The organism is Parapedobacter sp. SGR-10, from assembly GCF_011030405.1.
Classification (GTDB): domain Bacteria; phylum Bacteroidota; class Bacteroidia; order Sphingobacteriales; family Sphingobacteriaceae; genus Sphingobacterium.
The window spans coordinates 1-41,205 of record NZ_JAAJTJ010000032.1; the positions used below are offsets into that span (position 1 = coordinate 1).

24 protein-coding genes and 1 pseudogene are annotated in these 41,205 nt (G+C 46.4%); 10 read left to right on the top strand and 15 right to left on the bottom strand.

All coding sequences use genetic code 11. The features are described from left to right. From G5B00_RS16205 to G5B00_RS16220, 4 genes and pseudogenes are all read left to right on the top strand, one after another. Positions 1-449 (top strand): annotated as a pseudogene (locus G5B00_RS16205) (acetylxylan esterase); the annotation flags it as partial. A gap of 480 nt (positions 450-929) precedes the next feature. Then, on the top strand, positions 930-11,150 hold the full coding sequence (locus G5B00_RS16210) for a gliding motility-associated C-terminal domain-containing protein (RefSeq protein WP_163877936.1): 10,221 nt from the start codon (positions 930-932) through the stop codon (positions 11,148-11,150). An 88-nt stretch (positions 11,151-11,238) separates the two neighbouring features. After that, on the top strand, positions 11,239-12,246 hold the full coding sequence (locus G5B00_RS16215) for a type IX secretion system membrane protein PorP/SprF (RefSeq protein ID WP_163877939.1): 1,008 nt from the start codon (positions 11,239-11,241) through the stop codon (positions 12,244-12,246). A gap of 76 nt (positions 12,247-12,322) precedes the next feature. Further along, the gene (locus G5B00_RS16220; protein ID WP_163877942.1) at positions 12,323-14,287 is read left to right on the top strand and encodes an OmpA family protein; all 1,965 of its coding nucleotides are present in this window, start codon (positions 12,323-12,325) and stop codon (positions 14,285-14,287) included. Positions 14,288-14,351: 64 nt separating this feature from the next. On the opposite strand, the gene G5B00_RS16225 is transcribed toward G5B00_RS16220, so the two are convergent. Genes G5B00_RS16225 through recJ form a run of 3 tightly spaced genes read right to left on the bottom strand, consistent with a single transcriptional unit; the run spans position 14,352 to position 18,375 of the window. Next, entirely contained in the window at positions 14,352-15,866 is a 1,515-nt protein-coding gene (locus G5B00_RS16225; protein ID WP_163877945.1) for a GH3 auxin-responsive promoter family protein, read from the bottom strand. Positions 15,867-15,900: 34 nt separating this feature from the next. Then, complete coding sequence (lptB, locus tag G5B00_RS16230) at positions 15,901-16,644, bottom strand: LPS export ABC transporter ATP-binding protein (protein ID WP_163877948.1); 744 nt, start codon at positions 16,642-16,644, stop codon at positions 15,901-15,903. A 30-nt stretch (positions 16,645-16,674) separates the two neighbouring features. After that, complete coding sequence (gene recJ, locus G5B00_RS16235; protein WP_163877951.1) at positions 16,675-18,375, bottom strand: single-stranded-DNA-specific exonuclease RecJ; 1,701 nt, start codon at positions 18,373-18,375, stop codon at positions 16,675-16,677. Between the two features lie 117 nt (positions 18,376-18,492). On the opposite strand from recJ, the gene G5B00_RS16240 reads away from it, so the two are divergent. The 3 genes from G5B00_RS16240 (at position 18,493) to G5B00_RS16250 (ending at position 21,160) form a co-directional block, all read left to right on the top strand. Next, positions 18,493-19,275 (top strand): MBL fold metallo-hydrolase, encoded by a 783-nt coding sequence (locus G5B00_RS16240; protein ID WP_163877954.1) that lies wholly within the window; start codon positions 18,493-18,495, stop codon positions 19,273-19,275. Positions 19,276-19,366: 91 nt separating this feature from the next. Then, a complete protein-coding gene (locus G5B00_RS16245) occupies positions 19,367-19,846 on the top strand; it encodes a cation:proton antiporter regulatory subunit (RefSeq protein WP_163877957.1) in 480 nt (159 codons plus the stop codon). A 9-nt stretch (positions 19,847-19,855) separates the two neighbouring features. Beyond that, on the top strand, positions 19,856-21,160 hold the full coding sequence (locus G5B00_RS16250; protein WP_163877960.1) for a cation:proton antiporter: 1,305 nt from the start codon (positions 19,856-19,858) through the stop codon (positions 21,158-21,160). Positions 21,161-21,176: 16 nt separating this feature from the next. Here G5B00_RS16250 and G5B00_RS16255 read toward each other — a convergent pair whose 3' ends face one another. Further along, positions 21,177-21,953, bottom strand: coding sequence for an amidohydrolase (locus tag G5B00_RS16255; protein ID WP_163877963.1), 777 nt, complete (start codon positions 21,951-21,953; stop codon positions 21,177-21,179). A 68-nt stretch (positions 21,954-22,021) separates the two neighbouring features. Next, a complete protein-coding gene (locus G5B00_RS16260; RefSeq protein WP_163877967.1) occupies positions 22,022-22,999 on the bottom strand; it encodes a polyprenyl synthetase family protein in 978 nt (325 codons plus the stop codon). Between the two features lie 696 nt (positions 23,000-23,695). Between G5B00_RS16260 and G5B00_RS16265 the strand changes: the two genes are divergently transcribed. Both G5B00_RS16265 and G5B00_RS16270 read left to right on the top strand, forming a co-directional pair. Beyond that, positions 23,696-24,859: a glycosyltransferase family 4 protein gene (locus G5B00_RS16265; protein WP_163877970.1), complete on the top strand. Its 1,164-nt coding sequence runs from the start codon at positions 23,696-23,698 to the stop codon at positions 24,857-24,859. After that, the gene (locus G5B00_RS16270) at positions 24,856-25,188 is read left to right on the top strand and encodes a metal-sulfur cluster assembly factor (protein WP_163877974.1); all 333 of its coding nucleotides are present in this window, start codon (positions 24,856-24,858) and stop codon (positions 25,186-25,188) included. Before G5B00_RS16265 ends, G5B00_RS16270 begins: the two co-directional genes overlap by 4 nt. Positions 25,189-25,199: 11 nt before the next feature. On the opposite strand, the gene G5B00_RS16275 is transcribed toward G5B00_RS16270, so the two are convergent. From G5B00_RS16275 to G5B00_RS16290, 4 genes are all read right to left on the bottom strand, one after another. Beyond that, on the bottom strand, positions 25,200-26,447 hold the full coding sequence (locus G5B00_RS16275) for an ABC transporter permease (protein ID WP_163877977.1): 1,248 nt from the start codon (positions 26,445-26,447) through the stop codon (positions 25,200-25,202). Then, the gene (locus G5B00_RS16280) at positions 26,444-27,088 is read right to left on the bottom strand and encodes an MBL fold metallo-hydrolase (RefSeq protein ID WP_163877980.1); all 645 of its coding nucleotides are present in this window, start codon (positions 27,086-27,088) and stop codon (positions 26,444-26,446) included. Before G5B00_RS16280 ends, G5B00_RS16275 begins: the two co-directional genes overlap by 4 nt. A 77-nt stretch (positions 27,089-27,165) precedes the next feature. Next, positions 27,166-28,056, bottom strand: a complete 891-nt coding sequence (locus G5B00_RS16285; RefSeq protein ID WP_163877983.1) for a PorP/SprF family type IX secretion system membrane protein — start codon at positions 28,054-28,056, stop codon at positions 27,166-27,168. A 106-nt stretch (positions 28,057-28,162) separates the two neighbouring features. Next, positions 28,163-32,878 carry an FG-GAP-like repeat-containing protein gene (locus G5B00_RS16290; RefSeq protein WP_163877988.1) on the bottom strand — a complete coding sequence of 1,572 codons (4,716 nt, stop codon included), beginning with the start codon at positions 32,876-32,878 and terminating at the stop codon, positions 28,163-28,165. Positions 32,879-33,242: 364 nt separating this feature from the next. Here G5B00_RS16290 and G5B00_RS16295 point away from each other — a divergent pair, with 364 nt between their 5' ends. After that, the gene (locus G5B00_RS16295; protein WP_163877991.1) at positions 33,243-34,694 is read left to right on the top strand and encodes a 7TM diverse intracellular signaling domain-containing protein; all 1,452 of its coding nucleotides are present in this window, start codon (positions 33,243-33,245) and stop codon (positions 34,692-34,694) included. Between the two features lie 38 nt (positions 34,695-34,732). Here the strand turns inward: G5B00_RS16295 and G5B00_RS16300 are convergent, their stop codons facing one another. The 6 genes from G5B00_RS16300 to G5B00_RS16325 are packed head-to-tail and all read right to left on the bottom strand — an operon-like array spanning position 34,733 to position 40,885. Then, complete coding sequence (locus G5B00_RS16300) at positions 34,733-36,061, bottom strand: DUF58 domain-containing protein (RefSeq protein WP_163877994.1); 1,329 nt, start codon at positions 36,059-36,061, stop codon at positions 34,733-34,735. Beyond that, positions 36,061-37,032: an AAA family ATPase gene (locus tag G5B00_RS16305; protein ID WP_205966451.1), complete on the bottom strand. Its 972-nt coding sequence runs from the start codon at positions 37,030-37,032 to the stop codon at positions 36,061-36,063. Before G5B00_RS16305 ends, G5B00_RS16300 begins: the two co-directional genes overlap by 1 nt. Positions 37,033-37,058: 26 nt before the next feature. After that, on the bottom strand, positions 37,059-38,264 hold the full coding sequence (locus tag G5B00_RS16310; RefSeq protein ID WP_163878002.1) for a DUF4350 domain-containing protein: 1,206 nt from the start codon (positions 38,262-38,264) through the stop codon (positions 37,059-37,061). After that, positions 38,261-39,082, bottom strand: coding sequence for a DUF4129 domain-containing protein (locus tag G5B00_RS16315; RefSeq protein WP_163878006.1), 822 nt, complete (start codon positions 39,080-39,082; stop codon positions 38,261-38,263). The genes G5B00_RS16310 and G5B00_RS16315 overlap by 4 nt, the downstream gene beginning before the upstream one ends. After that, positions 39,066-39,992, bottom strand: a complete 927-nt coding sequence (locus G5B00_RS16320; protein ID WP_163878009.1) for an ABC transporter permease — start codon at positions 39,990-39,992, stop codon at positions 39,066-39,068. The genes G5B00_RS16315 and G5B00_RS16320 overlap by 17 nt, the downstream gene beginning before the upstream one ends. Beyond that, positions 39,983-40,885, bottom strand: coding sequence for a stage II sporulation protein M (locus G5B00_RS16325; protein ID WP_240894546.1), 903 nt, complete (start codon positions 40,883-40,885; stop codon positions 39,983-39,985). Before G5B00_RS16325 ends, G5B00_RS16320 begins: the two co-directional genes overlap by 10 nt. Positions 40,886-41,205: the final 320 nt, after the last annotated feature.

Genomic DNA, 41,205 nt, shown 5'->3' on the forward strand with positions numbered 1-41,205 from the left:
AAGAACGTGTTACCGTTATGGGCCATTCTAGACAAGGAAAAGCAACGCTTTGGGCAGGTGCACAGGATCCACGATTTAAAGTCGTAATTTCTAATAACTCAGGCTGTGGTGGTGCTGCTCTATCCAAACGTAATTATGGAGAAACGATCGAGAAGATGACAACAAGGTTCCCTCACTGGTTTTGTTCTGCCTTTGCGAAGTATGCGAATCAAGAGGATAAATTGCATTTTGATCAACACTTTTTGATTGCACTCATGGCGCCAAGAGCAGTTTATGTAGCTAGTGCCGAAGGAGATAGATGGGCAGACCCTAGAGGGGAATATCTAGCCGCATATCATGCCGGGAAAGTATATGAACTATACGGTTCAATAGCCTTCCCGAAGACAGGGCCACAGACACTGCTCTCCCCTTTCAAGTACACGCACACTGCGGAGGTACGGGAATGGTAATCCGTTGTCGCAAAAGTTTTAAGCGGCGAGTTTTGGGTACTTTTTCGGTCAAAAGTAACATTCCCGTATAGAGGAAGAAAACCTGTCCACAGAATATCTCCGTTTTAACCCAACATCATTTTATTACAAAACAACAATTTTAGACATATCTGCCCTCTACCGCACTCTCTTTGTAGCCTATATTTTACCAAATATTTGGTATACATAGAAACATCATACCTAATATTTGCTATTATATCGTTCAACTTAACATTTATTAACATCTGTTGTTTTCTTTTGTCCCAAGTAAGATCTGTTAGTATCCCTATTGAGACCAATGCAAGGTATGTGATAACCGAGCCATCAAACCGTAAACCGCTTGGTCGAAAGTAGGAAATACGGTGCTAATAGAATCTTTCAGTATTCGAAGCTGAAAGCAAGCCAGAATACCATTAAAATTAAAAAATTAACGAGTCAGATCGATTTTTAACTTTAATTACTATGGACGTAAAGACGACTAATCCACGAGATCCTATCTTTGAAAAGGGAAAATTGGGCAAAGCCCTATTGCACATGGTATTTTTTACCGTGGCCTTATTCGCCGGGGTTGGACAATTATCCGCTCAGGAAATCAAGACGGATACCCCCATCCCTGCCTTGAGCGCCTGTGGCGACCCACAAATGGTGACCGTTAAGGTGGCCGGGCTTGGGACGTGTACAGACCCTGTGCTGGACATCAAGATTCCTCCACACTTCGAGCTCGTCACCGGCACCGTTCAGATCGGAGGTGGCTCGCCTACTCTCCTGGACGAAAACGCCTTAGGGGCTAAGGTGCAACTGGAAGCGACCGCGACGGAACAGGTGGTTACTTTTCAGGTTCGTGCGCTCTGTGAAGCCATCCCGACCGAAGGGACATCGTCTCCGAGTATAGACTATACGGTGACCGGATGTACGTCTCCTTTGGAGGGTGATTCTGAAGCGCTCAATGTGGTCTATGCCGTGTTACACCCGACTGTGGTACCTACCGTATCATCCGGGATCATCGGCGACGCCTTCGAGCGGACGATCACCATTACCAATAAAGGAAATGGTGCGACCCGAAGATTTACTGTACAAAGAGCACCTAGTACAGGTCTGGCCTATGTTTCTAATGACGTTACAGGCCTGCCTGCCGGGTGGAGTTTAGATCCGGCTTCAGATCCAGCGAATGGTCTTTATATTTTTGATAATTCTACAGGATTGCTGGTCAATGGCCAGTCCATATCGTTCAAAGAAACCGTGGAAATCACGGCTTGTACAAATTTAAATACGACATATACTGCTTTCTATTCCAACCAAGGTGCTACGGATCCTTGCGAAGCGGGTAGCAGATCAGTCACTGCCGAGGTTGCCTTCGATGTATCCATACAGCCTAGACTGGTCATCACTAAAGTAGATATCAACGAAATCGAATGTCTGGATGACTCTCCCGACGTACAGATTTTCAAGATTCAGAATACCGGCGATGGTATCGCGAACGATATCGAACTGAAGATTGGAACCGGCGGTACGGGAGCGACCTATTTCGACGGCGAGGTCCAATGGAGCAATGATAATGTTGGGCCATGGAATAACTTGACAAGTTCGGATGTCGTCACTTGGGGAACGGACGGAAATCTTTACGGGACAGTGTCCAATACAAAAGAGCAGACCGTCACCATACCTGGTGAATTGCTTCCTAACGGCGAGATATACATTCGCGTTGTCCAAAAACATAAAAGCCGCAACACGGCATCGGTGCCCTGCGAAGACCTTCCTTCCAGTGTGGAGTTTGGCAATAGCTGGGCGGAAGCGAGCTACAGCCACAAGAACGACTGCAACACGACGCCTATACAGTCCGGCAGAACCACATTGCGGGACAATTTGGTTTACACCTTCTCCGGGGTCAATATGGGTCAGGTAGACATCATCCCCAGCCAGCGGTATATCGGCGACTTCGTGTTGTCGCAGATGGTGGTGGACTCCGAGGGGCTGGGTACCGGTGCGTACCTGGAGATCGAACTGGAGCTGTCATCCAATCTCGTGAATGTCGGCAATGTCAGACTGGTGGACTACACCGGGGCACCTATCGGCGGCACGGTGACTCCCGTAGGTGGCGTATACAAATTTAAGATCGACTACAATTCTGCGGACTGGCCGGCATATTCGGCAGCAGAACCCAGATTGGATCTCCGGGGAGCACGTCTGCAATTTGAGGCAGACCTGCAATGTCAGGCAGCGCCACAACCTTCAACGTTCTACAAGGTCACTACACGTTTGGCCAGAGGCGCTACCTGCCCTCCAATAGAGTCGTCATGCGTGCAGATTTTATTGAACAACAAATGTCCTGACGGGGAGTGCCTTAATGGAGGTTTATCTAGCGGTCTGAGTTCATTGGTACGGGCAGACTTTGGTTTTGGCGAGACCGATGGCACAACAAATGGTCTGCCAAATACCACACCGGTAGACCCTGCTTCGAATCCTTCAGTACGGGCTACGGCTTTTACAACAAATGATGTTTTGCGGATCTCCCAACGGGCTAGATCAGTAGCAGGCCTCCAAATGCCGACCGATGGATGGAAGACCGGAAACATGAAGGTCACAATACCTACTGGATTGCCGATGCAAGCTGTACCAAACAGCGGACAAATCTTAATTTCAAGAGGCGCTACAACCGCTACGGTAACCGGCCTATTGGTAGAAGTCGACGGATCTGTAGCGACGATGACTTTTGATGCAGCAGTTTTTGCATCTACTGTTGCTATGACAATACCGGGCTTTACAGGTTTCATGGATGAAGACCAGTTGGTGCTATCTCTGGATATCCGATCAACTGCGAATGCCAATGACGGCTTAAAAGAATTCGGTGTCGAGTCCACATTTACCAAAGATGGAGTCGACTACCATTGTAATACAGGAGGATCTTTTATATCTGCAGGATACTATGCCCGAGGCAATGTAAGCTTTACCCAGTCCGGCAACGGAAATATCGTAGACTGTGGCGACCAAAGTCATAAATCGGTTACCCTAAACTACTCTTTGGTTAATGACCAACGCAACGGTCTGTTCCCGGGTGAGTTCAAACAAGTATTTTTCCCGAAGACCGCCGTATTCACGGTGCAACCGGGCCTTAACCTAAAACAGGTACGTGTCGTACTGAGAGGCCAGGGCACTTTCGGTGGGTCGAGTGAAACTACAGTGACCCCTACCGGAAACGTCGTGGATCTGGAAGCCGCCTTGGCAACCATACAAGGTAATCCGGCCAACGGACCTCACTTGGACGAAGGCTTTGAAATACAATTGATCCCTATTGTAGAAAGCATCTGTACCACTGAACCTGATCGGCAGATTTCGGTAAACGTGACCTACGAAGGTACCGTACGGGATAATAGCCGTGGAGGCGCGAATGGGGTCGATGTTGTCAACGGGTCAGCTGCCACGCAAACGTTAAATCTCGTATACCACACCGGCGCGGGCGCATTGCAAGCCGTAGCTGTAGTGTCAAATACCGTGATCAGTGCCGATAAAGCAGAGTGGGTGATACAGGTCACCAACAATTCGACATTCCGCGAAATGAAGAACGTGTGGTTGACTAAATCATCAGGAGGGGTCAATATCACGTCGGTACAGCCCGTATCAGACTATGCAGGCACATCACCGGGAACTGCTGTGGGTGGTTCTGAGTCAGCCGGTTTCGAACTAGGTGACTTTGCAACAGGCCAAACCCGTTATTATCTGATCACAGCTAACGCTCCGACAGACTGTCAAAACGGTAGTATCGTATTGAACTACGGACAGTCATGTGACGGTACCGAGCGTTGTGAATTCGGCTCAACGCCATTGACGTTAGACTACACCATGGGTACGCCTCAGATACAAGCTGAAATAATTCAACAGCCTTTATCTACGGACCGGCCTGAAGTATGTGCTGACCTCCCTTACGTCATTGAGCTGAACAACGCCGGTAGTGGTGCAGCCCAAAATATTACTTTAACGATACCATTGGTGTCAGCTCAGCATTTGACATATAAAAATGGTTCTTTACAGGCTACAGCAGTCTACCAAGGATCTTACAGCCCTGTTACACACCCGTTTGACAACCCAAACATAGGCGATCCTCAGGTAGCTATAACAGGGTCAGCTATTACCATTACTATTCCTAATACTGCATTAGGTACAGGGGAGACTTTGCCTGCAGGATCAAAAATTACATTATCTTTCACCCTGCAAACAAATGGATGTGACTTCCGCAGTGGACAGCGTATCCGCTTCAACACCAGGGCGACAAATGTATGTAATACGTACACAACAACGTACTCGGCTACATCCAACCGTATTACTGTTCAAGGAGTACCAGACCAATTGCCGGTAGTAACGAAAACGGCATCTGCGTCGGTAGTGGCGACGACGAACCCGGCAGGTCCATTACATGCGACATACAATTTTGAAATAGCAAATTCGAACAGCAATCCTTATCCATTGAATGGTACAGGTTCTAGCCCACATAGATTCTCGATCAAATTGCCTGATAACTGGGCATTTGTGACAGCTTTGGCAGATTTATTCCCGGATAATGTCGCCGAGTACGTAGAAGATGATGCGGTACGTGGGCATGTATTTGTGTTGACAAACGATGTCGCTCCTGGATCTTCTATCGTATTGCCAGCTACTTCATCGCAATTGATCTATACCCCAGGGACAGCTATCGCAGACCTTGACTGTGGTACTTTAGGTACGATTACAGAGACGGTGTATGGAAGATTCGGTTCTAGCGCAGGCACTTGCCCTACAGCCACTTGTGATATCGAACATGTATTCATGGAGGGTTCTACGCCTTTGAATATGCAGACCACGCCTCCGACTGCTACGGGTCCACAGGTCTTCTGTGCAGCCGACAATCCTACCATAGGTGATTTGGTGGCTACAGGAGACAACCTGCGCTTCTACCGGAATGCTACGGGAGGTTCGCCATTAGCTCTAAACACCCTTTTGACAGACCATTATAATTTCTATGCCAACAATAGCAGGACTTTTTACGTTACGAGTTCTTTGGTACCAGATGGCGCATGTGAAAGTGCACGTGTACCGGTCAGTGTATACATACCTATCGCCAATGCAGGGCCGGACCAACAAGGAAATAACCGTACTTCGTTCACATTAGCTGGCAACCAGCCTGTAACGCCTGTAACCGGGCAATGGACTATTGTCAATGTTAGCGGTGCGACTCTCCTATCAGAGGTCATCATTACAAATCCTGCCTTACGCAATACTACGGTAACCGGTATCAAACCGGGCACAGAAGTGATCTTGAGATGGACATTGACAAATGCAGGAGCCTGTGAGACATCCGACGAAGTCCTGCTACGCTCGCTGATCCGTCCGATCGATGCAGTTGACGACCGCTATGACACCGTAACGTCCCTGGAGGTCAATGGCAAGACAGGCACGACTACCCCACTTCCATCTGTAGTCAACAATACACACGGAGGAAGTGATGATTTAGATGGAAATGTGCCAACCATAGGATCGGGGCCGAACGGCGTAACGATACATCCCGGTACGCCGAACAGCAACAAACTATCCATGGATCCTGCTACAGGACAGATTTCGGTAGAGCCGAATACACCTGCAGGTATCTATGCATTCCCATATACAATATGTGAGATCGCCAATCCGACGAATTGCGATGATGCCGTGGCTTATATCAAGGTCGTAGCGTCCAGCATCGAGGCGGTAGAAGACAAAGACGGTGATTTTGGCGAGCCCGATGATCCGATCAACGGATACACCGGAGGAAGGACACCGTCCGTACTGGACAACGACCTGTTGAACGGTGACCCTCTTGTTCCTGCGGATGTCAAACTGAACTCAGGTACCTCTCCTCATCCGGGATTGACCATGAACCCTGACGGCACCATTACGGTATCGCCGGGTACACCTGCGGGCACCTATACCTATCCATACGAGATCTGTGAAGTGTTGAATCCGGACAACTGTGATAATACGGTGGCTATCGTGATCGTCGGATCCGCTCCTATCCAAGCCAATGACGATGGCCTGTACGAAGTCAACGGATCTACGGGAGAGCCAAACGTAGGCAACGCCCTGACCAACGACCGCCTGAACGGGCAGCCGGTGACATTGGATAAGATCACCACCACCGTGGTCGGTACGGAAAAAGACGGCAACCCTGTGGGCGCTACGGATATCGTTCCCGAACTGGATACAGAGACAGGTATCATTTCTGTGCCTAAAGGTACATTACCGGGAGAATACAGGATAGAGTACCGTATCTGTGAAGTATTGAATCCGACAAACTGTGACAATGCATACATCACCGTACGGGTCAATCGGACGCCGATCCAGGCCAATGACAACACCTATGGCCCTGTAAAAGGCAACGAAGGCAACGTCAATGTCGGCAACATCCTACCCAATGATATCTATGACGGCAGAGTGCCGACCTTGGAAGATATTACCATCAGCAGTACGACAACGCCTCCGGGTCCTGGAGATACACCGTATCCATATATCGATATTGCTACCGGTAATGTGGTCGTTCCTCCGGGCACGCCTGATGATGACTACACCATACCATACACGATCTGTGAGATCTTGAATCCTGCCAATTGCTCTTCGGCTAATGTAACCGTAAGAGTAGCCGAATCCACGATCGATGCCATAGATGATCTGTACCCATCTGTCAGCAGCATAGTTGGCGGCACAACGACATCGGTATTGAACAATGATCTGTTGAACGGTACCATTCTGGATCCGGCAGACATCACCTTGACACCGGGTACCAGCCCACTTCCGGGACAGATTGCCATGGATCCGACTACAGGGGTCATCACGATCAATCCGGGTACACCGGCAGGTATCTACCAATACCCTTACCAGATCTGTGAAAACTTAAATAACGGCAACTGTGATAATGCTATCGCGACGATCGTCGTGACAGCCGATCCTATCGTAGCCGATAACGACGAGTACGGACCTTTCAATGGCGCCAATACCATAACCACTCCTGGAAGTGTATTGGATAATGACAAGTTGAATGGTTTGGCTGTCGCTCCAGCAGACGTAACGATTTCTATTGTCCACGGAGCAACTCCGATTAGGACAGGCGAGAAGGTTCCGGTGCTCGATACGACAACGGGACAAGTTACAGTAGATGCAGGCACACCGGAAGGCGTGTACCACATCACGTATAGAATATGCGAGGTAACGAATCCAACCAACTGCGACGATGCGATCGTGACAGTGGTCGTTACTGCACCTGAAATAGTCGCCAACGACAACAATTATGCCACAACCCCTGCCCATGATATCAATGGACTGACAGGAGGAAATATCAGTACCTCTGTGGTGATCGACGATACGTTAAACGGTGTCGCTTTACAGACCACGGATATCAATTCGACGATCACCCTCACACCGGGCACACGTCCACATCCGGGTATTTCCATGGATGGCAATGGTATCATTTCGGTAGCACCGAATACACCTGCGGGCGAATACGAGTATCCATATACGATATGTGAGATCTTAAATCCGACAAACTGTGACCATGCGGTGGCTACTATCCGCGTCGTTGCTCCAACTATTGTTGCGAACGATGATAACTTAGGTGCTGTCAACGGCCTGATGGGAGGTACCACATCGATAAACGTCCTGACAAATGACGAACTAGGTGGTACGCCTATTCCATCGCTGACAAATCCTGAGAGCGTCATATTGACACCTCTTGTATCCAGTGATCCAAGAATAACGATGAACGGCAACGGTACGATCACGGTAGCACCGGGTACGCCGGCAGGTTCATACACCCACACCTACCGGATCTGTGAGATTTTGAATCCGAACAACTGTGACGTGGCTATCGCGACCGTCACTGTGGATCCTGCCGATATCGTAGCCAATGTGGACAACTTCGGAGCGTCCAATGGAGCCACTGGCAATCCAAATGTTGGCAATGCGCTGACGAACGACCTGTTGAACGGGGTATTGGCGACGCTCGATAAAGTGAGAATTCAGGATATCGTACCGGCTACTCCTATCAATGGAGGGGCTGTACCGGCATTAGATCCTGAAACCGGCATCGTTTCTGTACCTCCGGGAACGCCTGAAGGTAACTATGTGATCGGTTACACGATATGTGAACTGCTCAATACAACAAATTGTAGTACAAACACTATCCATGTAAGCGTAGGTTACGAGGATATCATTGCCAGACCTGACCACTACGGTCCGGTGACGACAGCGGCCGGACATCCGAACCTAGGCAATATCCTGGTCAACGATGAACTGAACGGTGTGTTGGCTGACCTTTCTAAGGTCACGCTGACCGTGACTCCTGCCACGCCGAAATTCCCAAGTGCTTCTGTGCCTGAGGTAGATGCGACAGGTCAGGTATCTGTGCCTACGGGTACACCTGCGGGAACGTACGTGATCCCGTACAGGATCTGTGAGACGCTGAATCCAATCAATTGCGCAAACACAACGGCGACCGTCATCGTCAGTGCAACGCCGATCATTGCGGTCAATGACAGATACGGACCGGTAGCCGGTCTAGTCGGACGTGACTTGGGCAATGCGTTGGACAACGACAGCTTCAATGGAAAAGATGCCCTAGAAGCGTTGAATAATAACAGCATAACCATTGAAAATATAATTCCTGCGGCAGAGCAACCGACTGCTCCGGCAGCATATAGAGCCAACGTACCTGTACTGGATGCGCAGACTGGCGTAGTTTCTATACCGAATATGACACCAGCCGGTACGTATACAATCGGCTACAGCATCTGTGAGGTAGCTGATCCGACCAACTGTGACCAAGCGACGATCACGGTAGAAGTGGTACCTGCTCTCATCGATCCGGATGAAGATTTCTTCAAGAATATCGATGGTATCACAGGCACAGGTGGACCGACCTCCAGATCTGTACTGGATAACGACAAGCTGAACAACGTCCTTGTCAATCCATCCGAAGTGACCATCACGGAAATCGAGGCAGCGACCCCCCTACCGGGAGCAGTCAACGCCATTGTACCGGTGCTGAATATGAACGATGGAAGTATTACTGTCCTTCCGGGAACTCCGGCAGGGGAATACGAAATTCGTTACAATCTATGTGAGAACCTCAATCCTACCAATTGCGATTGGTCGACCGCATACATCAATGTGGTACTTCCTCAGATCGAAGCTACCAACGACACATACGGGCCTGTAAACAGTGTTACCGGAAATGATAACGTGGGTAATGTACTGGATAACGATTGGTTGGAGCTGAACACCATTGCGGCAACTACCGCAAATGTGGAGATAACACAGTTGCAAGGTGCTACGCCTGTACAAGGTGCGCCTACAGGTAGTCCACTGCCATTGCTGAACACAGCAACCGGTGTGGTCTCCGTACCGGCGAACACTCCTGCTGGCCAATACTTGATACATTATCGTATCTGCGACCGTATCAATGTCAAAAACTGTGACGATGCGATGGTCGTGATCAATGTCTTCAAGCCGGAGATCAAAGCTGTCGATGACAACTACACGTCACCGGTAGGTATGGTCGGCAGTCCTGACCTAGGCAATGTCTTGGACAACGACATCTTCAACGGTGCCCCTGCTGATATAAGCGATGTCGACATTAAAGTGTTGGTGCCAGCTGTGCCAAACCACAATGCGGTGAACACCAATGTGCCGGAAATCAATGTGGCTACGGGCGTGGTATCCGTACCTGTGGGTACACCTGCAGGCACGTACCAGATCCGCTACCGTATCTGTGACAAGCTCAACCCGACCACCAACTGTGATGAAGCAGTTGTTACGGTGGTCGTGCCGGCATCTGTCATCGATGCCAATGACGACTTCACTCCTGAGGCACATATCAATGGTTACAATGGCGGAACGACGGCCTCGGTACTGGATAATGATAGACTGAACAATTTAGCTATCGATCCTTCAGATATCACGCTTACGCCAGATATGGACGGACCATACCCCGGCAAGCTGACGTTCAATACCGATGGTACGATTACCGTGGCTCCACAGACCGAAGCGGGAACCTACCGTTGGTGGTACACGATCTGTGAAAACTTGAATCCGGGCAACTGTGACCGTGCCGTAGCGACCATCATCGTGGAAGCAGCACCGATCGATGCCGTGGATGACAACTTTGCGTTGACCATCGAACGCTTTGGATCTAAGACACCGAGCGTACTCGACAACGACAGACTAAATGGCGACCCGATTATCCGTGACGAAATCAAATTGACACCGGGTATACCGAGCCACCCTGGTCTGACGATGAACGATGACGGTACGATCAATATACCTGCCGGAATCAAAGAGGGTACTTACACCTATCCGTATGAGATATGCGAGGTACTGAATTCCGCAAACTGTGATGAAGCGGTAGCTACGATCGTAATCAAAGCTCCTGATTTGTATATCCCGAATACCTTTACTCCAAATGGTGACGGCAAAAACGATCGATTTGAGATCATCGGTTGGGAAGCCTACGATCGCATTGAGTTGGTCGTATTCAACCGTTGGGGCAACGAAGTGTACCGTAACGTCGACTATGATAACAGTTGGACAGGCGATGGCCTCAACAACGGTACCTACTATTACATGGTCAAACTCATCAAAGGTAATACAACGGATACCCGCAAAGGTTGGGTATTGATCAAAAGGAATTGATTTTAATCATCTGTAGAGACTTAAAATTTTGTCTCTACAGATTAAAATCAATGAAATCCATAAATTTGGTGTAATCATACATAAAGACATGAAAAAAAGATTTAAATATTTAACCCTTGGACTACTGTTGCTGTCAGGTGCTACCCTACAAGCACAGCAGAACATCCAGTTCACACAGTACATCTTCAACTCGATGAGCGTAAACCCTGCCTATGCGGGCTACAAGGGAGAGTGGTTCGGGCAGCTTGGCTTGCGCAGCCAGTGGACGGGTTGGGACGGCGCACCCCGTACAGGCTCCATCTCGATCGACGGTGTCCTGGATCCGGATATGCAGCGCCACGGTGTAGGTCTACAGGTGACGGCCGATGCACTAGGGCCGCAGTCTGCAAATGCGGCCTTCGTCAACTATGCCTTACGTCTACCGTTGGACCACTCGGGTGAGCACCGGTTAAGCCTTGGTGTGGCCGGGGGCGTGACACAGTACAGGATTGATCAAAACAAATTGAGTGCCATAGACCCAGATGACCCTACCGCCATAGGTGGTACGACCTGGAAACCGGACATCCGTCTGGGAATCTATTATAGCAATGCGAAATGGTATGCCGGTGTTGCCGCACACGACTTGTTCGCCGGCGCCAACAGTACAGAGGACTATGTGCTGGACCAGGGTGAGATTGTGGAGAGTATCCGCCGCAACACACACGGCTATTTTATTGCAGGAGCATTATTCCAGATAGACAGAGGATTGCTATTGCGCCCTAGCGTGCTAGTGAAGGATGACTTTAAGGGACCTACATCTTTGGATGTAAGCGCGATGTTCATCTTCAATGATAAGTTCTGGATAGGGCCGGGCTTCCGTACACGGAGTCGTATCTTCGATCGCGACTACTCGAACTATTCGGTGGACAAACTGAGCTCACAGAATTCGGTAAGCGGTATTGCCCAGTTCTTCGTAACGCCTAAGTTCCGTATCGGTTATTCGTACGACCACATGCTAAACCGTATGTCGGGTCTGCAGAACGGTACGCACGAAGTAACTCTTGGCGTTACATTCGGAAAACTAGGCAGGCAGATACTCAGTCCAAGGTTTTTCTAGTAGTCGGTCGTCAGTGCTTAAATTCTGCCCACTGACAACTGATCACCGATCACTGACAACTTTATAACAAAAGACAATGAACAAGACACTAAACTACATTATTTCCGCATGCCTGATGAGCAGTTTCTTCCTATATGGCACCGCAAACGCACAGGAGCAGCCGAGTCCGGGTCGTAGGGCCGAGTCGCTCTACCGAAGCATGGAATACGCCCGCGCAGCAGCGGCTTACGAGAAATTGGTGGATATAAAAAAGCCACGTACTTCCGACATGGAACGTTTAGCAGAGAGTTACCTTTACTTAAATCGATACGAGCTTGCCGAAAACTGGTACGCGCGAGTGGTACGTCAGCCCGATGCAAGCAGGGAAGCATACCTAAACTACGCTGAAGCGCTCAAGCAACGCGGTAAATATACTGCTGCCAAGGAACAGTACCAGCAGTATGCCTCTCGTTACGGCGTGAGCGATACGGTCACACGTGCTATTCGCGGGGTAGATTCGGCACTGGTATGGGTGCAGAACCCTACAAACCACAAATTGCGTAATGAAAGGGGGGTAAATACCGAACGTGCAGATTTTGGATACTTCCCCACAGGATCTGGCAAAGGCCTATACGTGACCGAGCCCCATCGGATCTTAGGTAGCGAAAGTGGTATGACAGGAGAATCATATCTACGTGTATACAGCGTTGAGCACAACGCAGATAGTACATTGGCCAATCCAAACCCGATCTTCAACGAACCGAACGATGGCAAGTACCACATCGGCCCTGTGGCGGTAGATCAGGCAGGACAGAAATACTATGTTACGCGTACCTATCCGGGCAAAACGGATACTGAACGTTTCCGAGCCTTTGGGCAGAAGTGGCGCAGGCAGAACCTTGAACTCCTTATCTACAGTAAGGAGGGAGATAGCTGGAAAGTAGAGAATTTCCCCTACAATAACGCAAAGGAATACTCGCTGGGCCATGCGGCACTGAGCGAAGACGGCAAGACGTTGTATTTTGCATCGGACATGCCGGGCGGCAAGGGCGGTGTAGATATCTGGTATAGCGAACTTCAGGCCGATGGTACCTGGGGCGCTCCCCAAAACGCAGGCGACAAAATCAACACAAATGGTGACGAGATGTTCCCAAGCTTGGACAACGGTACACTATACTTCTCGAGCAACGGACATATCGGCATGGGTGGATTGGATATTTTCAGCAGCAAGGGATCTAAGGGCAACTGGAGTACCCCGAAGAATCTAGGGTATCCACTGAACTCTGCTTCAGACGACTTTGCGTACACAGTAGCACACAAGGGGGACAATGGCAGCTATACGGGCTATCTTTCGTCCAACCGGGTAGGCGGTGCGGGGTCGGACGACATTTACTCCTTTACCTACAACTACATCAAGCCATGTCCACAAATTATGGTAAAGACTATCGTACGAGACAAAAATACAGGCGAATTGCTTCCGTTGTCAGACGTAACCTTGTTTAGCGAGACTAATCAAATAATATCTAAAGGAAAAACAGATGAGAAAGCACAAATAAGCTTTACAGTAGACTGCAATACAAGTTATCGTGTGCTAGGCGAAAAAGAAAAGTACCACGACGATTCACTACCGTTGGCAGCGGTCCATCCTACAAGAGATACCACGCTACAGGTGACACTAAACCTACAGCCAGCGTATAAAGTAGGCGATAGATTTGTCTTGGAAAATATACATTACGACTTTGACAAGCATAATATACGTCCGGATGCAGCAAAAATATTGGACGAATTGGTGCAGACAATGCGAAAGTATCCTACACTAAGGATTGAGCTGTCAAGCCACACGGACTGCCGCGGTTCAAATAAGTATAACGAGGACTTATCCCAACGCCGTGCACAAGCAGCAGTCAATTATATAGTCAGTCAAGGCATAGCACGTAACCGTTTGGTAGCTAGAGGTTACGGCGAAAACAGACTGCTCAACAGATGTGCAGACGGAGTCCCATGTTCAGAAGCGGAACATCAGGCCAACCGACGCACGGAAGTTGAAGTGTTGGAATTCTAAATATCAAGATTAAGGTTTTTTAAAATCTTATAGCTAAAAAATGAGGGTGTCCAAAAGGACACCCTTATTTTTTCATCATCTCCAATATCGAATCCAAATACTCCCGGTTATTAGCTAGACGGGGGACTTTATTTTGTCCACCTAGCTTCCCTTTAGACTTCATCCATTTATAAAAAGTGTCTGCCGGAGCATTGTGCACAACGGGAAAAGAGAGTGCCATATCTTTAAAACGTTTGGCATCATAATCCGAATTGATTTCCCGTAGTGTACTATCCAAAACTTCGCAAAACCTCTCAAAATCAAAAGGTTGATGTGCAAATTCGATAATCCATTCATGGGCACCAGCCTCTCCGTCCCTAAAATAGATCGGACCAGCCGTATAATCTTTGATACTTGCCCCTGTTGTTTGGCATGCAGCGTTTAGGGCCTGCTCAGCATTGTCCACAATCACTTCTTCGCCGAATGTATTGATATAGTGCTTAGTACGTCCCGAAATCTGAAAACGATAAGGAGACAACGATGTAAATTTTATAGTATCCCCAATCTTGTATCGCCACAGACCCGCATTGGTCGAAATAATCAAGGCATAGTTTTTTCCAATTTCCACTTGATCCAAAGACAATGTCTTGGGGTGTTCCTCATCAAGATTTTCTGTCGGTAAAAATTCATAATAGATACCATAGTCGAGCATGAGCAACAGATCCTCCGAATCGGAACGATCCTGCAATCCAAAATAGCCTTCCGATGCATTATAGTTCTCCAGATAATACATGTTATCCGAAGGGATAAGCTTTTTGAATTGTTCGCGATATGGCTTGAAACTGACTCCACCATGCCCATAAAATTCTAGATTAGGCCATACCTCCAAAAGGTTATCCTTACCTGTGATTTCCAATATCCGCTTGGCCATGACAATATTCCATGTAGGCACCCCGGCAAGGCTAGTCACGTCTTCTTTGATGGTGATTTGCGCAATCTGTTCGATCTTTTCCTCAAAATTTGGATTGAGTGTAACCTCCATATTTGGCGTACGTTTGAATTCAGCCCAAAAAGGTAGATTGCGTATCAAAATCGACGACAGATCTCCATAATAAGAGTCTGGACTAAAGTTATTGATTTGGGAAGAACCACCGATAACAACGGATTTGCCCATGAAAACTTTATTTTCCGGCCTGTTGTTGCAATAGATGGAAAGCATATCCTTTCCCCCTTGGTAGTGGCACTCTTCAAGGGCTTCCATACTGACAGGGATAAACTTGCTTCGATCCGACGTGGTACCGGACGATTTGGCAAACCACTTGATATCCGAAGGCCACAGCAGGTTTTGCTCTCCCTTGATCATACGGTCGATATAACCTTTTATATCGTCATAATCACTAATGGGAACCCTACTCTTATAGTCTTCAAGTGTAAAAATACTTTTGTAATCGTATTTTTTACCCCATTCTGTAGCTTCGGCCGAAGAGATAAGGTTTTGGAACCATTCATCCTGTACGTCGTGTGGATATTTCATGAAAAGCTCTATCTGATGAATGCGCTTCTTCATGATCCATGTAAAGAGTGAATTTAATATTGCCATAATCTAGTCATCAGTGGACAGTTGTCCGTATCTACTATTCCGTTAGCAGATTCTTGCGTCGCAACACAAAATTACGACCTAAGTAGAACTTACGTGCCAGCTCACTATCCGCAATTTCTTCGGGTGTCCCCGTCAGCATAATTTTACCTTCGGTCAGAAGATAAGCTCTATCCGTGATCGAGAGAGTTTCCTGTACGTTGTGGTCTGTAATCAATACGCCAATGTTTTTGGATTTCAGTTTGGCAACGATAGTCTGTATTTCTTCCACTGCAATGGGATCTACTCCGGCAAAAGGTTCATCCAAAAGAATGAAATGAGGGTTGGCCGCCAATGCGCGGGCAATTTCCGTACGCCGCCTCTCCCCTCCTGACAACAGATCTCCACGATTTTTGCGTACACGGTGTAAGCTGAATTCTGTAAGAAGTTCTTCTAGCTTAGCGTGGCGTTCTTCCTTGTTGGGGTAATGTATTTCCAAAACAGCCAAAATATTGTTTTCTACAGATAGTTTTCTGAACACCGATGCCTCTTGGGCCAAGTAGCCTATACCTTTCTGTGCCCGCTGAAACATGGCATCTTGTGTGATTTCTTCGTCATCGAGGAAGACATGTCCGTCATTCGGCTTGATCAAACCTACGATCATGTAAAAAGAAGTAGTCTTGCCGGCACCATTTGGCCCCAGCAATCCGACAATCTCTCCCTGCTCCACATGAAAAGACACGTCATTCACAACGGTACGTTGTTTGTATTTTTTGATTAAATGTTCTGCTCTTAGTATCATGTGGTGTACCTCACTTTTCACAAAGATATTTTAATATCGTATTCCTTTGATATTTAATTGCAAATTCTTCTTTCCTCTCCAACTATTCTCTTCTACAACATAACATATATCAAAAGGTTTGCCGCTATTGATATAATCAATATGCTCGGCCTGACCAAAAGCGATACACTCAAACAGTGGAGATTCATTTTGGCTAACATTGAATTTCAAATGGTTATTGCCCACAATAATGGCTTTGCCATGAGGAACGACCTGTCTGCTCAAAAATATAGGTGTTTCATTGCCGGGTCCAAAAGGCTCGAATTGTCGCAGGATACGATATAGTTTACTATCGATATCCTGTAAAGGGATTTCCAGTTCGATGGAAATTTCCTGTTGCAACATCTCAGGTTTGATGTTCCTCTGCACAACATCTTCGAATTTAGCTTGAAAAAGAGAGATATTTTCTTCCTTCATCGTCAATCCTGCGGCATACTTATGTCCCCCGAATTGTTCCAGCAATTCACTACACTCGCTTAATGCCTCATAAAGGTCAAAGCCGAGCACCGAACGAGCCGATCCGGCAACATGTCCATTTGTACGAGTCAATATGATAGTTGGCCGATAATATTTCTCGGTCAACCGTGAAGCAACGATGCCGATGACTCCTTTATGCCAATTGGATTTGTAAAGTACGGTAGATTTACGTGCAATATTAGCTTCGTCATTGTCGATCAGTGCAAGTGCCTCTTCGGTGATGCGCAAGTCAAAATCCTTTCGAATATTATTTTGATCGTCTACGGACAACGAATAATTGGACGCCTCGTCAATAGTCTTTGCAATGAGTAGCTCTACTGCATCTTTAGCATGATCTATCCGTCCGGCCGCATTGATTCGCGGTCCTATCTGAAAGACAATATCATTGATCGAAAACACACCCGACTTGTTATTGGATAGTTTGATCAGGGCCTGAAGGCCTATACTGGGGTTTGAATTGAGTTTCTTCAATCCAAAATGCGCCAAAACTCGGTTCTCCCCTGTAATAGGCACAATATCCGAAGCAATGCTTACAGCGACCAGATCGAGATATTGATAGAGCAATCCCGAATCCATATTGTTCTTTTTGACGAATGCCTCGATGATCTTAAAACCTATGCCACAGCCCGAAAGCTCCTTGTAAGGATACATACAATCCTGACGTTTGGGATCCAAAACAGCAATAGCCTGAGGAAGTTGCTCGCCCGGAAAGTGATGGTCACCGACAATGAAATCTACTCCGCGGGTATTGGCATAAGCTATTTTAGAGATGGCCTTGATACCGCAGTCCAACGCAATAATCAACGAGAAGCCATTGTCAGCAGCGTAATCTATTCCTTGTGTAGAAATGCCATACCCCTCTGCATAGCGATCCGGAACATAGAATTCGATGCGGGAGTGAAAGGCACGAAAAAAACTATAGACGACGGCTACTGCCGTGGTTCCATCTACATCATAATCGCCATAGATCAGAATCTTTTCATTGTTGCCGATGGCCTTTTCGATACGTGCTATAGCCTTGTCCATATCCTTCATCAGGAATGGATCGTGCAGATCCTCCAAGCTAGGTCTGAAAAATGCCCGAGACTGTTCGAAAGATTCGATACTCCTATTGACCAATAACTCCGCAACAATCGGCCTAGTTCCTAATGCAGATTGTAGCTTTTTTACCTTTTCAATATCGTTTTTTGGTTTTAGGACCCACCTTTTTTGCATATCTTTACGGCACTATTTACCCGTAAATATACAGTTTTACAGGTATAGTATCCTAATCTGGCAGATGTGTATTTACTGCGATTTGGCATAACTCTCATATTTACAACACAATAAAAGATGATACAGGCACACTCTCTTTTTGAAGGCTCTTTTTCCGTCGATAGCAGCAAAAAATTTATTCCTTTTGACCCACAAAAAGACGACCCCAAAGACAGGCCCGGCTCTTTGTTTGTGCATGTACACCCATTTTTGATCGAGACTAGTAGTGGCCTGGTTTTGTGCGATACGGGACTTGGATTGCGGACAGCCGATGACGAGCTTCTCATTCACCATAACATCAAAAAACTGGGATTTGAAGTGGAAGAAATCAAGTACGTACTCATGTCCCACCTACACAGGGACCATACAGGAGGAATGGTTGATTTTGGCCAGGGAGCAGGCCGAGTCGCCTTTCCGGATGCGGAGTATATCGTGCAACAAGGAGAATGGGAATACGCTTACAGTGGTGCGTCGACCTCCTATGATACGGCCATTCTGGATGTATTGCAGCGCAGTGGAAATCTCACCTTGGTAGAAGGAGAAGGGGCAGTCAATCATGAGATCGGCTATGTGCTCAACGGAGGGCATACCCCCTACCATCAGGCCTTCCATATCCAAACAGGCGGAGAACATTTCTTCTTCGGAGGGGACGTCCTGCCCGAACCGGAGGAACTCTTTAAGAATTTTATTGCCAAATATGATTATGATGGGCGCCTAGCCAGAGACCTCCGACTCCAATATTGGGAAAAGGGGGCACCGGAGGGATGGGTATATCTGTTTTATCATGCAAAGACCATTGCTATAGGCAGGCCAGAAATAAAAGAAGACGGTAATTATAAATTGATAGATGCAAAGAGTTAAAGGCTTTCAGCCTTTAACTCTTTGCATCTATGCATAAATTTATTTAAGTTTGTTAAGCTTCATACTGAGTATTCATCAAAACATATAAATCATGTCGATAGTTAGAGAAAGTGATCTAATTGGAATTGGCAAAAAGTATCAGATCGAAACAGATGCAGGCGATAACATGGTTATCGTCATCCATGATGATGGTCGCAGAGAACTATACCGCCGGGATGACGAGGACAATGAGACACATTGCGTGATGACTCTTTCCGATGAGGAGTCAAGGCAAATGGCTGGTATTTTGGGGGGGTTGTCCTACAAACCCAAAGCTTTGGAAACCATCGAGGTTGCCCTGGATGATCTACGTATAGAGTGGTACAAGGTCGGTCCTTCCAACGATGGGGTAAACAAAAGCATTGGCGAGCTAGAAGTCAGACAGCGAACAGGTGCTTCTATCATCGCAGCTATTCGGGATGACGAAACGATCATCAACCCTGGGCCAGATTACGTTATCCGCCCTGGCGTGACATTGGTTATCGCCGGTAAACAGAAAAACATCAAACTTTTAAAAGAAATATTGATATAGGAAGATAGCATGTCGCATATTATAATTTTAGAAATAGGTATAGCTGTTTTATTAGTTGCCCTTGTGGGCCTGCTTGCAAATCGCTTACGCTTTTCGGTTATTCCATTTTTTATTATTATCGGCATGCTGCTAGGCAACGAACAATACCCTGATTTTGTTGCCAACTTACTCGCCCAAACAAACAATCCATCGCTTACTGATGGATTCAAAGGTGTTTGGAAATTCTTTACATTTACGGAAAGCAAACCCTTCATTGAGTTTATGGGACGTTTGGGTGTCCTATTCCTCTTGTTCTATCTAGGATTGGAATTCTCGGTCGGAAGGCTGCTCAAATCCGGCAAATCCATTGTAACTGGCGGCGTTCTTTATGTCATTATCAATTTTGTTTCGGGTATATTGATCGGGTGGCTGATGGATTTACCATTCAAGGAATTGATGGTACTCTGCGGTCTGATGACTAGTTCGTCCACAGCCATAGTAGCCAAGGTCTTGACAGATCTGAAGCGTACGGCCAATCCGGAAACAGAGGTCATCATGGGCATGATCATGTTTGACGATCTGTTCATTGCCATGCACATATCCTTCCTCTCGGGATTGATATTGACAGGGGGAACCTCCTTTGGAGCAGTTTTGGGAACATCCTTAATGGCCTTAGGCTTTATCCTTGCATTCTTGTTTTTAGGAAGAAAGCTTATTCCTTTCATCGATCGGTTACTGCATGAAAAAACTTCTGAGCTTTTTATACTCATTATCTTCAGTTCACTGTTTGTAATAGCAGGTTTTTCTGAAACGATACATGTAGCCGAAGCGATCGGCGCACTGATGGCGGGTCTCGTATTTGCCGATTCAAAATATATCAAGAAGATAGAAGCTATGGTGTTGCCTTACAAGGATTTTTTCGGTGCTATGTTCTTCTTTAGCTTCGGTCTCTCCATCGACATCTATTCACTGGGCGGAGCAATAGGTTGGGCTACCCTAGCAGCCGTGGTGACTGTATTGGGCAATGTAGCATCGGGTTACTTTGCCGCCTATTTTTCTAAGCTGAAGCCCAAGGCCTCCTTCGACATCGGTTTGACTTTGTCTGCACGGGGCGAATTCTCGATTATCATGGCCAATATCGGCAAAGCAGGAGGATTATTGCCCGTCATACAGTCGTTTGTGGTGGTATATGTATTGATTTTGTCCATTATCTCTCCTTTGTTGACCAAGGAGTCCCGAAATATTTGGAATCTATTGTTTGGAAAAGAAAAAGTAGCCGCCAAACCGAAAAAGACGTTGGAAGATCTGGAAGCAGAGGCCGCTCAAAACGAGTAGAGACGTTGCAACGTCTCTACATGATAGAAAATTTATCTGCATCTTTCAAGAAAGGAAACTGTTCCCTAGCTCTTTCCAGATCCTTGGGTTGGAGTGTAAATGTATATAGATCTTCATCTTCGGGCTTGTAATAGACCACGTCTCCAACAGGAGAAATACACATAGATCCTCCTGAATAATACACCTCATTCCCATCATGTCCTACCCTATTGACACCAATCACAAAAGCTTGGTTTTCGATAGCCCGGGCAGGTATCAAGGTTCTCCAATGGGCAGATCGCTTATCCGGCCAACTGGCAATATATACCAAAAGGTCATATCCCTCTACGTGATTGCGGCTCCATACAGGGAAACGTAGATCATAGCAGATCATCGGACAGATCTTCCAACCTTTGAGCTGAAGCATAATACGGGAATTGCCAGACGTAAAAACCTCGTTCTCTCCGGCCATTCCAAACAAATGACGTTTGTCGTAATGTACATAACTGCCATCCGGAGACATCCATACAAACCTATTGTAATACCTACCTTCCTCTTCGATAATAAGCGATCCTGCGACTATACATTCATATGTTTTGGCGGTCTCGTACATCCACTGTACCGTCGTACCGTCCATCTTTTCGGCACACTTTTCCACATTCATGGTAAAACCTGTATTAAACATCTCAGGAAGCAATATCAAATCTGTCTTTTCTTTCAATGCCGACAACCGCAGGCTTAAGTTTGGCAGGTTCTTTTCGACATTTTCCCAGAATAAGTAAGCTTGAAACAATGTGATTTTTATGGGCTCCATGAGAAATCCTATACTATTTTCTTACCAAGGTAATAAAATAAAACCTAAAAACAACAGGAAAACTATCTTTATTGTTTTCTATGCATTAGCCGATCAGCCAGTTCGTACAGCGCTACCTTACGTGCCGCAGCGACCTCCACAGCATCCAAATTGCTATAAGCCAATTGGGTATAACGCTGCTTTATTTCATCTGCTCTTTGCTGGATAGCGTACTTCATATACAGGCTTTTCATCTCTGCAATTTTTCTGTCTGCCTCTTTCTCCCCCAAATCTAGCAGATTTTTGAAATACGATCTATCTTCTTCTTGCAGGTTATCCCGCAACAAAATATGCAGAATCGTTTTTTTATTGACAATAATATCTCCGCCTATCTGCTTACCAAAAGCTTCCATACTTCCAAAGGCATCCAAAATATCATCCTGCAACTGAAAGGCAATGCCTAGATGCACACCAAAATTGTAAAGCTTTGCCCTATTCTCTATGGAAGCCTCAGCGATGACAGCACCCATTTCCAAAGCACCTCCGATCAGTACCGAAGTTTTCAAGCGGATCATCTCGATATATTCCTCCTTTCGGATATGATCCAGCTCTTCAAAATCCATATCCAATTGTTGTCCTTCACACACTTCCAAAGCCACCCGATTGAACACCCGCAGCAATTCGGGGATAAGATGAGGTGGGCATTGCGCCAATTGTTCATAAGCTTTGACCAACAAAGCATCGCCCGAAAGGATAGCGACATTGTCATTCCACTTTTGATGGATAGTCTGCTGTCCTCTTCGCAAAGGAGCCTTATCCATGATGTCGTCATGGATGAGCGAAAAATTATGAAAATACTCTATTGCTACGGATGCCGGTAAGGCGTGCTCCATATTCTCAAGGCCAAATAAGTCAGCACCCAACAACACCAATAAAGGACGAATACGCTTGCCCGACAGATTTAGGATATAGTCTATAGGGGCATACAGATTTTCCGGAGACTTGGGCAAATCTCTACGTGCCAATCGTTCACTTATTTTTTCAGCATATATCTCGTTTACGTACATGCTTGCTAAGATAAGTATTAAATTTTAGCAATTCTTTTCATCTAAAGGAATGCCAGCCAAAAATCTTAATTTTGTAGAGAAAGGTTTAGTATAGGACCCTCTACTATCCTTAGTGTTGAGCGAAGTGGTCACTAAGAGATTGTTTAAATTTTATTTAAACCTTTTTTCGTCATGTTGAGCGGAGCAAAGCGAAGCCGACTGCGCAAGCAGGCATCAGGGACGTGTTGGTGCATGTGGGGCTGATGCAACAATACATCTCATCTAAACGGGTATTAGCCATGATGAGATTCTTCCGCTCCACTTCGTTCCGGTCAGAATGACAATAATATTATTGTTTTTAAACGGCTTCTAAAGATTCGACAATGACACAGGTAATCTCCGGACAACCTGTTATGAATGAAGTCAGAAGACTCCTATTTCATTTGTAAAGTCCGTAGAAAACCTACGGAACGCTACGGACAGTAAAGGGTTTAAAAATATCATGTACTGAAAGAAAAGGCGATTATATACTTTAGTAACCAACTCGTCATTTCGACGAAGAATGAGGAGAAATCTATGGTTGAACAGGGTTAATCCCCTACTTGGCCATAGATTTCTCTTCGTCGTATCTCCTCATCGAAAGGACGGCAAAGTTTGGTTAAAAGAAATGTATAATTACCAAAGAAAAAATTATATGTTTGCAAGAGACATCATGACATGCGGATACTGATCGTACATAATTTTTATCAACACCACGGTGGAGAAGATGTCGTTTTTGAGCAGGAAATGAAGTTACTCGCTACACGGCATGATGTAAAATCAGTTCGGCTTCGCAATAAAAAAGGATGGAAAGGCGTATTGCAATACCTGTTTTATCCATGGAATATCTTTTCTGCCCAAAAGGTTCTTAAAGAAGTCAAATCATTCGCCCCAGATATCGTCCATGTGCACAATACGCATTACGCTATCGGCCCCTTGTTATTCAGAAGTCTTTACAAGCGAAAGGTTCCTGTCGTTCAGACGCTGCACAATTTTCGTATCCTAGATCCATCTGCTATACTTTTTCACAAAGGAAAAGTATTTACAGATACCATAACAAAAGAGTTCCCATGGAAATCTGTTCGCAACAAGGTTCTGGATAATTCATGGATAAAAACGTTTTTAACAGCTTTTACTTATTATTTTCATAAAAAAATAGGCACTTGGCAACACGTAGATAAGTTTTTGGTTTTTTCTGAATTTGCCAAAGGACTGCTTTTACAATCCTCTCTCCGACTGGCTTCTAATCAAATAGCCGTCAAGCCAAACTTTGTCTACCCAATAGTACAGCAAACAGCGCACACAAGAGAAAATTACTTTGTGTACATTGGACGGCTATCTGTCGAAAAAGGGATCACCCCTATGTTGGAAGCATTTGCCGAATCGGGCCTCGTACTGAAGATTTATGGCACCGGCCCCCTGCAGGATACCGTAAAAAAGTATGTACACCTGCATACCAACATTGAATACTATGGATTTCAGCCTAAAGAAGTGCTACATGAGACGCTATCTTGCAGCCAAGCACTGATCATGCCATCTGTCTGTTTTGAAGGCATGCCCATGACCATATTGGACGCGTTCGCAAGCGGCACACCCGTGATTGCTTCTAAGATCGGTATTCTCAGTGAAATGGTACAGCCGGGAAAAAATGGGCTACATATAGAGCCGAATGACAAAAATAGCCTTATACAAGCGTTGTACAACTGGCAATATCTACGCTTAGAGGAAAAGAAACAGATGTCCGAAAATTGTAAAAATGAATATTGGGAAAAATATTCCCCCGAAAAAAACGTATCCTTGTTAGAGCGTATCTATCAGGAAGTCAAAATAAATCAACAATGAGTAATATTATAATTATAGATCCTCTAGGGATGGCCCCAAAAATTCGGGAGACACTGGAAACCATATACGATCCAGAGCTTAAGCCTGCCAATATCATCGATCTGGGTTTGGTGTACGAAATCATTACCAAAGAGGGAGGCATTGCCAAAGTGGTCATGACGCTGACTGCTCCCAACTGTCCTGTCGCTGGAGACATCATGGACGAAGTACAACAGAAACTGTCCGCCATCGAAGGTGTCAGCGAAGCGCTCGTCGAATTGACTTTCGATCCCCCATGGAACCGGGACATGATGACCGAAGAAGCAAAACTAGAGCTTGGGCTGCTTTAATACACCCAATCTCATTCGCTCCTGATATCCGTGACTCTACCTATTTCTTTCACGCTGAGTTTAGAAGAAAAGTAAGACACGATCAGTGATAGTGCGACAACGGTCAGAAATACCAATATAAAATCTTCCAGACGGATGTCGATCGGATACACATCGATGAGTGAGCCTTCTTCGCTACCCGTACGGATGAACCCGTACATTTCCTGTAGCTTACAGAAAATATAGCCTACGATAATACCCACTGTCCCTCCAATCAGTGAAATAAACACTCCTTCAAGGAAGAAAATACCCTCGACCATACTCCGCTCAGCTCCTAAGCTCTGCAGGATTTTCATATCTTCCTTTTTGTCGATGACCAACATGGTCAGTGATCCGACAATATTGAATATGGCGATGATACCGATAAAGGTCAGGATAAAAAAAACGATCCATTTCTCCGACTTGATGGTCTTATACAAGGTAGGATTCTGTTGCTGTCTATTCTTGACATCAAAATCAGCTCCCAATTCCTTTTGGAATTTTTTCTGCACTTTATCGATATGGTTCGGGTTTTTGAGATATATCTCTACTGCCGATATTTTATGCTCTTCCCCCAACAGATCCCGTACAAACCCTATAGGAGCAAGTACAAGATTATCAAATTCAGGTTGATAAGTCAACACACCCACCACATCAATGTTTTGGATATTGAAGTCCTCCAAGGGATTGAGGTTGTGGATGGAGATATCCTTGCGCGGAAAAAAAAGTTGTACATTATTGTATATGCCCGATATAGGTACTTTCAGATTGGCCTGTATCTGCGCACCTATCAGTGCCATATTGGTCGAATCTGTCTGTATCGAATATATGCCGCTTTGTAGGATTTCGTTTTCATTTTGGTTGTGTAGACTTTGGGGTGGAACTCCTTTGACCAGACCAATGAACTGTTGGTTATCGTATTGTACGAGTACCTTGTCTTCCAATACTTCGGAATAGCTTTGTAATGCCGTGTCCGAGCGGAGTTCTTCAAATGGGATCCCACTTCCGTCAAACAGTTTGCCTTTTACCGGTTCTATTCGTAGATGGGGTGCAAAACTGCTGTACATTGACAGGATAAATTTCTCCATCCCATTGTAAAAGGAAAGCACGATAACCAGCGCTGCTGTGCTCACAAAGACACCGACCACACTGATGGCAGAGATGACATTGATGGCATTGACCGATTTTTTGGAAAAAAGGTAACGCACAGCAAACAGAAGGGGTACTCTCAATTTTCTCATGCGCGAACAAAAGGGTTGGTCTTCTTTTCAAAGCCTATGGTTGTATGTGGGCCATGGCCAGGATAGACAATGGTCTCTTCGGACAAGGTATATAGCTGTGTCTCGATACTTCGCAATAGGATCTCATGATTCCCCCCGGGCAGGTCTGTACGTCCTATACTGTTTCGGAAAAGTACATCACCACCCAGCAAAAAATTTTGGGCTTCCGAAAAATAGCATACATGGCCGGGCGAATGTCCGGGTGCAAAAATAACCTTCAACGTATGCGCACCAAAGTCAATATTTTGTCCTTCTTCCAAGAAGGTGGTGGGTATGGGAGATGTTTCATATCGGATCCCCATCTGGGGGGCGTAGTTGTCTACAGCCACCAGGATAGGTACTTCATTTTTATGGAATTGCGGGATCAGACCCCATTGCTCAAAAACATAGTGATTGCCCAGCACATGGTCTATATGACAATGTGTATTGAGCAGCAACACAGGATTTAGCCCCTCCTCCTCGATAAATGATTGCAACATACGTTCTTCGGCAGGGCCATCCATGCCGGGATCGACGATCAAGCAGTCTCTCGACTCCTCATCGTAAAGAACATAGGTATTCTCTTGATAAGGATTAAATACAAAGCTCTTTATCTGAATCATATTTCAAACTTAGATAAAATGCTTTGGATTCACGAATGCCCGGGAGAAAAAATTAGGGCAAAAGAGATTTTTTGCCTTTACAGCAACCCTATACCTCCCACTCTGTAACGCAGTCCTACCTCGTGTGTATTGGTCGAAATACGTTGGTTTAACGTGTGGCTCCTGCCGGCAAACTGGTAGCTGTAGCCGATACCAAAGTCTCCGAAGTTAAGCTGCATCAGCGCCGATAGGTCTCCTTGGTTCTGCACGCCCATCCCCAGACCCAGTTTACGTGCCATGAACAGCAGCACGCTCACGTCGTAGCGCGGTGTCAGATCATCCATATGGCTCACCAACAGCGAGGGACGAAGATGAAAAGCCTCATCCAGACCGATCAAAGCACCGGCAGTGATGTAGTACACATTCCGGAATTCGTAGTCTACATTGCCCCGGCGACCCAACGAAAACCTCGGCATCGATATGCCAAAGTAATACCGATCCGGACGATAGTAACTCGTGCCGATACTTAGAAACCCACTTGTCTCCCGGACATCCTCCCGGAACGAGGGATCATTGCGATCGTCAATACCCATATAGTTACCCTGAAAGTGGATCAGACCACCTCCCATCGACAGGCTCAGGTACTCCTCCTCGGTGATACGGACCGCTTTGGCCACATAACCCGAAAATTCCGTCTCTTTTGAAACCCCCATGGCCGCATGCTTCGCATCGAAGCCCACCGACAGCAGAGCATTACGGAATCCTACATTGCCACTGGCCCATACAGACTTGGGGGCACCATCCACGCCGACCCATTGGCTGCGGCCGAGAACCGACAGGCTTCCTCCCGGATCCATCGTGCTCAGCGAACCATTGAACGAATTGCGCAACTGCCCGAACTGGTTGTAGCTTACCCCGTGCTGAGCCCAGCCGTAAAACGGTAGAAAGGCCAATAGCACGATCAATAGATTGGTTGTTGTTATTTTCATTTTTAGTCAGTTATCAGTGGTCAGTGGTCAGTAGTCAGGCTTTTAAATTCCTAATTCTCCATTTTCAACTCTCAATTATCCACTCTCCACTTTCAATTATCAATTATCAATTCACTGTCCGTTTCACCACAAAAAATCCCTTCTCCCGTTTCCATTCGTTGCCGTCTTTCACATCCAGGTAATAATAATATGTACCGTCGCGGACATACTGTCCCGTGAATACCCGATCACGGTTGTCATAACTTTCGATCTCGGCCAGTACCTTGCCGGACTTGTCGAAGATGGTGATCCTATTTTCGGGATAGTCACGAATACCCTCGAGCATCAGGAAGTCGTTGATCCCGTCACCGTTGGGCGATACGGCCTGATGCACACGGATCGGCAATGCGGCGTTGGCATCATTGGCGATACGTATGCTGACCGATACGGGGTCGGCAGGCAGGTAGTTATGGTTGCCGGGCTGTGTCGCCGTGACGGTAACTGTACCCAGGCGCTTGACGATCAGGGACAGGCCGTCCAGCGTAGCGACCTGTTCGTCATCGATGGACAACGTCACAGGCAGGCCGCTGCTGCCTGATACATCGAGAGCGACCGTACCGGCATCACGTGCCAGTGTGCCGGGCGAGATGAACGTAATCGTCTGCGGGGCTTTATTGATAGTCAACACCTGCTCTACATCTGCCGCAGGCAGATAAGCGGCATTGCCGCTCTGGCTCGCGGTAATGGTAACTGTGCCGGCGGCGTGAATGGTCACGATACTGCCGGATACCGAAGCTATGGCAGGATCACTGCTGCTGTAGCTGACTGTAAGATCGGAAGAGGCCGTAGCGGTCAACGCGAATGCCGCGTCGCCATATACTTTGTCCGGCAGAGGATTGAATGTGATCGTTTGCGGTGCCTGCGGTGTGGCCGATACCATTGCCGAGCCGAGGCTTGCATTACCGACCCGGTCTACGGCTCTTACTTCGTAATAGTAAGTCGTACCGTTGGTCAGCGACTGGTGCAGGTATGCGGTTGTTCCGGCCGGGACGGATGCGAGCAAGCTGAGCTGTCCGGCAGTAGTGCCGAAATAGACACGATACCCGTCAAGATCAGTTTCGGCATTGGCATCCCATTGCAGGTTTACCTGCGCATTGCCAAACGTGGCTGTAAGACCGGTCGGTGCGGCCGGAGGTACCGCGTCCACGAGGACAGCACCTGTATTGCCTACACTGTTCAGCGTCAGTACGGCATTATTGTTTGCTTCGTCTTGGATGGCACCACCGGTCAGTCCCAGCGTACCGACGGTAATACCGTCCGTGTCAAGGTCCCCTTCGGCGACTGTATAGCGGAACGTGATCGCGGAGGCACCCGAACCACTGAAATAACCGGCATATCGGGTGGCCGTACCGATAGTCAGAGCGATACGTGGGGTACCACCGCTCGTATTCACGGTAACAGGTTCGCTAAAGTGGACCGTAAAGTCGAGGTTCTGCCCGGCGATATATGTATTATTCGCAGGGACGGATACAGTCGTGACCACCGGTGCTATATCGTCCACTACCGTGACGGTAAAGGGTTTATCAAATGTAGCTCCGTGATTGTCCTCAGTCCGGATGCGCACCGAGTAGCTTCCCGCGGCCATGTTGGCGGGATTGTCGACACGGAGCTGATTGCCCGAGATATTGAATAAGCTATTGTGGTCACTACCCGTGCCGGATACCAGCGTATAGGTATGCGTATTCCCGTTGTCGGGGTCGGTGCTGCTGAGCGTACCGACTACGGCATTGGCTCCGCCACTTTGATTGACGCTGGTGCTGCTCAGGCTGATGTCGGTCGGCGGCTGGTTCGAACAATCCTCGCTAAAGCTCGATTGGCTATCTACATACGTCGTCCAGTTCGCCGTACTATAAGCGATGTTGTCCACCTGAATACAGGTCAGATTTGGGTTATTATTGACCCTAAAAAAAGCATTTGCAACACTTGAATTATTCCCGTTTTTGACGTTTAATGTGGTCAGTTGATTATTGTTACAGAGCAACATTACCAATGCCGTATTCTGACTGACATCCAGAGCAGTCAGCTGATTATTACTGCAATTCAACTGTTCCAATGCCGTGTTGTTACTGACATCCAAGGCCGTCAGCTGATTATCATAGCCGTACAAATTTACCAATGCCGTATTTTGGCTGACATCCAGCGTGACCAACTGATTATTGTCGCATGTCAAACCTTTCAATACCGTATTCTGGTTGACATCCAGAGCGGTCAGCTGATTATTACTGCAATTCAAATATTCCAATGTCGTATTTTGGTTAACATCTAATGTAGTCAACTGATTATCATAGCAGAATAAATATACCAATACCAAATTCTGACTTACATCCAAGGTGGTCAGCTGATTATTATCACACCACAAAGTTGTCAATGCCGTATTTTGGCTGACATCTAACGAGGTTAATTGATTACGATCACAGTACAAAGCAACAATATTGACAAAAGCCTCAATCCCGGTAAGGTCGGCAATGCCACGATTGGCAACAGAGATCGTTCCGGTAAATGCTATTGCTTCGTTGCATTGTATTTCGCCGTCGCCGTCGGTGTTGATGGCTGTATTTGCCAACAAAGCAGCTTTAAAGTTCGCATCGGGGATATGGACTACGCAGGGTGGTGTCACCTGATTTTCATACGCCCCGAGATCCACGGTATTATTCTGTATGCGGGGATTGCCTGCCAGATCGGTGCTTGCCGTGATGTAGCCATTGTCGCCGGCATCGATAGCCGGACTGCCTGTTTGCAATGTAAAATCACCACTTTCCGTATCGTTGAAAAGCGGATCGGTAGCGGCAGGCAGATTGTTGTTTACCACAGCGGTATAGGCACTGTGCGTCTGACCCTGCACCAGGCTGTTCTTCACATCGTATAGCTCTCCGAAAACACTGTTGGCACTCATATCCCAGATGATACTGTTGCGGACAATGGCCACTCCACTATGATTGTACCAATCGGAGCCTCCGTTAGCGGCGGTATTGTAGGATATAGTGACATTGGTAAGCGTGGCGGGCGGGTATAAACTATTGTTTCCATAATGGTAAACCCCTCCACCATTTTGGCCGGCGGAATTGTTGTAGATGCTGACATTCGTCAAGACCGATGCGGAATACACGAAATGTATCCCACCACCGTTTAGGTCCGCGGTATTGTCGCGAATAATCAGGTTAGTAAGGGTGGGTGCGGCTTCATCAAGAAAAATACCTCCACCTCTCGACAGATTTCCGACACCTGAAGCATTGCCATCGGTCAGCGTAAAGCCGTCAAGAACTGCGCTGGCTGTCAGCGTTCCTACATTTCTGACGACAGAAGCACCATTGCCTTTCAGAATGGTCGGGTTACCTGCCCAGTTCCGGTCGCCCATAGCGGGGTTGCCAGTATCGGCAAAACCGCCATAAACGCGCACATGCTCCACCAAGCTGAACGCAGTGCCCGAAGTGGGCTGGTATTCGCCTTTGGCCACCCATATCTGCAAGGGATTGCCGGTCGTCCAGTTGCTTTGGTTGTCATCGGCCCATTGCAGCGCATCCGCAAGCTCGGGGAGGGCATTGTCCCAGGAGGAGCCGTTGCCGGTGTATCCGGCGGCATTCTGGTCTACATTTTTGTTGACGTAGAGGATATTGCCGGAGCCGGGAGCATAGCCACCCCGATTGAGAAAGACGTGCGTGGTGCCGTGCCCTGCGGAGACGGTGGCGATATCGTTGCGACCATCGCTATCCAGATCGGCTATGACTACGTCAAAAGGCAGAAAATCCGCATGGCTCAGCATGCGCTGCTGATAGAACGTACCGTCTCCTTTGTTGATCAGGATGGACACATAGGCAGAACCCTGGCTGACAGCAGCTATGTCTGCATGACCGTCGCCGTCTAGGTCTCCGATCGCCGTTCCGGCAGGGCTGTTGCCGACAGCGTAGGTGGTATGCGCGGCAAAGGTGCCGTTGCCGTTGTTGAGCAATACGGATATGGTGTTGTCATTGCGGTTGGCGACGACCAGATCGTTGTGTCCGTCGCCGTTTAGGTCGCTAATAGATGTATGTATCGCATAATTTCCTGTCGGATAGGTGACGGCAGTGGCAAATGTTCCGTCGCCGTTGCCGAGCAGCACAGATACCGTATTGGAAGGGCCATCAGCGGAGAGCATATCGGGGCGACCGTCGCCATTGACATCGGCTATGCTCAGCCCCCTGCCGTAATTTACAGGATACGCGACCGGGAAGGCTAATGTGCCGTTGCCGTTATTGATATATACGGCTATATCTTCGGCGGTGGCGGATAAGGCCACATCGGGAAGACCATCGCCGTTGAGGTCGCTGACCGCCAGCCCCATTGCCCAGCCGCCGGAGATGGCATATTCTGTTTTAGTGGGGAATGTGCCATTGCCGTCATTCCACAGGATGACCAAATGGTGCTGGTCGCTCATGGCGGTGCGGTTCCATCTTGCGGCGATGATGTCGGGGTGACCGTCGCCATTGAGGTCGCCGGTCTGCACAGCTGTCACCGAGGTGTACTGATCCTCTGTCAGGTAGTTTACAGCCGGAGCATAGGTTCCGTCGCCGTTGTTGAGGGATACGGCGACACCGTTTTCGGGAACTTCATTCCAAAAGTCGCTTCCTGTGACCAGGTCAGGCTTGCCGTCGCCGTTGAAATCACTCCATGCGATAGAGGTAGGATACATGCCGGAAGGATAGGTAGCCTTGGTAAATACCACCTGCGCCGTGGCTGAAAACGACAGCATGGAGGTCAACGCAAGGCATATATAATACCTTAGGAGGCTTGGTTTTGATGTATTCATTTCTTTAATTCTTTTATACCTAAGTTGGATTGTCCGTCGTATAGTACATCATCAAAGCATTTTCACCTGGTAGATCAACCCATCAATAGACGATTGGTTATTTTTTGTAGTTGTTGCGCCACAAACATATAGATATGTTCTAAAATATTTCCCACCCCATAGGGGTGGTTTTGCAAAAAAGCAGTGATTTTTAAATTATAATGGTTGTAGAGTGCATGTACTTCCGAAGACATTTCCCACTGACACAAGGATTACCTACAGTTAGCCTGCCGTTGTTCACGTGCCAATATGTTTCTTTATGTAGAATGATCTGCAAAAAAATCTTAGTTTTGTATATGCACTTAACTGACCCCTTTTCGCTTTTATGAGAATTTCCCTTATCTTGGTATATCATCAGCTGACTGTTTGTATAGGAACACTCCTTTTGGTTTTGGGAATTTCAGAAGTGTTGTATGCGCAATCTCCTACTCCCATTCCGGGCGAGGTAGCTGGGCTACAGTTTGAGCCCATTCCGGGCAACGACAGCTTGTACATGGCAAAAGATGTACAGGGCGACACCTGGATAAAGGGAAACATTCCTCCGGCTATGCAGGGAATACCGATCGTTTTCCAGATCCCATCGTCCCAATTTGTAACGTATGACCTATATGTTGATCAAGGAGAGGGTTTTGTACGGATACACCAGGATATCAACCACGCTAAGCAAAAGGTGCAGGGACGCTATCCGCTATATTTTTTTAACAGCCAGGCAGCGGCGTATTATCTCCGAACGAAAGATAGATCGATCAGGGGGCTGGACGTAGCGGTATACAGACCCTCACAGTTCATAAAGGAAGAATCGGTCAACCTTGTACGCAACAGCTTGTACTATGGGCTAGCGATGATGTCCATTATCCTTAATTTCGTGCTTTACCTTATCTTTAGGGACAGAGGTTTTATCCTCTATTCGCTACTGCAACTGAGCCTGCTCTTGATTTTTTGCTATCAAGACGGAATGTTCTACTTCCTATCTCAGGGTCGATTTTTCATGCAGCACTACCTGATCTGGAATATTGCCGTCTGTGCTACGTTGGCGGGGTTGTTTGCCTATTATTTTCTGGATCTAAAGCACAATATGCCTCAATTCAAACGGTTGGCCAAACCTCTGATCTGCTGTATATTCGGCTCAGTACTGTTTTACACGTTGACAGAACATATGTTCTTCCGCTATCTGGCCAGTGTGTTTTTTTATACATTCCCCGTTATATGCCTGTATCAAGCGTTTAGGATGTTCCGCAGGGATGTATATGCACGATTTTTGCTGCTTTCGTTTGGAATAGTTGCGCTCATTTCGGTCTTTTATACTTTAAATAAGTATTTTAGCTTACCTTTTTTGTCCTACTTCGACATCAATGTCATCCGGTTGGCCAATATTTTAGAAATCATCGGTATCAGTTTTGCGCTGGTCTTTAAGGTAAAGGCCGTGCAGGATGAAAACGAAATGTACAAAGAAAGACTGAACAGACATCTCCATGAACTGGAACGTCTCAAAAAGATCCAACATACGATCTGGAAAAACGGAAACGGCGCGGGACAGGTATTACCCGATCTGCAAGAGGAAGTAATTGCCGAGCTGAAGGCGCAATATGATCTCACGGACAGGGAAGTGGATGTCCTGCTGTGTATCTGGAAGAAATTGACAAACCAGGAGATCACCGAAAGGTTGCATATCAGTATCAACACGACAAAATACCATATCCGCAGACTCTACCTTAAACTGGCTGTCAATAGCCGTGAAGAGGTACATCAAGTGATACAGAGTACATTTGCGGAATGATTTTATTTGGTTTTTTTAAACTTTACCTTACCTCCCACTTATATCAACCCTCTGGCCTTGATTTCCAGATACTTGTTGATAGAGTTGATACTCAAATCTTCCGGAGCAGTATAGATCGTCTGCAAGCCATGCCGATTGAGTTCTTGAATGATCAAATGTTTTTCGTAGACAAATTTTTCGGCGATGATCTTGTTATATATATCGATGGTCTTGGTCGCCTTTTCTTTGGAAAGCGCAATCAGTTCGGTATTCTTAAAGACAATCACGACCACGACGTGGCTCTTATTCAGCATCTTGAGATAAGCCAATTGCCTGTCCATCGCATCGAGGGTTTCAAAATTGGTGTAGACAAACAGCAATGATCTTTTGTTGATGTGCTTCTTGGCAAAGGCATACAAGTTGCCAAATTCCGTTTCTTGGAACTGTGTCTGGATACCGTACAGCTTGTCCGAAATCTTACGCATCTGGTTATTGTGCTTTTCTGCCGGGATATGATTGGTTACTTCGGTCGAAAAGGTCAGCATACCCGCCCGGTCCTGCTTGAGGATAGCGGCATTGGACAGTACCAAAGTGGCATTGATCGCATAATCCAATAAGGTCATGCCCTCGAAAGGCATCCGCATCGCTCTCCCGGTGTCGATCAGCGAATAAATAGGTTGGGATTTTTCTTCTTGATACTGGTTGACCAACAGTTTCTGGTGTTTGGCAGATGCCTTCCAGTTCATGTGCCTGTATTCATCGCCCCGCACATACTCCCGGATGTGGTCAAATTCCATCGTCATCCCTATCCGACGTATACGCTTGATACCCATTTCCATCAACCTGTCCGTGGTTGCCAATAGTTGGTATTTACGCATCTGTATGAAAGATGGATAACACGGTATCTGATACCTGTCACGAAGGGAGAACTTACGTGCAAACAGCCCCAAATGTTGTACCAATACGTGACAACTCCCAAAGGTATATATCCCTCTGGTCTTAGGATGCAAGACATAATCTACTTGGTGTAGCTGTTGTGGCCGTAAGTGCATACGATGTTCCTGATCCCGCATTTGCAATTGTTCCGGCAATTCTTCGAGGATCCGAGCACGAACCGTCAGGGGATAGGAGCTCTGTAATTCCAATGTTAGGGGATTCGCATCGCCATTGGACAGTTTTTCGGGATACTGTCGCTGTATATGCACTTTATTCGTCCGAAAATAGAGGAACAGCAGATCCCACAGCATGGCCATCAGCCAAATCCACAGCAGTATAGTGGCCACGGGACGTAAGGGCTCTACATAGAACGACACCACGTACACGGCCGCTAACCCCAATAGGATGTAATAAAACAGATTGGCAATATATAAGCTCCTCAAAAATTTCATCAGCGGGGTATTTCTACGCTTTCTACGATCTGGCGAATGATATAGTCTGTCGAAAATCCTTCCATTTCTTTTTCGGGCGTGAGCTGTACCCGGTGTCCCAATGTAGCCGGAGCAACATATTTGACATCTTCGGGCGTGACGAAATCACGGCCTTGCAAAGCAGCCAACGCCTTGGAAGCTTCCAATATAGCAATCGATGCCCGTGGAGAAGCACCCAACGTCAGATTTGCGTTTGTCCGGGTCTGTATGACCACCTCGGCAATGTATTTCAAGATATCCTCGTGTACAAAAATAAATTTGGCCAGGTGCTGAAAATGAACGATCTCATCCGCCGAAACCACAGCATGAACCAACTCCTCTTTATTTGTAGCCTTGTGGCCATGGTGCTCTCTGAGGATATGGAGTTCCTGCTCGAATTCGGGATACAATACGTCAATCTTGAACAAGAACCTGTCCAACTGTGCCTCCGGCAGGCGATATGTACCTTCGTGCTCGATTGGATTTTGTGTCGCAAAGACGACAAAAGGATTGGCCATTGGATACGTATGTCCATCGACTGTTACTTGTCTTTCGCTCATACACTCAAACAGCGAAGACTGGGTCTTGGCCGGAGCCCGGTTGATCTCATCGATCAACACGATATGGCCAAAGATCGGTCCTCGGCGAAATTCAAATTCATTGGTTTTCAGATCCAGGATAGACGAGCCTGTCACGTCCGAAGGCATGAGATCGGGGGTGAATTGAATACGTTTGAAATCGCTGTTAATGGCCTTGGCAATGAGCTTAGCTGTCAAAGTCTTGGCCACTCCCGGCAAACCTTCGATCAGAGAGTGTCCTCCGGCAAGGATCGAAACCAACAGCATATTGATCACCCGATCCTGGCCCAGGATAACTTTTTTGACCTCATCGCGCACAGCATCCATTCGGGCCTGCAACGCGGTGAGGTCTATCCGATTTTCAAATTCGGGCATAAATCTATTTATGTTCTCCAATTCGTTCATAGTATATGGGCTTTTTGTTTAAAGTCTTCAATCGTGTTATTTATGGTTTTCACATCGTCTATGTGATGATGTGGGTGCTGCCGATATTGCTGTAAGAGTTGCATACAGGTTTTGGTCTCCTCCGGATCTACTCCCGATTTGGAGGCCAATTGTTTTAGAAATTTCTCATCCAGGATATCCAATGTTTCCAAATGATAGAGAGACCGTAGCGTAAAGAGGAAGTAATCGATCTTCTTATGGATGATATTGCCGGGGTGGCCATTCTCATAATACAGATTGCCTATCGTCTTGGCAAAGTCTTTGGACAGATTGGGTTCAGGTCGGATGACCGTAATCGCCCTTTGTTCACGTTTGCTTTTGAAAACCAACAGTAAGAAAAGTCCGATCAGCAACAGATACCAGGCTTGATAAAACCCGGGTTGCGTCAGGACCACGCGCAAAGGCGTGCGTGGTTTTTCCCATTCATAATAGACATCCGAGAATAAGATCTCCTTATATCGTATCACTTGTAAGGCCTTAGCTACGTACCGGAATTTGTCTTCCTGTAAAATATTGTAGTTGGCAAACACATCCGGTTGCAAATGAAGGTATATATTTCCTTTGCCCACAGCTACACGAATAAAATTCGGCAAAGCCCTCCCCCTCGAATGCAAATGTCCCAATACGGTACAGTTCTTTGCATTGAGCTTGTCAAAGATCCAAAAATCATTAGACTTATCGACTTTGATACGGTTCGTATCTTTTGCCAAGGTATACGTGACCCTCTGATCAGTGGGTTGGAATCGAACATAATCCAACCGCCCAGAAGAGATGCCCAATGTATCCATGAGCAATTCTTCAAAATAGAGTGCCGAGAGAAATACGTCACCCCCTTGCTCCACATAGCGCATGATCTTTTTGGTATCTTCATTGTCCAGATCGGGGTATTGATCGATCGCGATCAATGTTACATCATATTTCTTGGCGCTGTCCAAACGTGCTATCTCTTCGTAAAAAGTATCGTCAAAATTACGATAAGTACGATGTTTACCGAGAATATAGGGCAATTCCTCGTGAAAGACAAAAAGACCATAAGGGATTTTGTCCCGTATATTGAATGTCTTGTGCCAGTTGATGGGGCGCTTGACTCCCGCGTCGATAATAGCTATACCTGCGATGACTACAAGCACTACGATGATCCAAACAACAATACCCTTTCTCATGACCACTTTTGTTGAAATTGTTTGAAATACCGTTCAATATCTGTATACTCCTGTCCCAAAATCTTCCGATCACCAAACCATACCCGATCAAATAGCGTAGCACAGGTCAAAAATTCTTCTTTCAACTCCTTAATGGCCACATCTTCCATCAACTCCACATTGGTCTTGGTATGTTTCCAATGGATATAGCCTTTTTCATGCAGGATCTGTATATTGAGCAATTGCTGATAACGGATAGCCATTGCATAATTTCCCTTTTGCAAGGCTTCACGGATATAATGGTGCAGATCCACCTGCATAAGGTTTCTTTCCACAAAAGCCATCTCTTCTTCCTCATCCAATTTTTCTTCAGGCAATTGTACATACACTTTTTTGCCCGAAAAGAACAATTTATAGAGCAAAAAAAGAAAAATAATCCCACCCAAAATCCCTAGGATCGTATAGAAGCCATCATAGACCTTCACATTGGGCTGGGGAAAAAGACTGTCCAGAAATCTGGTAAACCTCTCGATCAACTCATCCCAAAAATTGAGCTGTTCAGATATACTTTCCACATATTCAAAATCCTTGCTTTGATAACGGGACAGCATCTCTGCATAAGGCGGCACAGTGTCGATAGGCATCTGCGCCAGGATCGGAATGGAATCGTAATACCGGGGCTTCCAGTACTCGTATTCCGGTTGCGACTCGATTGTTTCTGCCGATATAGAATCTAGTTCCGTTATCACCGAATCTACCGTCTGTGCTAAAACATCAGTGGAAATTGAGGTCAACAGTAGATAAACCAGATAAAGTAACAGGTTAAATCGGTTTGTCATCACCCCTCCTCCCTATCTTTGCGATTCGCTGAAAGACATTCTCACCAAACTGTAGCTCCTTCCCCGACTCATAGATGATGCCATAGCTCAATACGGAGAACATATTGTAAACAATGAAAAACAAGGTCAGCAAAGAAGCACCCATGGAGACCAAAGTCTTACCGAAGTAAGTGTCAAAGAAATTGTCGTTGAAACCCACACTGTTGTAGGCAATCAGCCCAATCACCACAGATGGCACCAATGTCATCGTGTACAGCAAGGTCTGAAACAGGAAATTGACGACATAGGATGCCGTACCATATTCGAAAAACTTCTTTTTCAATAGCGTATAGGCCCCTTGAAACGTATCGATCAGCTCATAATATCCTTCCCGATACAGCATGAAAGCGGTAAAGAACCATAATCCCACCATGGCAAACACAATGCCCATACCTATCGAACCTACCATCGGTACAAACATACACGCAAATAGTACGATAGAAAGGGGAATAAGGGTCAGCATACCTACAATGATCGCTGCACCCAAAAAACGAAAATAACTCCCTATATGTGTCTTGAATGCCTGCCAAATTTCCTTTTCACCAAAATCCAAACAGCGTCGATCCCTCAGCATAATGAAATACTCTATAGTCAATCCGAAAGCGATCATGCCGATAAGTGTCATGACCAAAAAGGCTACCATAAAAGAAGAAATCACATTAAACAACTCGCCCGAACTATAATCTACATGCATGTTGAGCTGCGTAGAGAGGTAGTAACCCACGAGCAACATACCACAAATCGGAAGAGCTAGCATCCTAAAAAGCACCTTGCTCAAATGACCTATAATGATTTTCAACAAGTTGATGAAATCCTGTACAAACTCCCCCAACTTTCGCTCCCGCTTAAATTCAAACTCGATTATTTCCATCCGTACTTTAAGGCCATTTGTTTAGGTTTCACCACATAAAAATAAACAATAGCAACAGCAGATACAATAATGATGCTGATACATAATCCCAGGGAAACTTGATAGTATCGGGTGACAAACCCTTCTAAAGAACCTGCCACGATAAAAAACGGCACAGTACTGATCAATACTTTCGTCGCTTGCTTGGCTGCACGTTTGAACGATTCCAAGCGGGTAAACGAAGCGGGAAACAGGATACCATTGCCCATGGCGATACCACAGCCTCCTGCAATGACGATAACCGACAGTTCGATCGTGCCGTGGATCCATATCGCGGTCATGGCTTCTTGCAGCACATCATATTTGTAAAACAAATAATGGAAGGCTCCTACCATAATGCCATTGCTGAATAGAATATAGCCTGTGCCTACACTGACAAAGACGCCAAGGATAAACGCGTAGAACGCGACCTTTACATTATTGATCGTGATCGCCAAAGCCCCTCCCCAATCACTCCCCTGCTGATAGACAGCGGCCGGATTGCCGGACTTGATATTCTCGATTGTCATATTGACATAATGGTCTCCCATGATCAGACGTACAAAGTCTTCATCATAATGGGAAGACACAAAGCCGATAACACTCGCCAATACAAAAAGCAACAGGGAGTACAAAAGGGGTTTGCGAATAGTCCAAATAGCCTCAAACACCTCGTATCGAAAAAAATACAATATCTTATTGTTCGAGGACTTTTGGTCTCTGAAGACCAACTGATGAGCACGTATGGCCAGTTCATTAAGGTATTGCTTGGTCTTGCTCCTGGCATAGAAAGTCTGGGCATACGCCAGGTCATTCGTCAGCTCGATATAGTTTGATGCCAGTATATCCGGGTCTACCTTATCTTTATTCGTCAAATTATTTTCAATTGACAACCATTTTTCTTTATTTCGTTCTATAAAAGAGGCTTCCCGCATAGTTAAGTTGATACGACTATAGCCCAAATATATGAAATATTCATGTTTCCAAAGATACAGCACACATGAATATTCCATATGACCATTAAAAAGTCAAACAATATACATATGAAATATTTACATTCTCGAAAATACTGGATTTGTGACAGAAATTCTTTAATATAAATCGTCATGTTGAGCGTAGCATAGCGAAGTCGAACCGAGTGAAACGAGCTCATGAATGCCTTAAAAGACAAACAAAGGATGAATAAACATCTCGT

Bases quoted from the DNA above. Each gene is read 5' to 3' on its own strand.
- G5B00_RS16225 (WP_163877945.1), bottom strand. From the start codon at position 15,866: ATGGCAATATTAAATTCACTCTTTACATGGATCATGAAGAAGCGCATT.
- G5B00_RS16220 (WP_163877942.1), top strand. From the start codon at position 12,323: ATGAACAAGACACTAAACTACATTATTTCCGCATGCCTGATGAGCAGT.
- G5B00_RS16285 (WP_163877983.1), bottom strand. From the start codon at position 28,056: ATGAAAATAACAACAACCAATCTATTGATCGTGCTATTGGCCTTTCTA.
- G5B00_RS16245 (WP_163877957.1), top strand. From the start codon at position 19,367: ATGTCGATAGTTAGAGAAAGTGATCTAATTGGAATTGGCAAAAAGTAT.
- G5B00_RS16320 (WP_163878009.1), bottom strand. From the start codon at position 39,992: ATGGAAATAATCGAGTTTGAATTTAAGCGGGAGCGAAAGTTGGGGGAG.
- G5B00_RS16300 (WP_163877994.1), bottom strand. From the start codon at position 36,061: ATGAAATTTTTGAGGAGCTTATATATTGCCAATCTGTTTTATTACATC.
- G5B00_RS16315 (WP_163878006.1), bottom strand. From the start codon at position 39,082: ATGACAAACCGATTTAACCTGTTACTTTATCTGGTTTATCTACTGTTG.
- G5B00_RS16270 (WP_163877974.1), top strand. From the start codon at position 24,856: ATGAGTAATATTATAATTATAGATCCTCTAGGGATGGCCCCAAAAATT.
- G5B00_RS16305 (WP_205966451.1), bottom strand. From the start codon at position 37,032: ATGCCCGAATTTGAAAATCGGATAGACCTCACCGCGTTGCAGGCCCGA.
- G5B00_RS16210 (WP_163877936.1), top strand. From the start codon at position 930: ATGGACGTAAAGACGACTAATCCACGAGATCCTATCTTTGAAAAGGGA.
- G5B00_RS16280 (WP_163877980.1), bottom strand. From the start codon at position 27,088: ATGATTCAGATAAAGAGCTTTGTATTTAATCCTTATCAAGAGAATACC.
- G5B00_RS16275 (WP_163877977.1), bottom strand. From the start codon at position 26,447: ATGAGAAAATTGAGAGTACCCCTTCTGTTTGCTGTGCGTTACCTTTTT.
- G5B00_RS16310 (WP_163878002.1), bottom strand. From the start codon at position 38,264: ATGAGAAAGGGTATTGTTGTTTGGATCATCGTAGTGCTTGTAGTCATC.
- lptB (WP_163877948.1), bottom strand. From the start codon at position 16,644: ATGATACTAAGAGCAGAACATTTAATCAAAAAATACAAACAACGTACC.
- G5B00_RS16290 (WP_163877988.1), bottom strand. From the start codon at position 32,878: ATGAATACATCAAAACCAAGCCTCCTAAGGTATTATATATGCCTTGCG.
- G5B00_RS16265 (WP_163877970.1), top strand. From the start codon at position 23,696: ATGCGGATACTGATCGTACATAATTTTTATCAACACCACGGTGGAGAA.
- G5B00_RS16240 (WP_163877954.1), top strand. From the start codon at position 18,493: ATGATACAGGCACACTCTCTTTTTGAAGGCTCTTTTTCCGTCGATAGC.
- G5B00_RS16295 (WP_163877991.1), top strand. From the start codon at position 33,243: ATGAGAATTTCCCTTATCTTGGTATATCATCAGCTGACTGTTTGTATA.
- G5B00_RS16215 (WP_163877939.1), top strand. From the start codon at position 11,239: ATGAAAAAAAGATTTAAATATTTAACCCTTGGACTACTGTTGCTGTCA.
- recJ (WP_163877951.1), bottom strand. From the start codon at position 18,375: ATGCAAAAAAGGTGGGTCCTAAAACCAAAAAACGATATTGAAAAGGTA.
- G5B00_RS16260 (WP_163877967.1), bottom strand. From the start codon at position 22,999: ATGTACGTAAACGAGATATATGCTGAAAAAATAAGTGAACGATTGGCA.
- G5B00_RS16255 (WP_163877963.1), bottom strand. From the start codon at position 21,953: ATGGAGCCCATAAAAATCACATTGTTTCAAGCTTACTTATTCTGGGAA.
- G5B00_RS16250 (WP_163877960.1), top strand. From the start codon at position 19,856: ATGTCGCATATTATAATTTTAGAAATAGGTATAGCTGTTTTATTAGTT.